The sequence below is a fragment of the Paenibacillus sp. FSL A5-0031 genome (assembly GCF_001956295.1).
In the GTDB taxonomy this organism is placed as follows: Bacteria; Bacillota; Bacilli; order Paenibacillales; family Paenibacillaceae; genus Pristimantibacillus.
The window spans coordinates 1-40,423 of record NZ_MRTD01000032.1; the positions used below are offsets into that span (position 1 = coordinate 1).

Below are 40,423 nucleotides of genomic sequence, written 5' to 3' on the forward strand. Positions count from 1 at the left end.
GATCTGCAGCCAACGGTTGCTAGACAAGGAGCACCATTTGCTGTCATTGGTTACGCTGCCGTCCACGGCTTTGGCCGCCGTCTGCAAGGCGTTGCACGTGCTGTCCGTCTTCGCGGGTTTATTTAATGCCAAGTTTTGACGCTCATATATCTCGAACTCATATATTCTTGCCGAAGAATCTGAAGTTTGTGTAGGCGTCGTGACATTCAATCTGATGTACCTTGCCTGCGCATCCAGTATATTGTCTACCGTAACGCCGCTTGTATTATTGGTTACGTTGACTATCGTTTTCCAGTTGGTACCATCGGTACTGACCTGGATATTATATGCCTTCGTGTTATAGGAGGTTGGCTCTCCGCCTTCCGATGCGCAGCCAACGGTTGCTAGACAAGGAGCACCATTTGCTGTCATTGGTTACGCTGCCGTCCACGGCTTTGGCCGCATTTTGCGAGGCGATACACGTGCTTCCGACCGTCACAGGGCTATTTAACGCTAAGTTCGGAGAACTCACCGTTATCGTGTACGTTACCTTATTCGCACCCGTTTGCGCGGTTACGATGATCTTCATGCCCGTCGCGAGTGTCGTCGCTTTCGTTATTCCGTCTGCATTGTAGATCTCGAACGATGCATTCGCTGACGGCGTGATTGCGGCCTTTAACGCGGCTAGCTTTACGTCACTTCCGACAATAATCGTCTCATTTACCGTCCCGCCGACGCTCACCTTACCGATCGACGAAGTCAATGTAGCTGTCCCGCACTGCGCGTCTGCACTTGTGGCCGCCCATTTCGCATACAGCGTTAGGTCATTATTGATTAAATCTGACGTATTGTAGGCTTTCGTCAGCGCACTATCGTAGAACCAGCCCTCGAAGCTATTGCACGCCTTCACCGGAGTTTGTTGAAAAAACACCTTACCTCCGGGTGACACAAATTCAGGGGGAATCGTTGATCCGCCGTTCGTATTATAAGTCACGACCAATTGGGTGTTGCCTTGTTGATCTAATCCGGCAAATGACGAAGATCCGAATGTCAGTAACGAAACGATAATTGCCGCCACCATCAAGTAACCTCTTATCCTCGTTATAATCCTTTTCTTTCCCTGACTAAGATCTGACCCTTCCATCAAACGTGCCCCTTTCTCCTGCCCTAATAGTTAACGCTTTGAAACTGCGAGCTCTCCCGCAAAAGTATCCCATAGCGCTTCGTTCGTACAACATCGTACAGTGCCTTTAACTGGCATGGCATGAGGAGGCTGGGGCTTATTCAACCATACGGCTGTTGCATCATTCATCATCTTATTCACAATACGCGAAAGAATGTTTGTTTATCGTTACTTCTGCTTTAATAAGGTCGGAATTACGCTACCTTCCTAATTTTGACCACGGCAAGAGCTATCAAGAAATCAATACACTAAAAAGACACTGAGATTCTATTCATCAGTGTCTTTTTTACTGCATTGATATTTTTCCATCAAGATTTTAAAGCAACTTAATCAGCTCTTCTAGCTCATCAACCAATACTTTTGCAAGTTCAAAATTAGTATCTTTCAAAGCCAATTCTATTTTCATTTCAACTGATTTTTTATTTTGTTCAGCTTCTAGATAGCCTTTATCAAAATGACTAGCATAAATCATCTGTCTAAATTCTGGCATACTCATTTTTTTAATCGACTTATCGTCAATGATTAAAACATAATCCATACCATTTACAACAGTATAGAAATCGTGAGAAATCATGAGAATCGCGCCTTTATAGTCTTCAATGGCTTTCTCCAGTGCGATTTGTGTATAGGTGTCTAAATGGCTTGTCGGTTCATCAAGAAGCAATACGTTTGCTTTACTGGCTGAAACTTTAGCTATTTGAAGCAAGTTTTTTTCTCCACCAGATAAAGCTTCTATCTTTTGATTAACGATTTCTCCTTCAAAACCATAGTTTGAAAGATACAATCTAACCTCATCATACGTTTTAAACCCAGCATCGATGAATTCTTCTAGTATGGTATTAGAATCCTTTAGCATTTCGCCTTGAATCTGACTTAAATAAGCCACTTTAACATCAGTATTTATTTCAATTGATTCATGATTATTTTTAAAGATATCTCTGAGTAAGGTCGTTTTCCCGGTACCGTTCGCACCAATAATGGCTACTTTATCAGTAGATTTTATCTCAAAGTTAACATTGTCTAAAAGCAACTCATCAAAGGCAACACTATAATTATTAACATTAACAACAATGGTGTCTTCAATTTCATTATTAATACCAAAACTAATATTCGGTTGCTTAATAGCAACAAATGGCATTTTAATTCTACGCGCTTCCAATCTTTCTTGAAACCTAACTCTAGCTTTTAACGCTTTCCCTCTAGATGCATGTGAATTATAAGTTGCGATAACTCTAAGATTAACGATTGTTTTATCGTTTCTCTTAATTTCTTCATCATCAGCGATTGCGAGTTCTTGCAACTCAACTTTAGTCTGAAGTAATGAGAAGTTATAATCAATATATCGCCCATCAAACTCTTGGATTTCCGTGTTTTCAAGGTGTATAATTTTGTTGAAACAATGATTCAATAGATATCGGTTGTGCGTAACAACTAGCAGTATTCCTTTGTGAGAATTAATAAGATTTTTAAGCGCATTTAGGTTTTCAAAGTCTAAAAATACATCTGGTTCGTCCATAATCATTAAGTCTGGACTATTAAGCATTTCCTTCATCACTTGAATAAGTTTGAATTCTCCACCACTCAGGTCAGATACCCTAATATCTTTTAGCTTCATGAGGTTTGCTTGATTTAGTTTCTTATTAATGTTGCTTTCAAAATCATCCCCACCGATTGCATCAAATGCGTCTAAAGCTAATTGATACTGTTCTAATAACGAATCAATATCCGATGATGTTTCCATTTCAGTACAAATAGATGTTATTTCATTTTGTATCTTAATAAATTTTTCCCCTATATATTCAAAAACTGTTGTTTCTTTCGTTTTGTCTAGTTGTGAGAATTGACTTACATACCCTATTTTGCAAGTCGGATCTATTTCTAATATGCCCTCGAACATATATCTTTCTGGATCCATCAGTATATCTATCAATGTACTTTTCCCACTGCCACTTGTTCCTATAAAAGCGCAATGTTGTGCCTCTTCTAACGTAAATGAAATGTTATTATATAGTTCTTTTTGCGGAAATGAGAAGGATAAGTTATCAACTTTTATCATAGTATTACCTTTCTTATAACTAAAATAGTGACTATTATTAGATTTATTGCAAAACATAGATTTTGAGTTTACCTTTGTTAGAGTAACACTGTTTACAATCAACTACAATTGATTTGTATTCCCATCCCTGGGCGGGGGTCAAAGTTCCATGCTACCTCCTCAACTGTCCTTATAAAAGCGCCGGAATGAACTCGACTTTGATCTCTGCCGGTTGTAAATGTACCTTATTCATCATATCTCGCTCCTTGATCAAATAATGATAAGGCGTGAATACCTCCTGACGAATAGCCAACGGAGTTACTTATGATACGGTTCAGCTTAACGGGTCTATCGGCGAACATTACTAAAGGAGCAGCCAAGGATGCTCCTCTTTAAATCACTTATTTATCACCTAGGCTAGCTTTATCCCCGCTATTCAACCTGTTATATACATGAAAAGTAACCTTTGTCCCTATACCTAATGTACTTTTGATATGAAGTCCTGTTCCGAAGTGCCGTTTTAATCGCTGATCCGTATTTATCAATCCGACACCTGAACTATTTGCTTTTCTTTCTAATATTCGTTGCAATTGAACTTCGTCCATTCCAACCCCATCGTCTTCAACGGTTATCTCTACATGCGTCTCATAGACAGAAATCCGAATAAAAATCTTTCCCCCACGAATGCGCTTCATAACACCATGTATTATCGCATTTTCAACGAGAGGCTGGATCGTAATAAATGGGACTTTTATTTCCTCGCAGCCATCTATCTCCCAAATAACCTGTAACCTTTCTTCAAACCGAACCTTTTCAATATATAGATAAGAACGCACCAGACTTAGCTCCTCTTCGATCGGAACAAGCCCATCCATATTTTGAAATTTAAATTTATTCCTCAGATAATTGCTGAACTCATTGAGCAAATTGCGCATCTTATCCAAATTAATATCGCTTAGAGCTGTTACAGCATTCAACGCATTAAATAAAAAATGAGGCTGGATTTGCGCTTGCAGCCATGCAGCTTCTAATCGCAGTTGTTCCCGAACAGAATGTTTAATCGTAGTTAGCGCCTCGATTCGCGATTTTATTTCTATTGCTTCCACTGGCTTCGTCACATAATCGTTAGCCCCCGCAATAAAACCGCTCTGAATGTCTTTCGGTTGGCTTCTTGCGGTAAGGAGCAATACAGGGAGCTCCGTGAGTGTAAACCGCTCGCGGATCAAACGCGTCAGCTCATAACCGGACATCTGTGGCATCATGATATCGGAGATGACCAGATCCCATTCCTTTGTATCCAGTAAAGCCAACGCTTCTTTACCGCTCGTTGCCATCGTTACCTCATATTCGTCTGGCGGTAGTATGGATTCAAGCACTTGAAGATTGATAGGATCATCATCAACAATTAATAGGTGCGGACGATCGTGATCCATTTTTAGTAAAGTTGGTTGTTTCGCAGCTTGCGGGATTCCCACTTTGTCCAAATCGACCGAGGAGGCAATTTCTTGAATCGCCATAGATTGTAACGTATATGGTTTGATTGAGTTGGATACATCATTTTCTTCTTCCGCTTTCAAGTCTGCTAGCTTTAATGAAAACGTAAATGTTGAGCCTTCTCCTAAAGCAGAGGACACATCTAACGCACCTCCATGAAGCTCAACCAGTTGCTTGCTTATACTTAAACCTAACCCAAAGCCACCTTCAATCATGGTCTCACTCGCGCTCGCTTGCTCGTATGGGCGGAATAGGCGCTTAAGCATGTCCTCGTCCATTCCGATTCCGGTATCGGTAATAACGATATAAGCTCGTCCATCCTTTGCAAAAGCTTGAATCGAAACAACCCCATCATTCGTATATTTCACTGCATTATGAAGTAAATTGAACACGATTTGGATCACCCTATTCTCATCCGCAATTACTGGAGGGAAATCTTCCGAAATCTGATTTGCAATTTGGACAGACTTTACTTCTGCATTAAATTGCAGCATATTCATTACTCCGGTTACGATTGACTGGATAAATACGGCTCTTTTCTGAAGACGCGGATTGCCTTCCCGTAAACTCATCACATCAATCAAATCGTTCAATATCAATGTCAACCGACGTCCTACGGATAATACCGTTTCGAGCTCCTTAATGCTCCGTTCCTGCAATAAATGCTGTTCCCTTTTTAAAACGGATTGTGACATGTTAAGCATGCTATGCAGCGGATTTTTAAATTCATGCGATGTGTTTGCCAGAAATTGATCCTTATGGTCATTCATTCTTTGCAAGGTTGCAGCAAGCTCTTTGGTGTTCGAATGCATGATAAAGTATCGCTTAAACCATTCAGAGGCTAAACAACCCATCGCAATAATCATATCGAACGGATAGTAGACAAGACTCAAACTACTATCTATCAAGATAAACGACCAAAGAGAATGGTTCATCAACGCAAGTAAAGAGAAAAGCAGTAAAAGATTGCTCTTTAAACCTTTGATTACTTTTTTAAACATTGTAATCAACGTGATAATTGCAGCAATACCAATTAATAGATAATAAACGGGAAAGAGCATAATCACTTGAGATGGATCTAAAAACAAAGTGATGCCGACAGTCCCTAGATTCATTACTTTATAGACAGGGTACATCCTACGCCAATATGGAAGCTCGCGATGATTCGTACACTCGAGCAAAGCATAGGCTGCCATAATGAGAGCAATATTCGTTATCCGAAAATCCCAAACACTTCCAATATAAAATATTTGGTGGAACAACTTCTCATCAACACTAAATACACTCGTGATCGTTACACATAATGCAAGCAAACTGAAATAAAGCAGCTTCATTTCCTTATTTCCTAGTAAATACAAAATAAGTGCATAGACTGCATGCATAATAAATATAATCGCTGCCAAAAACTGCATGGAAACGGAAGCTTTCATCTCTTTGGCAATGGCTTCTTCTGAACCAAATTTAATGGATCGGACAATGCCCCCGCTTCGACCATCCACATAATTTGCCGCTTGAATGACGAGTTCGATTACACCGTTTTCGTCTGCTGTAAAGGTTGTAGAATAAGGTAGGTCCTTCGAAATATATTCATCCTTTGTTGTCGCCACCTGTCCGGATTTAGTTAGCAATCGACCGTTTACATATAATTCTGATGCAGTGCGTACGCTGAGTACACGAATACTATAATTAAGGTTCTTTGCCGGGTCTACATAAAGACGCAAACGATAAGAACCATACCCGTATGGAGATGGCTTGTCAGCATGCAAAGCTTCACTCCATCCTCCCGGTACCTGAATATGCATTGGCGCATTATCACCTAACAATTGTTTCCGACTAGCATCTATTAACCATTGCGAGGGATAAAACTCCCATTCCCCATCAAGTAAGAGAATACTACCATCTTCTGCATTCCAATTGCGCAAATCGATTTGCCCATTATGAATTGACGCCTGTTTTGAATCATGAAACGTTCCCATCCATAAAATGCGCAAACCGGTTAAAACAACTAATATCATCACTAGCAATAATATAATATAGCTCTTTTTCATTTGATATTTGGATGAGTGAGTTTCCAAGAAGTATTTCTCCCCTAGTCATTTTCTTTTAAGACATTTAGTAAAGACTTTTCCATAACTTACCACAGTAAACATAGCAGAGAAACGGACGAGAGAGATGTCTTTATGTCTATTATATAGCAATACATACTTGGAGAATTTTAGTTATTCAATTCGGATAAAAAAAGAATGAACAAGGCATGTCATTCGACGATATTGATATTTCGCAGGCTGTTTTCGCCCTATTTGTGATACGGTTCACCGCAGTTAATCTTCAAATCTAGATGTTGAATTTTTGTTGAATTTCCCTTAACAACTTTCATTTGTTGATTCAATGTAACTCTTTGCTCGAGTATTTCAAAAAATTGTAATACTGCATAAATGAAGACAATCTACACGATGTAAATACTTTTTGAAGTTGGTAATTGATTTCGTGTTGACCTTCGAACCATTAAAAATACACCACCAAGGTATACAAACCGCATAGTGATGTATTCAAACTTTATATACTGCTATGTATCTTTACGCTTTTACTCGTCCCCCACCGCAACCGGATTCCCACTATTAGAACTCCAATCATTCCAGCTGTCAGATTACACTGGATATTTACCACAAGGGGCTCGCTTTCACTAACCTATGCACTCATTGGGTACCTGAACGGCGAATCGCTGTAAAGCCAAGCATATATAAGAGGTTGCCCAAGATAGGTAACCTCCTTTTAATAGAACAAAATTCCGATAAAAATAGACATACAATTCAAAATTCTAAATATAGTTACTTCTGCTAAATGATGATATATCCACTGCGAGAGCTCTCTGCAAAGGTACATACCCTTTTCGGCCGGATCGGGTAAGATGAACCTTACCAGAATGAATGTATTATGAAGAAGATATTTTCACTAGTTATGGTCATCGGTTTGCTGCTCGGGATCGCTTCCCAAGCGAGCGCGGCCAATGGGGTTTATGTGTCTAACCCGTATCCGAATAGCTTCGGCGCGGTTCCGAATTATATCGGTATTACGAAGCCGACCGGAGGTTACCAGTACGAGTTCCGAATACAGGAGATAAACAACGGATCAAGGACCTACTATTCGGGTTTGCTCAACGTGCCGACCAGCGGATACGACATTCATCATACGTTAACAAATAGTACAAAGCTCTTGCTGTCAGGCGGAACTTACAATATTGATGCATCGGTTTATTACCGTTGGGGGACTCTCATCGGCAGGGATGTAGTCAAGGTTACTTTCCTATAATTACGTAAGTACTTTCAAGGCAAATGTCAGAACGGCGTTATTGACTTGAGGTTGAATTCGGATATAAACAATAAGCCGCCATGACCCTCGGGCTACATGGCGGCTTATTTGTCGTTAAGCTACTGTTATACCTTCCTTGGGTTTGCTTCGTCCCCCACCGCAACCGGATTCCCCTCCACAGAACTCCAATCGCTCCAGCTGTCAGATTTGTTTTGAAACTGATTTGTAATAAATTATTAATTACATAAATATAAAAAGTTTTGAAAAGTCAAAGGAATAGTGATGTTTTCGTGTCCCAATTTCCCCTTCCTCGACTTTTACTGTTGGGACATAGTGGGCTTTATTCCTCCCATTACAATATTATTTTGATTTGACTATTTCATTTTCACTATCAATCTTGTCTATTAGGTATCTTAATCCTAGATATCCAATTCCAACATACGAAAGAAAAGGTGTGAGAGCTTCTCTGAATGACGTACCAAATAGCCCTGCAGTAATACACCCTGAACAAAATAAATAAAATGAAATTCTAGCCTTTGCTAACTTAAGCGAAATATTATTTCTAGAAATATGGAACATGAAATATAACATTGTGAACAAGGACATTGACAAAAATAGTATATTCAAAAACAGAATACTCCAATTAATAGTAATGCCGACAAATAAGCTTGAAAACATTAAAAGCAACCCACTTAGCATAATTGTAAGAAAAAATGTAAAGATAGTAAGACCATAAAGATAGGACGAATGGCTAAAGGTATTGAGAAAAGCGCTAACATCGTCACTATTTTTTCTTATGAATTTAGGTGGTCTTATCCAATATGACTTAAATGAAATTAAAAATAACATGAAAAATATTAACATTCCAAAGACACTCCCAAACAATTTCATCATATACTGATTTTTACCAATAATCACATATAAGATGATCATAATTACAATTAATATATATAAAATGTCTGCGATTCTTGTTGCTGTAAATCTGCCTTTCTGTAAAAACCAATTATAATAATTAATTATCCTATCAAAGAAATTACTAAATCTTTCTTTCATGATCTTCTCCTCTCTTTAAGCATAATAGACGGGTTCCATAGATTGCATAATTTTACAACATGCTTTATTATTTTATCAAGTCTAAAGGTTAATTCATAACTTAGGTAATCTTCCTCTACTGCCCTGACCTCCTCAAATTACTCCCTTAAATATCTCTAAAATTTAAATTCATTTTCGATATAACAGGAAATACACCTATATATATCCGCGTAGAGCACTTACGTGAATCATTTCTTGCGATACAAGAACAGAATCGAGCGTTATATGAATATAGTGTAATGGGTAGTTAAAGACTAACCTTATTCTGCTTATAACTTTCATTAATATCCTTAATAACATCTATCCAAGACCCTTATAAACATGTTGAATTCGAATCTTACAAAAAAACCTTTACTTTATCAGACAACACGAAGTAGAGGCCGGAACAGCCACTCGCATGAGGTGGGACTGCCGGCCTTTCTTTTTTTATATTGAGAGGTTTGTAAAATTTAATGAAGAGCATAAAAACGTACACTAATTGTAAATTTATAACACCACAACGGCTAGAAGAATAATTTTCTACTAGACATTGTGACCTCCTCATAGCTAAAATTCCACATACATTTTTTTCGTTTATAACAGTCATCGGATTGAATGTCAGCATTTTTTTCCCTTTTTTGTAGATAGCTTTAACTATTCAATAAAATTGCAAAATGGTATAGTTAATATATGGAAACTGAAGGCGTTAGCATTGAGGTGATAAATTGAAAGAGAGATTTGTTGATTTTTTTCAAGATTATGGAGTTGCAATTCAAACGATAACTTCTTTCATTCTACTCGTTGTCACCATCACTTATGTGGTTGCAACATTTAAAATGATTCATACTTCACAAAAGACTTTTTTAAGACCAACAAAGATTGATAGAAGCAAAGATACAAATATATCGGTAAAAAATTATGGTCCGGGAACAGCAATAAATATAAAATTTTTCATGGAAAGTCACTCTATTAAGAAAGAATTAACAGATAACTACAATTATACAGCTGCATATATTCTTGAGATCTTTAAAGAACATTATATTGAATTAGAAAGCGATAATTTTGAAATTGAACCAAACAAAACAATTATATTCAAACTAACTGATGAAAATATCAAGATTGGAAACAAGGTGCTGCTGTATTGGGAATCAATTTCAGGAGAAAAACTAATTTTTGAATATCATCTAGTTATTCCCAGCGTGGGTGCGATAAAGATTTTAGGCTATAAGAAAATCAAAATTAAAAGTATTAGAAACGCTATATTAAATCCTATTCAGTTTACTTCAAAATTTTTAGAGCGAGCATTACCTCTCGCCCCGTATGACGAACAATTAAAACATGAAAAGATGAAAGTCGAAAAAGAAAATACAAAATGGCTTATTTAGAACTTTTTAAATAACTCATGTTTATTGTAAGAATTGACCACATGTTAACTCTCTGTTGATCTGCTCTTAAAACAACAAATATTCATGACTCACATCCGTACTATATCCTCAAGCATAAATGTATTTATTAATAATTAGACTGGCAAGCCACTCAAAAGAGGAGGGCTGCCGACCTTTTTTTGTACATACAAAGGGATGTACGATGTATCACATGCTCGGTTCGACCATTAATGGAAGTATTTTCAACAGCTGTATGTTGATTCCGTATTGACTCTAAAAATAAAAAATACATCACACAGAGTATTCAGCCCACATGACGATGTACTCAAATCTTAGACACTGCTATAATTCTCGCAGCTCTTACTTTTCCCCCGTAGCAACCGGGTTGCTAGAGTCAGAACTCCAATCGCTCCAGCTGTCATCTGTCTTATGAAAATGGTTTCAAGCAAGGCAAATCGAGTCGAGTACAGACACATGATCGAGAGTAATGAACTTGCTTTTAACGTGTTGCTTAATTACATGTACGCAGCTGAGAGAGAAACACCCTTGCTCAAGGTCGCCGTCACCAAACTCAGATTGATTTGCACGCCAGCACCAATAGTTCAGAGAGCGAGAAATGTAGGCGGCGCAGAAGGTTACAGCGTTACAGCCTAAAGTGGCCGAGTTGCGCGGAGCGCCGGAGCGCCGGAGCCGCCGACCTGTCAGAGACAGCCGACAAGCAGAATTGGGGATTCAGACCCTTTCTGTGTAAAAGTCTTGACCTTCATATTTCTTTAATTAACTACATGTCCTGGAACTGAGCTCGGTACACGGGAATTTACCTGTACAGGGTTGCTCAGATATCTCCAATTAGGCCAAGGAGGGATTGAAAACGATACTATTGGAAAATAATACTATGTAAAATCTTTTGATTCATATGGCTTAACTCCTAAAGGAGTAATTAAATATTGTGGTTTGTTAAGCGTAATGATCTTATTCCCTTCTTTTTTAAAGCAACTATTAGAATAGTTTTTTAACCAAAGTAATTTCGAATCAATTCCCAGATCATTGGTCAGTTCCTTATTAACTATCTGGTCATGAATAGAAGATAGAATTTCAAAAGGAGATTCATTGAATGCTTTTCCTACGCAATCAAGATTATTAATAGGATCAATATAAACTAAACCGTCAAAATCTCGTTTATATAAGGAACCATTTAACTCTGAGTAATAGTTAGTATCATCTACAACAATTCTAGGGTAAATTGAAAACTTACTTTCGATTTTATATGCTTTGACTAAAGCGGGTCCAAACACAACATTTTCATCGTGGTAAAGCTCTCCTGTAGTTATACCTCCTCTTAATAAAATTCCTTTAGTCAGAAGCGAGAGATATAAAAAGATACAATCACGAATCAATAAAAATTCAGACTCCCTATTATCATTAATATACGATATAACAATGTTATCAGAAAAAACTGATACTTGAGGCGATAATTCATCAACACCATTTTCTGGGATAATGTTTTTCATATCACGCATAATCGTCAGTGATTCATAAATACTTTTTAATATCGTATTATGTTTTCCGGATTTATTTATCAAATCACTAAAACCTAAAATGTCTATAAATGCTACATTTCGTATAGAATAATTTATACTCTTCATATCTATATCTCCCTAAATGATTTCATATACGTTCTGTAGATTCCTGAACCTGCAAAAGCAGTTTATCAGCAGCGCCCACTTTGTTATCCTTCTCTTCTTCTGACAGATGGCGTATACCGAAGCATAAATCTGTTGTTATGTGAAGTAATCAACTTCCTGATAGAGTCTCATAAAGCTTGCTTTATATAAAAAGACTCTATTTACTATTAATTAGTAAGAAGAGTCAGAAATTCCTATATAGTTTGGAAGTACTTATTTAATTCAACTGTAGAACTTGCATTACTAACTTGACGTGATCTTAGGACTGAGTGTTTATAAATTTTAAATTCTGTGTCTACTTGAACTACTCGATATTTATTCTTTTTCCATTCTTTGCAGAAATAATCACCTGTTGTATTATCCTTTGTCCAATCAGGTATTTCTCCCTTAAGTCTAGTTAATTCTTTATAAAATTCATCGAGTGTTCTATATCTAAGCTTTATGGCATTATTAATTACTCTCTTTAACTTAGTACAATAAATAGGTTCCTGAGGGACGATAGTTAATAACTTACCCGAAGTTACCAATTTTTTAATTTGTTTTTCAGCGTCTTGTTGCTTACTTGAAGACACTTCACTTTTCTTTAGCATACTAGCATAAAAATCCTGTTCTAATGGAAATGCACCATTAATTAACTGATACATTATTACTCCAACTTGATAAATGTCAGATTTCACTGAGTAGATAGACTTATTATATATTTCGGATGATCGATACAGGTGGGGTATCGGGTCGTTATGATGTACTTTACTGTTTGTTGCCTTAACAGATCCTAAATCTATAATTATTGGTTTTATTCCATCATAAATAATATTCTCTAGTTTTAAATCTCTGTGTACAAGACCAAGATTATGAATTTCATTTAGTCCAATTAATATTTCCATTGCAATATCAAGTGTCTGTCTTAATGAAATATTATTAAGTCCACAAACTTTATCTAACGTGTTACCTTCAAGATACTCTGTTACTATTACTAACTGTGATTCTGTTTTTGCATCAAAAAATGCATCATAGACACTAACAATATTTCTTTTATCTTTTAAATTTATAAGAGCATCTACTTCAGACTGTATTGATTGGCCTTCATCCCATGGGTTAGGAATAAATTTTACAAATACTTTCTTTTTGAAGTTTTCATGATAACCCTGAAAAGAAACACCTGATCCTTCGTCAATACGCCTTTCCAATTTAATATTTCTTTCATTCAAAAAAATTTCTTGATACATTGAGATTTCACTATTCATATTAAACCCTCAATTAAAAGGTATGCTATAACTTGTTGTATCTTAGAAGCATATTTAGTTTCATTCAATGATACCCACAATGAATTATCTGGTAATTCTTTATATTTCTTTTTAGTTTTCTGTGTTTTTATTTTTGATAGTTTATCAAACAGATTAAGATCAAAAATAACTAGTTCAATTATTCCTTCTGATTTAACTCTTTCAGCAGATGGACTTCTTTGTCCATTAGAGGCAACTTCCATTATTATTTTAGAAATATCTTTTTGTCTACTAATAAATAATTGAAGATAATTATATAAAGCACGTAATGATTCCCCATTATCATTAGGTAGAACAAACTTTTCAGTTACTACTGATTTATCTTGAGTATTAAAAATAGAGAGATACGTTTCTTTTGAACTTACTGAAAAACTAAGAATATACATCTCATGCCTCCTAAATCAAGGTTGTTAATTTTTACCTAGGTTTAAGTTTAACATAAAAAGAACAACATTTATCAACATTCGAACAGTTATTACTTAAACGTTCCCTTCCAATTAGTTAAAGCATCTTTATTCATAGAATGATTAAGATCTCAAAGACCAATTTCGTACGTACCCAGGTAAAGGCTACCACAATGATTTTCACACCATTATGGTTGATTTTACGTTGATTTCATTTCCAACGAGCATGACATGTTGATTTGTTTATTTGTCATCAGAAAGCATACTAGCGCACGCTCGATGTCGGGTTTCCTGAAAATGTATTCAGGGTATGAGCATTGATTCCGTGTTAACTTTAGACGCTACTGAATACAGCGCAAAGAGTACATCGCCCATGCTGCGATGTACTCCAAGTCGCATACTATTATGCCTTTGAGCCTTCTCTTCGTCGCCAGTACCACAGAATTTTGAAGTCCAGAACTCTAATCACCCCTTTTGTAAAATTTTACCTTAAAATGATTTAATAAGTAAATTTTTTCATGCATAAAGCAAAGGGATATAAGCTAACCAGTGTGATGATGTTGAGGGAGTGACTATTTTACAGTCAAAATATTGTACCTGTAGGTAAGTTTTTTTATTTCATTGATAGCACGATTCTTAAAGTGATTTCTTTAAATCTTTCTAGTATTTCAAACAATTTATTAATTGCTAATTTAATTATTCTGTAATCATTATATATACTCTTATCAACATTGATATTATCCTTAATAATATTTTGCAGAACATATGACTCATTAATTTCTTGGATATTATGCGTGATTTCATTTCGAATTTCACGTACGGTTTGGTCTATTGTTTCGAGTGTTTTCATTTCATCCGGAGTAATATGACAAATATTTTGGTCAATAAATGAGTACATTATTTTAAAGGAGGATCCACTATATTTTCTTTTATAACTTTCAAATTCACTTTTATTTTGGTATTCGTTAATGATTATTAAAACTTGATTCCATATAAGTATAGGCATTTTTAAATTCATCCTGATATGTTCTATTCATCAAATTATAAAAATGATGAATTAATTGAACTGTTCTATCATATTCTTCCTTTGATTCAGCTTTGAAATAATTATTAAGGACTAAACTATTCATACGGTCAACATCTGCATAGCCAGGAATAGAACTAAGAACAGCTTCAAAGTCTTCGTCTAGCTTGTATAAATTTCTGTTTTTATATGCTACTAGATTAGTGTATTCTCTATTTAATGTTTTCATGGAATCTCCCTTATATCTATACGTTCTAAGTTTTATGTATCCACTGCCTCCGCACCCCCGAAAATCTTCTACCGCACCAAGGTTAAATGCCCGATGCGTAAATAAGGTGTATTGGAAAGTGCTAATTTCCATAAATATTTAAATTAATATCCCTTAACTTTACTTTTAATGAATCCTGCAATTTCGGAAGTGGTAAACGAAGTACCATCAATATAACCAGTAGTTGGTCTTATTCCTGGGATCTCTGTGTCATCTAATCGGATTGGTAGTATGTATTCTTCTCTCTCCATAAAAGCTCTTGCTTGTGCACTTTCCCTCTCATGATTTGTCCATACTTTTTCTTTATAATGCTTTGATAAAAACATGATACAATACTTTGATTTTTTTCTGTACACTTCATCTAAATGTGTGTACAGGTCTTTTCCCCATAATGAAATTGTTTCATACATATCATAAAAAACACGAACATTTGATCTTTTTAGTAGGTCTGCAATTTCATAAACTAAATCACGATCTTCTCCGGCAAAGGACAACGCCACTTCATATTCGTAATATTTCATGTCATGGTACCCCTCAATCCTAGTATAATTGGTAAAATAGTGACACTTATCAAAGGGCAATATTAAGTAATTAATTTGATTTGTCTCTTCAATTTTTATTTTGTATCTTTCACTTTGCTGGACACCAAGATACAAAGCATCCTCCTTCTCCTCACCCAAATGGAATATTAGCATGTATTCTCGGCATACCTGTCTTAGCCATTCATCTCCTCCTACGATAAATGAATTAATATTTAATGCTACAATATACCCCTTCTCAACAAAATCATTATATTTTGCTAATAGTGGAATCAGATTAACGAAGACATCAAGTTCCTCTAATGCGAAAAATTCTTTTACAATCTTGTCATTATTACTGAAGAAATCATTTATTGATAAATTCGGATTCTTTAAACTACCACTCCCAGAAAAAAAGCCAACACTTCTAACAATCTCATTTTCAAAATCCTCATCCAATAAACTCAACTCGTATTCCCAATATTGACCTAGTATTAGTGGGATCTCCTCATAAAATTTACAATCTGTAAGAAGATGTCTTCAGTAATATTCTTAAGTTCATTTCTTAAACCAAGTATATTTTTTTTGAATTCTTTTGTGTTCATAGGTCTGGTAACTCCTTAATTAATTTACTATTCCAGCACTTTCCGATAACGCTATATATACGATCTTTATGATTTTAATGGATAAAATTTCATCTATTTCAAATTTAATATAGCATTCTATGTGACCTATGTATAGTTGAAAACTACGTCTTTTTCCTAATATCCTAACCTCCTGAAGATATTGTCGGAAACCTCCTTTTGAAGTTCAAAAGTTGATTTGATTGTCTTATAGCGATGAGAAAGCTGTTGACTATAGTAAAAATGCTAGGAAGTAATGTCTTATTCTACGTAAAACAGGCTGTACAGCCACACGAACGATGAGTTCTACCGACCGCCTCTGAATATATTCATGCAAATGGCTGTATGGTGAATTCTCGATAATACTCATGAAAGTTCGATTCGATGTTCATGAAAGTATTCACAACAGCTGATTGTTGACTCCGTGTTGACAAAAATACACCGCCCAAGGAACGAAGCCCACATGGCTATGTATTCAAATCTCGTATACTACTATACGCCTCTCAGCTCTTACTCTTCCCCCACCGCAACCGGATTCTCCTTACTGGAACTCCAATCACTCCAACTCCCCGCATACAGCTTCACATTGCGGAATCCTGCGTCTTGCAATGCGAATACGTTCGGTGTAGCCGTCACGCCTGAGCCGCAGTACACGATAATCTCATCATCTTGTGACAATCCGTTGAAGCGAAGCTTCTGCTCCTCCGGTGATTTCCAGCTGCCGTCGGCGCGTTTGCCTTCGTTCCAGAAGCGATTGATCGCGCCTGGAATATGTCCAGCCTTAGGATCAAGTGGTTCTACTTCGCCGCGATAGCGAGGGGCTTCACGGGAATCGATGACCACCGTTCCAGCTTTACCGACTCGTGCCTTTACATCGGCTTGGCTAACCAGCATCTCATCACGAACGTTTACATTAAATTTAATTCCTTCTATTAAAGAAGGGACATCCTTGCTAACCGGATACCCCGCCGCTTGCCAGCCTGCGAATCCGCCTTCTATTAAATAGACTTGTCCATCATGCCCAAGCCATTGCAGCAGCCAGCGCAAACGGGATGCCATCGCGCCGCCTTGATCGTCATATGCGATAATTGTCGTATGATTGCCAATGCCAATCCGTTCAAAAATATCTGCTAGCACCCGCGGCTCCGGCAATGGATGACGACCGCCTGCTCCGCACTATCACTCCGACGGTCGCTGCAGCAGCAGCGCAAAAAACGCTCCCGTTATTTCAATCGCCTTCTCCAAATCATCCGTCGTCCCTGCAAAAGGATGCACCGCTCCAAAAGTATGGTTCGCTCCTTCCAGCGGTGAAAAACGATGCTGCGGAGCAGCAGCTTGGAGCAGATAGTATCCTGTAAGCAATCGCCCAGCATCACCCGTTCCTTGAATGAATAACACAGGCGTTCGAAGTGACGCCGCTTTAGCTGTGATAGCGAAGCGCATTCGATTTCGATCCAAATCCTCGAAAAACGCAGCGTTAATCGGCATTTCCTGCTTTGTCCTTGCATTCGTCACATAGCCTACCCCATCCCGCAATACCTGCTCGCGGAATTCTTCTCCAAACAGATTGGCCTTCGCTATTCCGTTCCATGTTACTACGCCGCGAATTTCAGGATGCTCGGCTGCGAATATTACGCTATTCCCTCCGCCGCGGCTATGCCCTACTATGAAAATTTGCTGCTTATCCATCTGTTCATCAAGCGGAAGTTTGCCCTCGAGCAAGGCTGCAAGCACAGCTGACAAATCCTTTTGCTCCTGCGAGTAGGTGTTCATCCCGAACTTATCAAGCTCGTCAAAATCATGTTCATTAACGCCGTTAAACGAAAAGTTGAACGTGATAACCGCAAAGTCCTGACCCGCGAATTGCCCGGCTGCATAAGGGAAGAACGCCCAATCCTTGAACCCTTTAAAACCATGCACAAAGAGGAGGACCGGCTTTCGTCCCCCAACTTCCTTAACTCTTATATCGCCTCTTACATACACTCCCGGGTCCAGTTCCAACATAAATGTCTGATGCAAAATACTCCCATTACTCAATAACAGCACCTTCCCCGTCACCATATTTCATTCTATAGCAGCTATTCACTCCGTTTATACCATTTCTTTCTACCCTGATCATATCACCAACGTGCATTATAGAGGTTGGATTACCTGTAAAATAGTACAAAAAAACTACACCCACGCATCGTTCGCATATCCACGTGCTTCCCAGTACCCCACATGCTCGCCTTTAATCAGCTCAATTCGGTTTAACCATTTTACGGACTTATAGGCATACATTTTCGGCACAATGAGACGAACCGGTCCGCCGAGATCACTCGGGATCGGCTTCCCATCATGCATGACCGCCACCATTACATCATCCATGTCGGCCTGCTCAAGTGTAAGGGTATCTGTATATACGCCATCACCCGAGTAAAGCTTCACCGTCTCCGCACCGGACTGCACACCCGCCATTTTCAGCAATTCTTTAAGTGGAATACCCTCCCATGTGTTTTTGTAAACGGACCAACCGGTCACACAGTGAAAATCACTGACCTGAACCGTTCGCTTCAGCGCCACAAACTGTTTCCAATCCCACTTAAACGTCTTATCGACTAACCCGTCTATCGTAAAATTCCAATCCGCATTTGTAAAAGAGGGAATCGGCGTTACCGTGTATACACGGAACTGTCCAACAGCTCCGCCACCCGCTGGCGGGGCTGAAGCAGGCAGCGGCTCCGGCGCTGGCAAAAGCATATTTGCATCATTTTCGATCAGCTTATCGATGCTCTGGCTTCCGCCTACACTTCCAAGCGAGTTCCCGAGCCATTTCAGAAAAGAAGGACCGATCGTAACAGCCAAACCTATGCCAATTGCACCGCGAATGAACGCTTTGCGCGTATACACCGGCTGAGGCGCTCCCGCTGGATGGATGACGCCCTCTTCCTTCTGCTCGTTTTTGACGGTACGGCGATTCGGCTCTTTCAGCCATTTGACCCGCGTGATGGAATGATAAATGATATAAGGAAGACCAACCCATGTAAGGAGATCATGAATGACTAATGCCACATTAGACACGCTTGGCCCGACGGCTCTAAACTGCCACAGCAGCACGCCCGATCCGAACCAGCCCAGCAATAAGCCTAACACGACGAGTACGTTAAATCTTTGCCAAGGCTTTTGCTTCAGCTGCTTCCAATGCTTGCCGGCCAGCGCCAGATAATAGACTACAGGCAGGATGGATGCTATACCGACAACGACATGCGCCCACTTAATCCAAACGCGAACCTCCCCAAGGACGCCGCGCCAGAAGCCGCCCACCAGTATAAGCCCGGTTAATGCCAAAATTACGACAATCCAGCCGTTCCAAGCATGCAGCGAAACGAGCTTTTTACCATAACCCTTGCGAAGACGCTCCAACAGTCCACTCATCGGCTAATCCTCCCATTCTGTTCTATATCATTTTTCGAAAAGACTTTACCCGCAGCTCCGCTCGCCAAGCACAAATCGACTAGCCTCATCGCCGATCTGACCAACAAACCATCAAATGGTGATGAATATGTATCGTATCGTTTTTGTATTCATCTTATATCCATATTATAGCGCTGTTGAGACGCCGATACGACTCTAGCTTACGCAATAGCTCCCTGTTGATTCAGAGCATAAAAAAATACACCGCTCAAGGCCTATTGCCTACTTAGCGATGTATTTAAATCCTACATATCGTATCTACACTGTTTCCATAATTCACACTTAAATCGATCCCAAAATAAAATAAAGCAAGAAGAAAAATGCGATGACGTACATCGTTATCGATACTTCTTTCCTTCTGCCCGTGACCAGCTTCAGAATTGGGTAGGCAATGAAGCCAAACGCAATCCCGTTCGCGATACTAAAGGATAGCGGCATAATTGCCATCATCAGATAAGCGGGAAAAGCTTCTGTAAAATCATTAAACGGAATCTCCTTAATGCTCTGGAACATAAGGCAGCCAACAATGATGAGTACAGGTGCAATTGCACTGTTTGGGATTATTTTGAAAAGAGGAATCAGAAACAAAGCAGGAATAAACAAAATTCCCGTTGTAAATGAGGTTAGCCCCGTTCTCCCGCCTGATGCAATGCCTGTTGCAGACTCAGCAGCTGTTGTCATCGGACTACAACCCAGAAGCCCTGCACTAATTACCGATACAGAGTTAGCCTGAAAAGACCTGCGGAACTTCGCCTTGTCTGGAAGCATCCCAAGCTGGGCGCCCATATTTTGAAAAATAATGACCATCGATAACGAAAAAACAGCTGTCCAAAAATTAAGCGTACCGATCCCGCTAAAGTCCAAGGCAAAAAACAGCTCTCCGTAACCGTTTAAGGAAATACTAAAATCACGTAAAGTTGAAAAATCGACGATACCGAGCAGCGCGCCAATGCCTGTACCTGCGATAATGGCAATTAAGAAGCTGCCTTTTACATTTCGCATGAAAAGAGGTATCGCAATCAATAAAGTCAATATCGTCGTAAGGGCATAAGGATCACTCAGCTTAGCCAAAGTAACGAAAGTTCCTTCGCTCGCAACGATGATCCCCCCATTTTTCAAGCCTAGAAAAGCAATAAAAAGACCAATACCGGCGGTCATGGCGTTAATCATCGACGTCGGGATCGAGCGCGATAAATAGTCGGCCCCTTTCGTTACCGCAGTTAACATAAATACAATACCCGCCAAAAAAACTGCTGCAAGTGCTTGCTGCCACGTAAGTCCTAACGAGAATACTAAAGTGAAAACAAAAAATGCATTGTCTCCCATCCCAGGGACGAGAATTAACGGTGATTTTGCCCAAAGTGCCATCAGCATGCAACCGATAAAAGAACAGATTACTGTAACAATCGTTGCTGCTTCATAAGGCATGCCGGCTAGCTGCAAGATGGCGCCATTGACCGCAATGATATAGGCAACCGTCATAAATGAAGTTGTTCCTGCAACTAATTCCGTACGTACCGTCGTGTTTTCTTTTTCAATATGGAACATTTTCTGCAATCGACTTCCCAAGTGTATAACCACCTTTATCGTTTCCCAACATCATAGGGTTCCCCTAATGCTTTGGGTGAACGAGCTTTCCCTACTGCTCCAATTAAAACGAGTAATGTTAAGACGTATGGAAACATATAGAAGAACTCATTTGGAATGCTAGCAGCAAAATCAAAGATTTGCAATTGGTCCTTTGCTGCTTGGGCTAAACCAAAAAATAGTGAAGCAAGCATCACGCCAATCGGATTCCATTTTCCAAAAATAACAGCCGCAAGCGCAATATAGCCTTGTCCAGAAATGGTATTAAAAGCAAAGTTGCCATTTGAGGTAAGTACAATCGTTGCTCCGCCAAGAGCTGCAAGTGATCCGCTTAAAATAACAGCGATGTAGCGTGTGCGATTTACTTTTATTCCAACCGTGTCTGCTGCGCTTGGATGTTCACCAACAGAACGAAGCCTTAGTCCACCTGAGGTCTTAAACAAATAAGAAAATAGGACGATGACTAATGCAATAGCAATATACGTAGTCGGATAGGCATTGAAAAACACATTGCCAATGAACGGAATGTCGCTTAAATAAGGAATCGTCACCTTATGAAATACAGTCGTTAGAAGCGGTGTTTCTGCTGAGCCGTCAAAAAGTAATTTTACGAAAAAGAACGTTGAGCTTGCTGCGAGAATATTGATAACAACCCCGCTCACAACCTGATTGGCCTTAAACGTAATCGAGGCGACTGCATGAATGCTAGAAAAGATAATGGTAAATAGGAAGGCTCCAAGCAAGCCTAACCAAGGGGAGAAACCGCCAAAGCCCGCTATTTCCGCATAATGAGTCGTTATTGCAGAGAAGAAGGCTCCCGATACCATAAACCCTTCCAGTCCAATATTAATGACTCCTGAGCGTTCGGAAATGAGTCCACCGAGTGCAGCAAAGATAAGGGCAGTTGAGAATACGAGCGTCCCATTTAGTAAATTGCCAATTACCTCCATCTGTCACACCTTCTTCTTTGATTTTAGTTTAATCGTCCGGAAAAGCAACTTAACGATACCTGGTGCAGCTACAAAAAAGATAATAAATGCAATAATCATCCGAATAATTTCGCCTGGCACCTCTGCTCCAAAGCTCATGCCTTGTGAACCATAGGTAAGGCCCCCAATCAGGGACGCGGAGAGGAATACGCCAAGTGCGCTATTGCCGCCAAGCAAAGCTACAGCTATACCATCAAAACCTAGACCAGATGAAACCGAGTTGATAGCCACATAGTTGAACACGCCTAATACTTCAAAGGTACCAATCAAACCGCCAAATACGCCTGAAATAAACATGGTACGAACCATAACATTCGAAACCTTCATTCCTGCATATTTTGCAGCATTAGAATTAAGCCCAACTGCCCGCAGCTCATAACCCCATGTGGTCTTGGTTAAATAGATGTGGTAGAAAATTACCGCAATAATCGCAATCACAAATCCCCAGTGGATACGTGCGCCATCCATCAGCTCAGAGAGCCAGCTAATCTGAATACTCGCGGATTCATGAATCAAGGCAGATCGTTGCGTACCTGCTTGCGGGATGAACGTCCGAATAATATAATTCGCCAAATAAAGCGCAATAAAATTAAGCATGATGCTGGTGATCACTTCATTAATACCACGTTTTGCCTTAATATAACCCACTAGCGCTCCCCACATCCCGCCAAGCAAGGCGCCAACTAGGACAGCCAGCAGCGCATGCAGCACAGGTGGCAGACTAAACTGTGTGCCTACAATTAAGGCGCCGAGCGATCCCATAATAATCTGACCGTCTACGCCAATATTAAACATGCCAGAACGAAAAGCGATCGCTACGGCCAAGCCGCTCATCATAAGCGGTACAATCGTACGCATAGCTTCTCCAAAATCGTAACGGCTGCCGAATATTTTATCGATTAGCGATTTATAGGCCAGCACTGGGTCGTAGCCGCCGATCCACATAATAATGGCGCCTAATAGCAAACCCATAACAATGGCAACAAGAGGGATAAGTGCAGATTCCCGTTTGAAAATACTCATTATTTTATTCATGGATGCCTTCTCCTTCATGCTTGCCTGCCATCATCATTCCTAATTGCTGATCATTTGTTGTTTCTGGCGTGGTTTCTCCAACCATTTGTCCGCCGAATAGGACCAGAATACGGTCTGCTACATTGAGTATTTCATCCAATTCAAACGAAATCAGCAAAACAGCCTTGCCTTGATCACGTTCTGCGATTAACTGCTGATGCACAAATTCAATCGCGCCTACGTCCAGCCCTCGCGTGGGCTGAGCCGCAATCAAGACCTGCGGATTTTTATCGATTTCGCGTGCGATAATGATTTTTTGTTGGTTTCCTCCTGACATCGAACGAACGAATGTATCAATGCCTGGTGTGCGTATATCGAACTCATTCACTAACCGCGTTGCCATGTCATCCATCGTTTTCTTATTAATAAAACCATGCTTGCTTATTTCTGGTTGATAATACGTTTGCAAAATTGTATTTTCACTGACAGAAAAGTCCAGAACGAGTCCATGTTTATGCCGATCCTGCGGAATATGTGACATTCCCGCTTCAGAAATCGTACGCGGAGCAAGATTGGCGATGCTTTTGCCTTGCAGCCAAATTTCACCTGAACGTATGCTTTGCATACCCGTTAAAGCTTCGATTAACTCAGACTGGCCATTGCCGTCTACACCAGCAATACCGACAATCTCGCCTGCCCGTACGGAGAAGCTGAGATTATTAACAGCGGCCTTGCCGTTACTGCCTGTAACCACCAAATTTTTCACTTCTAATAATGCTTTTTTCGGGTTAGCTGCTCTTTTTGCAGTTTTAAAATTAACTTCTTTGCCGACCATTTTTTCCGCTAATTGCTGCGCATCGCTCGATGCTACTTCCACACTTTCAATCCGCTTACCACGCCGAATAATGGTGCAAGTATCTGCTATTTCCATAATTTCCTTAAGCTTATGAGTAATGAGGATAATAGATTTTCCCTCAGCGACAAGACGCTTCATAATAGCCAGTAATTCTGTGATCTCTTGCGGAGTTAACACAGCAGTAGGCTCATCAAAGATTAGAATATCTGCTCCGCGGTATAGTGTTTTTAAAATTTCTACACGCTGCTGCATCCCTACACTGATCGATTCGATGGTTGCCATTGGATCAACATCAAGCTTATAACGTTCAGATAGTTCTTTAACCTTTTTACTTGCCCCTTTAATATCAATCTTCATCCCTTTTTTGGGTTCCATGCCGAGAATGATATTTTCCGTTACCGTAAAGGGCTCTACCAATTTAAAATGCTGATGCACCATCCCAATTCCAAGCTCAATTGCCTTGTTTGGACTATCCATCAGCTCATGCTTCCCATTTACATGAATCTCGCCTTCGTCTGGCTGATATAATCCGAATACGATACTCATTAGGGTGGATTTCCCTGATCCATTTTCCCCGAGCAAAGCATGAATTTCTCCACGCTTTAACTGCAAGCTAATCGAATCGTTAGCGACTACGCCGGGGAATCTTTTGGTTATCCCTTTCAGTTCTAACACGACATCTGTCTTAGTCATATAAGACCCTCCCCAAAATATTCGTCCCCTCACTCTATCAAGGACAATGATAGAAGAGGGGACGAAATCGCATTATTTTTCCGGTACGACGATCTCGCCATTAATGATTTTCGTGCGATATTCCTCGACCTTAGCAAGAACTTCCGGCGCTACATTCGTTTTCGAATTTGGAGCAATATCGACTCCGTTTTCTTTGAGGCCCATTAATGTCACTTTACCCGCCGGGAAATCGCCTTCAGCTAATTTTTTTGAAGCTTGGTAAACAGCCTCATCTACTTTTTTGATCATCGAAGTTAATGTAACATCATCTCCGAAGGTTAAAGATTGATCTTTATCCACGCCAATGACCCATACTTTTTCGCCCTTGCTGTTACGTTCCTTCGCTTCATTAAATACACCATTGCCTGTTAGTCCTGCTGCATGGAATATGATATCTGCACCATCGTTATAGATGGTAGAGGCTGCAGATTTCCCCATATCTACCCGGTTGAATAGCCCTGTATAGTTAACGATCAATTTTGCATCTGGATTTACAGCTTTTATCCCTTCGCGGAAGCCCGCTTCAAATCGTTTAATAACGGGAATATCCATGCCGCCGATAAAGCCGATTTTATTTGTTTTTGTTGTTAAACCTGCGATAACACCAACTAGGAACGAACCTTCTTGCTCTTTAAAAGAAATAGCGGCTACATTCGGGAGAACAAGGTCAGAATCGACAATTCCAAACATCTTATCTGGATTTTCTTTGGATAGCTGTGTTACTGCATCAGCTAAAGTGAAGGCAGTTGCCCATGTTAAATCATAGTTTGCTTTGACAAATTGATTTAAGTTAGGAACAACATCGCCATCTGTTTTTGGTTCCAGGTACTTCACTTCAAAACCAAAGTCCTTCTTTAATTTCTGCAACGCTTCCCAAGCACTTTGGTTAAAGGATTTATCATTCACACTGCCAAGGTCAGTAACCATTCCGACTTTCAGCTTTTTAAGCTCTTGTTTATTATCTGTACCTGCAGCCCCTGCGTTGCCCGTATCGCTTTTTTGACCGCATGCAGTTATGACTAACGTAAAAATCAGTATTAAAGGCAATAATGCTTTCATTGTTTTTTTCATTGTAAATTCCCCCTAATGTTTTATTCCTCGTTATTGGTTTGTTTTACTAACAAATCCAAGAAGCTTTCCCCGATAGCTGGTTTAGTGACCATGAAATTTTCTGCAATCGTTGCAGCTAAATCAGCAAATGTGTTTCTTATGCCAATAGAAACGCTATCCTTTGCTAACGATGGGCTGTAGATCAAGATGGGTACATATTCACGGGTATGATCCGTTCCTGGCGCAGTTGGGTCGTTGCCGTGATCAGCCGTAATGATAAGTAAATCGTTGTCGCTCATTTGCTGCATAAGCTCTGGTACATATTGATCGAACTCTTCAAGGCACGCAGCGTATCCTTTAGGATCGCGGCGATGGCCGTATAAAGAATCAAAATCAACTAAGTTTGTGAATAACAATCCGTGGAAAGGCCGATTCAGCAGCTTAATCGTTGCCTTGATGCCATCCAAATTGCTCTTTGTTGGATAGGATTCACTAATTCCTTGCCCTGTGAAAATATCGTTGATCTTCCCGACCGAAATAACATCGAGGCCTTCGTTCTTCAGATGATCAAGCACGGTTTCTCCAAAAGGCTTGAGTGCATAATCATGCCGATTAGGTGTGCGTTTATAAGCGCCCGGCTCACCGATGTAAGGCCTCGCTATGACTCGGCCAACTACATAAGGATCATTCAAGGTTAGCTCACGCGCAATTTCACATGCATGATATAGCTCATTTAATGGAATAACATCCTCATGAGCTGCGATTTGGAATACGCTGTCTCCGGAAGTATAAACAATCCATGCGCCCGTTCGGAGCTGCTCTTCTCCATACTCGTCCAAAATTTCAGTTCCAGAAGCCGGCTTGTTTCCAATCACCTTGCGACCGGTCATGGCTTCGAACTTCTCAATCAATTCCGCTGGAAATCCATCGGAATAAACTTGAAAGGGCACCTTTACTTCGAGTCCCATGAGTTCCCAATGACCCGTCATCGTATCCTTGCCTACCGATACCTCCGCCATCTTGCCATAACATGCTAGAGGCTTAACCGCTTTCAAGATGGTAGCGAGTGGTGCAATATTACCTAGACCCAAAGCTGTAAGATTTGGTAATTTCATGTCTGGTACTTGCTCGCAAATATGTCCTAAGGTATGGCTGCCTTCATCTCCGAAAGCTGCAGCGTCCGGTAATGCACCGATACCAACACTATCCAGCACAATCACGCTTATTCGCTCGAATTTCATAAATACACCTCATTTCACAAAAAAAAGCTAAGGCCATGCATTGCTATTTTCCACCCAATCCATGCTACAATACGTTTCTAGCCGTTTCGCAATCTCTTACCTAAGAGTTGCTTAAATATTGAAATGCGAAAGGAAAATTCTTATGATCGACAACATCTCAGACATCTCGATTTTCTCGGACATTCCTAAGGATGAATTGCAAAAAATAACCCCATTGCTCAAAGAACGACGGTTCAAGAAGAACCATGTTCTAATGTTTGAAAATGACCAAAGTGACGAGGTTTATCTTATTCGCTCAGGTATGATCAAGATTTATCGCATGTACGAAGGAAAAGAAGTCGTTCTGAGTATTACTAGTGCCGGCGATATCATTGGAGAAGTAGAAGCCCTCTCCAGCGACAATCATCGGATCTCATCCATAGAAGCCTTAGAAGACGTCAACGTTTGGCTGCTGTCAAAACGGGATTTCCTGCAGCTTGTGGATCAATATCCTTCCATCCTGCGAAACGCTTACAAAATTCTTGTAGAGCGAACTCGGATGCTCAATCGCATGATTCGTTATTTGACCTTCCATGACGTACGTGGAAAAGTAGTTAATCTCATTATGGATCTCTATTACAACTATGGAGTCGCCAGTGATAACGCATACAAAATCGATTTAAAAATTAATCAATCCTTGTTCGCCAACATGCTCGGAGTCACGCGAGAATCCATCTCCAAAACGCTGGGTGAGTTTCAAGCCGAAGGACTGATCGACATTCGTGATAAGTACTTATACCTCCTTGATAAGGAAATGATAGAATCGATCTGTAATGAAACCGAAGAGCTTCCTGCAATGCGTAAGTGGCATAACATTTAACGATGCCGTGCACCTAATAATACAAATGACAGCGCTTTATTTCCGTAACTGCGCTAACAGTTATTTTGTGAACCAGTTCACAAAAGTATAGTAATCCCTTTAACATAATGTGGATATCGAATCATGCTATGATTCTCGTGCATTCTTTATTGTGATGCACGATAAGAAACATTGGAGGGAATTCACATGAGTTTTCATATTGAAGCAAAGATTGGCGAAATTGCAGAATCCGTCTTATTACCAGGAGATCCGCTGCGCGCAAAGTATATTGCGGAGACCTTCCTCGAAAATGTCGTCTGTTACAACAATGTCCGTGGCATGTTAGGCTTTACAGGCACATATAAGGGCAACCGAGTATCGATTCAAGGTACAGGAATGGGTATGCCTTCTGCGTCCATATATATTCAAGAATTGATCAACGATTATGGTGCCAAAAATCTCGTTCGTATCGGAACATGCGGCGCTATTCAAAATGATGTGAATCTCCGCGATGTTCTTATTGCGCAAGCAGCGGCTACCGATTCGGCTATCATTCGCAACCAATTCCCTGGGTTTGACTTCCCTCAGATTGGAAACTTTGATCTAATTAAGACCGCTTATGAAATTGGAGAGGCAAAAGGCCTTAACCTGCGCGTAGGTAACGTGCTGTCTTCTGATGTTTTCTACACAGAAGACAAAGATGCCGTGACCAAGCTAGGCCGCCATGGCGTATTGGCAGTAGAAATGGAAACAGCCGCACTTTATTATTTAACAGTTAAATTCGGCGTAAAAGGTCTCAGCCTCCTAACGGTAAGTGATCATATTCTTACTGGAGAACAAACGACTGCACAAGAGAGACAAACGACCTTCAACGATATGATTGAAGTCGCACTAGAAACCGTAGCTAAATAGATCTTTTACTAACAATCAGAAACCTGTCACAGCTCATCAACCTATACATTTGATAAAAAAGGAGCTCGATTCCACTTCGGAATCGAGCTCTTTCTCTGCATAAAGCCCACATGGCGATGAATTCAATTCTTCCATACTACATTACGTCCCTTAGCTCTTACAGTCTGCTGACCCGACCAAAGACGGGGCTTCCCCCTTACCAAAGGCGGTATTAAATTCTGCTAGATCTCTGTATATTAGAAAAATATGGAATTTTATATTTGGAGGGAGAAGCCGAACATGTGGAGGCTGGTTCGCAAAATTATTTTATACCTGCTCGTCATTCTTGTGGTGCTGGCAGGTCTCGGAGCCGCTTATCAATGGTACGGTTCCAAGCAGGACCGAAAAACATATAGACCTACCGGGAAACTGTATAATGTAGCAGGCAGCAAAATGCATCTCTATTCGGAAGGTTCAGGTGATGCAACAATCGTCTTTGCTTCAGGGTGGGGAACGACGAATCCCTATGCCGATTTTTATCCTTTGTATGAAGGACTGAAGCAGCATGTGAAGATTGCGGTCTATGACCGTTTCGGTTACGGATACAGTGATACGACAGACAGAAAGCGGGACATCAACATGATTACCGACGAGATTCATGAGCTGCTTCAGGCCTCTGGGCAGAAGCCGCCTTATATTTTTGCCGCCCATTCAATGGGCTCTCTGGAAACCATCCGGTACGCGCAACGCTTTCCAGAAGAAGTGAAAGGCATTCTGCTTATAGAGGGCGGAAGCCCTGAATATTACAAGTCCAGCCCGGAGCTTTCTCTTATTCCTTGGATGCAAAAAGGACTCCGGACATTTGGCATCCTGCGGGCTTTGTATCATGTGGATGGCTTCGCCAAATGGCTATCCGATGAAAGCAACGGGGAGAAGCTATTGCCGGAGGAGCTAAAGGAATTAAACCGCAAAGCCTTGCTGCTAAGGACTGGAAACCGAAATATGACGGATGAAATGAGCCAAAGCCGAGAGAATGCCAAAATGGTGCTTGAGGGAGGAAAACCGCTGAAAATTCCCATTACCGTATTGACTGCGGACTATTTTGGCAAGCTGGACGATGATCAGTCATGGGCAGACAGTGAAGCTGCTCTTCCTTCCTGGTCTGTTTCAGGTAAGCAAACCATCGTGAAAGGCAGCTCCCATTCCCTTCATAGCTTTCAGCCAGGCATTGTTGTTGATGAGCTGCTTCAATTGGCGGGTCATGCTGAAGCATTAGAATAGATTTGCTATAACAAAAAAAACAGATCATCCTCCTAAGAGGAATGATCTGTTTTCTTAAACTGTCTTATTTAATGCCTTGCTCCGTAACATACGCTTGCCATTGCTTCGTGTATTCCGCTTGAATTTTCTCAAGGCCTGCTTGTTTTGCTTTTTCCATGAACGTTTTTACGCCATCTTCTACGTTTTTCACGAGACCTGCATTCAGCGGGAACAGGTATTGTTTCTCTACTTGCTCAAGTGCTGCTCTCTCTGCTTGGTAAGGTGTGTAATCCTCTGCGAAACCTGTGAATTTATCAGGCACTTGAATTTTATCAAGCTCATCGAAGATCGCTTTTACGCCATCATAGTTTTTGTCGAACAGCATGAACTCAGGGTTTCTCCAAGCCCAACCGTTCATTCCCTCACGAGGGAAGCCGTTCGAGTTCGAATCGCCGATCATCGAGTAATAACCGTCTTTTACTTCATAGTTTTTGCCTTCTACACCGTATTGCGTAAGCATGTTGTAGCGTTTGTCCGTAACCAGCTTCTCGTAGAACGCAAGCGCGCGCTCAGCGTTTTTACTGCTAGCTGGAATAGCGAAACCGTTGTGGATTGGGTGAACTGGCGTTGCAATTCCATTTGTTTTTGGGAATGGGTGGTAGCCCAGCTTCCAATCCGGGTGAGTTGCTTGAATTTTGATTACCATATCATTATAGCGAGTCGGGTTGTCCCCAATAATTGCTGCAGCTTTGCCGCTTGTGATTTGATCCTGCAGCGTATCTTTAACAGCCAGCACGTTTTTCACCATGTAGCCGTTATCCTGCCAACGCTTCATTACCGTCAAATCTTGAACTTGCTCATCTGAACCCCAGTAGGAATGTACTTCATTAGGTGTTGCATAGTCGATGCCGATACCGTATGGCAGCGCACCAACTGGAGAGTGGGAAATACCAATGAAACGATCCATTAGGTTTGTTTTCACATCCGAGTTCATCGAAAGCGGTGTAACCGTTGGTTCATTTTTCTTGATTCCATCTAGGTATTGCTCGAACGTTGCAATATCTACTGGTGTAGGCAGATTGTATTTCTCGCGAAGATCTTCACGCCATACAAAACCATCTGTTACATACTCCTTGTACGTAGCTGGAACCGTGTAGATTTGACCGTCGATTTTTACAGCTTCCCACATATCTGCTGGCACGTATGAGTTAAGCGTAGGCGCTGCCACGGGAAGAATCTTGTCGAGCGCTTGGAAAGCGCCTTTCTTCGCATACGATTGGTATTGCGTCCAATCCGCTGTGAAGATCAAGTCAACCTGTTGGCCTGATCCAAGCAGTAGCTTGTACTTTTGATCCCAATCTGTCCAAGACGTGTAGTTGAATTTAACAGTAGCATTCAAATCTTCCAATGCCATTTTGTTGACTTGCTCTTGAATAGAAGCGATATCTTTAGGAGCATCGCCCAACATATAAAATTGCAATTCCACTTTTTTCGACGTATCGATACCTGATTTTTCGCCGCCTTCATTCGTTGCGCCTTCGTTAGTTGTACCCTCTGTGTCTTTTGGAGCATCGGTGGCGCTACTGCCGCTGTTTCCATTGTTATTCGATCCGCAAGCTGCTAGCACTGTAATAAGCACGATGATGGATAGAAACATGGAGACCGCTTTTGCTGCTTTCTTAGTCATGTGAATCCTCCCTTTAATAAGTTCTTATCTATGTTAGCTAAACGCGGAATGATAGTTCCCTTGTCTAGTTCTAACCTTTAACCGCACCAATCGTCAATCCTTTTACAAAATAACGCTGCACGAACGGATACAAGAATAGGATCGGTCCGGTAACGATAATGGACATCGCCATCTTCGTTGATTCTGTCGGCATGTCGGAGCCTAGCGAGACGCCCGTTCCCGAGCCCATTTGCGCAACGAAGCTCATCGCATTAATAACGTTGTACAAGTAATATTGCAGCTGGTACTTCGTCGTGTCGTTAATAAACAACGAGGAAGTAAACCAGTCATTCCAATAATGAAGCGCTAGGAACAAACCTACGGTTGCGATACCCGGCATCGATAGCTGAAGCACAATCCGGCTATAAATGGTGAAGTCGTTTGCGCCGTCGATTTTAGCGGATTCAATAACCTCATCCGGTACTGCGGAGCGGATAAAGTTTTTCATCAGAATAATAAGGAAAGGCGTCATAAGACCCGGCAATATCAACACTTCAAGCTTGTCAGTAAGCTTCAAATACTTGGTCATTAGGATGTACCAAGGCACCAGCCCGCCGCCAAACAGCGTCGTGAAATAAATCATAAAAGCGAAGAAATTGCGATATTTGAAATCCTTGCGCTGCAGGACGTATCCAGCCATTGTCATCAGGAACAACCCAAGCGTCGTGCCGATAACCGTGGTTAGCGTGGTGACGCCATAGGCTTGCAATACCTGCTTCGGAAAACGGAACACCGTCGCATAACCCTCAAAAGAAAACACGGTTGGAATGAGATTGTAGCCATCTCTTATAATGGCTTCATTTTGCGTAAAGGAAGCAGATATAATGAGCAGGAACGGAAACAAGCAGGCTACAGTTGAAATGAGGATGACTATAAAAGCGATGAGTCTAAACCATTTCATATAATTGTCGTCTTTGATTTTCATGGGTACCTCCTACAGTTAGCTGATAGCGATTGCTTCAGATCGTTTAGAACAATGCGTACTCGTCGTTGATTTTCTTGATGATATAGTTGACGGTCATGATGAGAACGAAGCCGAATAGCGATTGGTATAGACCAGCGGCTGTCGACATGCCGATATCAAACGTCACTTTCAGTGAACGGTACACATACGTATCGAGAATATCTGTCGTATTGTAAAGCACGCCGTTGTTGCCGATCAGCTGGTAGAACAAGTCGAACTGACCTTTCATAATGCTGCCGAGTGCGAACAGCAGGAGCATAACGAATGTTGTCTTCAGCATCGGAACGGTAATGTACCAGATACGCTGGAAAATGTTCGCGCCGTCGATTTTGGCAGCCTCATAATACTCTTCGCTAATTCCAGTAATCGATGCCAGGTAGATAACCATGCTGTACCCGATATTTTTCCATAGGTAGAAGATGATAATGAGGAACACCCACACCCATGGCGTATTGTATACGTCCAATGATTCGTATCCGAATGACTTCAGCGTCGAATTCAGAAATCCGCTCTCATAGTTGAACACGTTGTAAACGATGACACTTAGAATAACGAAGGACACGAAATACGGTAGAAACATGATCGATTGCGTCAGCTTCTTAAACCATTGCAAGCGCAGCTCGCTTAATAGAATGGCAAGCGCGATGGCGAGCACGTTTCCGAGTAGAATAAATACGATGTTATAGCCGACTGTATTTAAGGTTAGTCTTGCGAGAACCCCCGATTTCCATAAAAACTTGAAGTTGTCGAGTCCAACGAATTGGCTATTGAACAAGCTTGTGTTGAAGTCGAACCTTGTGAAAGCGTAGTAGATACCCACCATTGGAACATACGAGTTAATTAGGAAGAAGATAAGCGCCGGCAATAACATAAGGAAGAGTATACGATTCGTTACAAGCTCCCTAAGCACTCCATTTTTTTTCAACATGCAGATGATGTCTCCTCTCAAAGCGTTCTTTTCTATTTCGTGTTGTCTGCTGTTCTCACTGTACGCCGCCCCTGTTTTGGGAGAAAGAGTAAGATTGCAAAGTCAGTGAACGAATTAGCGAAATGAACAGTGAACGATTTAAACTTTTATGTATTAACAAGCCATTTCACTCGGAATAGGCGTCAAAAAAACCACAAGATCGTCTGCTCGAAGTGTCATTCGAGACGAACGAAATCGTGGTTTTTAGAATCATTGCTTATGCTTTTTGCAAAATCATAACGCCATGCGGCTCTATGTCTACCGTTCCACTCACCTGACGATTAGTTAATAGGTCGAAATAGCTCACATTTTCGAGAGAAATCGTCGATTGATGGCTGTTATGGTTCAAAACAAACGTATATACTTGATCCCCTTTGGCTCTCTGTGCGAGTTCTACACCTGCTGCCGCTGTGAACGGAGCAACAATCTGATGTTTTGCACACAACGTTTGGATCAAATCCGCTAACAGCTTTTGTTCCGGCGCTGTAGCTACGTAATAGGCTTCACCTGAACCAAATGCGTTTACCGTCAGCGCTGGCATGCCCGCGTAAAAATCTTTGCCATACGTCCCGATTGCTCTCGCTCCCTCAAGATGAAGAAGATCACATAGCAAACCACACTCATACGTTCCTGCTACATGGCCAAATGCCTCGCCAATTTCAACACTATTGCGCATCTCAGGCAGTAGGCTGTCAATCTCCTCCACCCATAGTCCCAGCAAATTGCGGAGCTTGCCCGGGTATCCGCCTAGCGTAACCAAGTCGTTCTCGTTGACGATGCCGCTAAAGAAGGTGGTGATGAAGGTGCCTCCATTTTGTACAAGTGCTTCAATTCGCTCAGCAACACCTGGCTTTAACATATATAGCACGGGAGCTACAAGTATTTTGTATTTGGAGAAATCGCTCAGCGGACTAAGCACATCGAGCGCCACATTCTGATCGTAAAATGCTTTGTAATACTTTTGCGCTTGATCCAAATAATTCAGATCAACACTGGGCCCGCTCGTAATTTCTACCGCGTTCCATGTATCAATATCGAACAATAACGCGACCTCGGCATGAACCTCCGAATCCAGCAAACGATCGCCAAGCTCATCAAGCTCACGCCCGAGCGCAGCACATTCACGAAATACTCGCGTATCCTCGTGACCCACATGCTCGATAACTGCACCATGATATTTCTCGCATGCCCCGAATGAGCGGCGAAGCTGGAAGAACATAACCGTGTCGGCGCCATGCGCAACGGCTTGATAGCTCCAAAGCCGCATCACGCCGGGACGCTTCAAGCTGTTATAAGGCTGCCAGTTTTGCTGGCTCGGTGTTTGCTCCATCAGCATGAAGGGCTTGCCGTCCTTTAAGCCGCGCATATAGTCATGGCGCATCGCCACATTGCCCATAGGCTCATTCATTTGCGGATAGCTGTCCCAAGAGACAACATCCATCGCTTCGCCCCATTTTTTCAGATCAAGACCGTTAAATAAGCCCCAAATATTCGTCGTAATCGGAATATCCGGCGTAACCGCCTTCAGCTCCGCATATTCAATTTGGTAGCAACCGAGAATAGAATCGGACATAAATCGCTTGTAATCAATCGCCATGGGCTGGAAATTACGGTTATCTCCGTTTAAATTGGATGGCGGTACGATTTCCTCCCATTCGTAGACGGTGTGTCCCCAAAAGCTCATATTCCACTCCGCGTTCAGCCGCTCAATCGTCTCGTATTTCACTTTCAACCATTCGCGGAATTCCGCCGCACAGCTGCTGCAATAACAATGCGTGCCGTATTCGTTGTTAATATGCCAAATGAGCAGTGCCGGATGATCTTTGTATCGCTCGGCTAATTTACTTGCCAGCTGACCCGATAATCTGCGGTAGGTCTTGCTGTTTGGACAAAAGTTCGTACGTGCGCCATGCGTGCGCTTCCTTCCATCCACATCAACAGGCAGCACATCCTCATATTTGCGCGACATCCATGCCGGCTGTGCAGCGGTTGATGTGGCGAGACAAGCATAAATCCCATTTTCCGCGATGAGGTTCAGCAGCTTGTCCAGCCAGCCAAAATCATACGTATCCTCCGATGGCTGCAGCTTCGCCCAGCTGAATACAGGAAGCGTCACTACATTAATTCCCGCTTCCTTAAACAGACGCATATCCTCATGCCATATCTCCTCCGGCCACTGATCCGGATTATAATCTCCTCCATACCAAATCTGCTTCAACTTCGTATTAATCATATCTTCACGGTCCCTTCTGCCATTAGCGTCGAATTCCGTGACATTCTAACGGATAAAGCACCCCGTTGTCATCCAACTTCCAGCGTTTCGCCGATAAGTTCACTGTGGTTTATATTGTTCACTCCATAAAATCAAGTTCATTCACCTTCATTTATTTGGTTCATTGCACCAAGCTGCAAGGGAAGATTATAATGTTCCTTGTATCAGCGAGCTGACTAGTGAAATATTTAAACTAATTCCTAAAAGGCACACGATCAACGTTTGGCTATCTAGGGAAGCGCTTACGCTAATACAGTTAACCATGTTAATTCCAAAATGTTCTACATATATAAAGGGGGAGCCAACATGCCAGCTGTTCAATTGAAAAACAACGGAAAACTATACAGTAAGCTGCTGTTCACGATCACTTTGTGCATCGTTCTTACTCTAATGGTATCCTCCTTGTTTAATTTCTTCACTTACATGCAGATTGATTTGAAGAAAGCCTACCAGTCAGACGTCAGCAATCTAACCCAAACCAGTAAAGAAGTTATCAGTATGACCGAGAGCGCACAGTCCCTCTCCTTTCAAATCTATCGAACCTTCAGTGTCTCTAAGCTAATGTTCTACAATGACCCTAACATCTATGATGTCACGGCAGCGATGAACGAATTGAACAACTATTTGAACTCTATGCCGTTCATTGAATCCATTTATGTGTACAATTCGGCCAATGGCTTGTTCTACACTGCCAGCCGTCAAGCCGAAGGGGGCACGTTCAATAAAGAGGAGCTTGCGGATAAAGGGATACTTGATATTCTCGATAACTACCAGGAGTATCGTCCGTTCACGCCTATTCCGAGAACGTATAAAACGGTTAATCTCACCGGTGAGCAGTTAACGAAGGCTTATACCTATTTAGGTTATGATGCTATCGGTCGTACGCAGACGATTAATTCTGCTGTTATTATTAATATTTCTTCCGCTTGGATCAACAAAGACATTGGCGTCAATAAGAGCGACAGCGAGGGTAAATCCTATATTCTCGACAATCAGAACCTTCTGTTATCCGGCGATACCCTTTTACCTAAAAAACTAAGCAACGAGGATAACCGCATCATTAATGAAAAGATTAAAAACAAAGAATCTGGTTATGTTGTTGCCGACTTTGACGGAAAGAAGTCTCTTATCTCGTATACTTCTCCCGACTCCTTGGACTGGCAATACGTACGTGTGACACCATACAAGCATGTAACTAAAGCTATTTATTCCATCCGAAATACAACGATCATGATTGCTGTCATTATTTTGGCCATCGGCTTATTCATTTCATGGCTGCTCTCTCGTATGCTGTATCGTCCTATTCATCAAATTATGAATAAGATGAACATTCTCGAAACAGAAAAACGCAACAGCTCCTATACCATTAGGCAAAATATGCTGCGCAGCCTTATCCAAGGCTCGCAATCGCTGCAAACGAACGCACAGCTGCAGAAGCTGATGGTCAGCGGAATTACATTCGATTTTCATGCGCGTTACCGCGTCGTCCTCTTAAAAATTGACGAGCTCGCGGCTCTGAAGCAAAATCGCGGCGACGATCTGCATGTTTATAAGTTTGCTATTATGAATATCGCTTCCGAGATTGCTCATAACGATTATCGCGTAGAAACCGTCGACATGGATGCCGATTATGTCATCATGCTTCTAGGCCGACCCGACGAATCCGATGAGCTTGATGACGAGATGCTTCGAGATATGCTTGCCAAAATTCAGCGTTCCTCGTTGGACTTTTTGAAGATTGGTCTCTCGATTACGTATAGCCCTGAGGCCTTTCAGGCACAGCAGCTCTCTACCCATTACAAGCTGGTGAAGGAAGCATCGCAGCATCGCTTGTTCTATGGTCTTGGCTCTCTAATTAACGGACAGGATATCATAGCTCTGAAATCGAAGGAATATATCTTCCCCGCTGACAAAGAGCGGAAATTAACCGATGCCTTAATGACTTCAAAGACCGAGGAAGCCAAAAAACTGTTTGCAGAAATCGTACAGGAGACGGCGCAATATCCGATCCATGTCGTTCAGCTAGCCATCTCGCATCTAACGATGACCGTCAACAATATTTTGTTCACGATCCAAAAAAACAACAGCTTGGACGTTGAAGCAAGCCTAAGCATCCATATTCCAACGCCGGATCATTTTGAAACGATTAATGAGCTTAATGAAGTTTTCTTCTCCTTGTTCGATGACATTCAAATGAAGCTTTCCATGAAGCGCTCCACCAAACAAGGTGATTTAATTCGCAAGATTAATGATCTTATCCAAAAGGAATACGCGAATCCGAATTTGAGCCTGAACTGGATTGCTGATGAATTAGACATGTCCTCCATCTATTTGAGCCGGGTATATAAACAGCAGACGCTGGCTACTATTGTTGATGTCATTAATAATGTACGTATGGAACGTGCGAAGGAGCATTTGGAGAATACCGATTTGTCCATTGTAGATATCGCGGTGAAGAGCGGCTATACGAGCAGCTCCTACTTCCACAGAATGTTTAAGAAGAGCTTTGGCGTAACGCCTTCCGATTATCGTAAAACGAAGCTTGGCTAAAACTTTCTGCTCTCTGCGAATAATCGCAACACAGTTAGATTATTTATAAAGCGCCCCTTTCCTTTGCTTTATATAGAGCAGAAAGGGGTATTTTATTATATTAGGCTAGTAATGCGTGATTTCAACAAAGAGCAGTAGTGTAAAGCCAGGTTTATTGATAAATGAGTAAAGTTCAGTTAGCATGTTGGTGAAGGCTATTTTAGTATATGGGGGTACAATGGAATGAAACAAAATAAATATGATGATTCAACTTTTTTCTCGCAATATAAGGAAATGGCTCGTTCCACCCATGGACTTGAAGCTGCGGGAGAGTGGCATGTATTCAAATCCTTACTGCCAGACTTAAATGGTAAAAGCGTGCTTGATTTAGGCTGCGGCTTCGGCTGGCATTGCCTCTACGCTCGTGAACAGCAAGCAAGCTTAGTCGTAGGTGTTGATATTTCTGAGAACATGCTGCAAAAAGCTCGGGAGCAAACGAATGACGCCGCCATTACCTACATACAAATGCCGATTGAAGATATCGCATTCTCAGATTCTCAATTTGATATCGTTATCAGCTCATTAGCTTTTCACTATATCGAATCCTTTGATACCCTGTGCAAAAAGATACATGCTTGTCTAAAGCCGGGAGGCTCCTTCATTTTTTCAGTGGAGCATCCTATATTCACTTCCCGTGATGAACAAGATTGGCATTATGATGACCATGGAAACCGTCTGCACTGGCCAGTTGATCAATATCAGTCAGAAGGCTTACGCAAAACCTCCTTCCTAACCGATAATGTGATTAAATATCATCGCACCGTTTCAACATATATGAACGACGTAATTAGTGCTGGCTTTGAGTTAAAGGCCATTAAGGAACCTATGCCTTCGGAGGAAATGATGAATAACCCGCTGATGTTTGATGAGAATCGCAGACCAATGTTCCTGATTATCTCAGCGCAAAAAGCTTCCAACTAGCATAGAAACATTGCACTTATGATGCGACTCAATCGCCGATTGCTTCGATTCTTCGGTGTAATGGGCGCTTGAGTCGCGTTGGCTTCACCCTATCGAGTTCAGATGGTGTTATTTACACAATGTTACGTTCGAACGTGTGGGAAATCGCCGCGATATAAGCGGCACATTATTGCTAACGAACTCAGATAACGTTATTTGTTACTTTTGAGACCAATTTGTTTTCTAACGAACTCAGTTCACGTTATTCACACAGAATAGCGTTCAAACATGTGGAATGGTGTTCGTTAGCCGATTGTAGAATTCAGAGTTCATCTTTGAATGATGATGGATGGTTCTGAAGCATTCGGTTTGCAGATTGTTTCCTAACATTCAAACGTGTGGGAAATCGCGAAACAAGCGGCACGGTGTTGCTAACGAACTCAGATGACGTTATTTGTTACTTTTGAGACCAATTTGTTTTCTAACGAACTCAAGTCACGTTATTTACACAAAATTGCGTTCAAACATGTGGAAAATCGTGAAATAAGCGGCGCTGAGTTCGTTAGATTGAAAAACAGGCAGATTTATCGCAAATAAGGTGTCTGGTGTTCGTTACGCGATTGTATAATTCAGAATTCATCTTTGATTGATGATGGTTGATTCTGAGGCATTCGTTTTTACAGAGTGTGTCATAACATTCAAACGTATGGGAAATTGCGAAATAAGCGACACGTCGTTGCTAACGAACTCAGATGACGTTATTTGTTACTTTTGAGACCAATTTGTTTTCTAACGAACTCAGTTCACGTTATTCACACAGAATAGCGTTCAAA

At 41.1% G+C, this 40,423-nt stretch carries 32 protein-coding genes; 8 read left to right on the forward strand and 24 right to left on the reverse strand.

What is annotated here, in order from left to right:
• The 4 genes from BK120_RS35060 to BK120_RS32460 all read right to left on the reverse strand — a co-directional run.
• On the reverse strand, nt 1-411 hold a 411-nt coding region (locus tag BK120_RS35060; RefSeq protein ID WP_144376911.1), incomplete at its 3' end, for a discoidin domain-containing protein.
• Entirely contained in the window at nt 338-1,060 is a 723-nt protein-coding gene (locus BK120_RS32450) for an InlB B-repeat-containing protein (RefSeq protein ID WP_076271607.1), read from the reverse strand. The genes BK120_RS32450 and BK120_RS35060, both read right to left, overlap by 74 nt.
• Before the next feature lie 418 nt (nt 1,061-1,478).
• Nucleotides 1,479-3,218 (reverse strand): ABC-F family ATP-binding cassette domain-containing protein, encoded by a 1,740-nt coding sequence (locus BK120_RS32455; protein ID WP_076271608.1) that lies wholly within the window; start codon nt 3,216-3,218, stop codon nt 1,479-1,481.
• A 380-nt stretch (nt 3,219-3,598) separates the two neighbouring features.
• Nucleotides 3,599-6,739: a hybrid sensor histidine kinase/response regulator gene (locus BK120_RS32460; protein ID WP_076271636.1), complete on the reverse strand. Its 3,141-nt coding sequence runs from the start codon at nt 6,737-6,739 to the stop codon at nt 3,599-3,601.
• Nucleotides 6,740-7,625: 886 nt separating this feature from the next.
• Between BK120_RS32460 and BK120_RS32465 the strand changes: the two genes are divergently transcribed.
• Nucleotides 7,626-8,000 carry a hypothetical protein gene (locus BK120_RS32465; protein WP_144376913.1) on the forward strand — a complete coding sequence of 125 codons (375 nt, stop codon included), beginning with the start codon at nt 7,626-7,628 and terminating at the stop codon, nt 7,998-8,000.
• A gap of 360 nt (nt 8,001-8,360) precedes the next feature.
• Here the strand turns inward: BK120_RS32465 and BK120_RS32470 are convergent, their stop codons facing one another.
• Nucleotides 8,361-9,053: a hypothetical protein gene (locus BK120_RS32470; protein ID WP_076271610.1), complete on the reverse strand. Its 693-nt coding sequence runs from the start codon at nt 9,051-9,053 to the stop codon at nt 8,361-8,363.
• Between the two features lie 743 nt (nt 9,054-9,796).
• Between BK120_RS32470 and BK120_RS32475 the strand changes: the two genes are divergently transcribed.
• A complete protein-coding gene (locus BK120_RS32475) occupies nt 9,797-10,456 on the forward strand; it encodes a hypothetical protein (protein ID WP_076271611.1) in 660 nt (219 codons plus the stop codon).
• 474 nt (nt 10,457-10,930) lie between these two features.
• Nucleotides 10,931-11,110, forward strand: coding sequence for a hypothetical protein (locus BK120_RS35635; RefSeq protein ID WP_179089945.1), 180 nt, complete (start codon nt 10,931-10,933; stop codon nt 11,108-11,110).
• Nucleotides 11,111-11,349: 239 nt separating this feature from the next.
• Here the strand turns inward: BK120_RS35635 and BK120_RS32485 are convergent, their stop codons facing one another.
• From BK120_RS32485 to deoB, 15 genes are all read right to left on the reverse strand, one after another.
• Nucleotides 11,350-12,102 (reverse strand): hypothetical protein, encoded by a 753-nt coding sequence (locus BK120_RS32485; RefSeq protein WP_076271613.1) that lies wholly within the window; start codon nt 12,100-12,102, stop codon nt 11,350-11,352.
• A 233-nt stretch (nt 12,103-12,335) separates the two neighbouring features.
• Nucleotides 12,336-13,385 (reverse strand): protein kinase domain-containing protein, encoded by a 1,050-nt coding sequence (locus tag BK120_RS32490; protein WP_076271614.1) that lies wholly within the window; start codon nt 13,383-13,385, stop codon nt 12,336-12,338.
• Nucleotides 13,382-13,810 (reverse strand): hypothetical protein, encoded by a 429-nt coding sequence (locus BK120_RS32495; protein WP_076271615.1) that lies wholly within the window; start codon nt 13,808-13,810, stop codon nt 13,382-13,384. The genes BK120_RS32490 and BK120_RS32495 overlap by 4 nt, the downstream gene beginning before the upstream one ends.
• Nucleotides 13,811-14,441: 631 nt before the next feature.
• Complete coding sequence (locus BK120_RS32500) at nt 14,442-14,834, reverse strand: hypothetical protein (RefSeq protein WP_076271616.1); 393 nt, start codon at nt 14,832-14,834, stop codon at nt 14,442-14,444.
• Nucleotides 14,794-15,081 (reverse strand): hypothetical protein, encoded by a 288-nt coding sequence (locus tag BK120_RS32505; protein ID WP_076271617.1) that lies wholly within the window; start codon nt 15,079-15,081, stop codon nt 14,794-14,796. The genes BK120_RS32500 and BK120_RS32505 overlap by 41 nt, the downstream gene beginning before the upstream one ends.
• A 143-nt stretch (nt 15,082-15,224) precedes the next feature.
• A complete protein-coding gene (locus BK120_RS35775; protein WP_076271618.1) occupies nt 15,225-16,097 on the reverse strand; it encodes a toll/interleukin-1 receptor domain-containing protein in 873 nt (290 codons plus the stop codon).
• Between the two features lie 674 nt (nt 16,098-16,771).
• Nucleotides 16,772-17,413, reverse strand: a complete 642-nt coding sequence (locus tag BK120_RS32515; RefSeq protein ID WP_076271619.1) for a sulfurtransferase — start codon at nt 17,411-17,413, stop codon at nt 16,772-16,774.
• Nucleotides 17,414-17,440: 27 nt separating this feature from the next.
• Nucleotides 17,441-18,298 carry an alpha/beta hydrolase family protein gene (locus tag BK120_RS32520; RefSeq protein WP_256711092.1) on the reverse strand — a complete coding sequence of 286 codons (858 nt, stop codon included), beginning with the start codon at nt 18,296-18,298 and terminating at the stop codon, nt 17,441-17,443.
• Nucleotides 18,299-18,433: 135 nt separating this feature from the next.
• Complete coding sequence (locus BK120_RS32525; protein WP_076271621.1) at nt 18,434-19,675, reverse strand: molybdopterin-dependent oxidoreductase; 1,242 nt, start codon at nt 19,673-19,675, stop codon at nt 18,434-18,436.
• A gap of 321 nt (nt 19,676-19,996) precedes the next feature.
• Complete coding sequence (locus BK120_RS32530) at nt 19,997-21,283, reverse strand: NCS2 family permease (protein ID WP_144376914.1); 1,287 nt, start codon at nt 21,281-21,283, stop codon at nt 19,997-19,999.
• Between the two features lie 14 nt (nt 21,284-21,297).
• Entirely contained in the window at nt 21,298-22,251 is a 954-nt protein-coding gene (locus BK120_RS32535) for an ABC transporter permease (RefSeq protein WP_076271622.1), read from the reverse strand.
• Nucleotides 22,252-22,254: 3 nt separating this feature from the next.
• Nucleotides 22,255-23,325 (reverse strand): ABC transporter permease, encoded by a 1,071-nt coding sequence (locus BK120_RS32540; protein WP_076271623.1) that lies wholly within the window; start codon nt 23,323-23,325, stop codon nt 22,255-22,257.
• A complete protein-coding gene (locus tag BK120_RS32545; RefSeq protein ID WP_076271624.1) occupies nt 23,318-24,853 on the reverse strand; it encodes an ABC transporter ATP-binding protein in 1,536 nt (511 codons plus the stop codon). Before BK120_RS32545 ends, BK120_RS32540 begins: the two co-directional genes overlap by 8 nt.
• Nucleotides 24,854-24,925: 72 nt before the next feature.
• Complete coding sequence (locus BK120_RS32550; RefSeq protein ID WP_076271625.1) at nt 24,926-25,963, reverse strand: BMP family lipoprotein; 1,038 nt, start codon at nt 25,961-25,963, stop codon at nt 24,926-24,928.
• A 20-nt stretch (nt 25,964-25,983) separates the two neighbouring features.
• On the reverse strand, nt 25,984-27,183 hold the full coding sequence (deoB, locus tag BK120_RS32555; RefSeq protein WP_076271626.1) for a phosphopentomutase: 1,200 nt from the start codon (nt 27,181-27,183) through the stop codon (nt 25,984-25,986).
• Between the two features lie 142 nt (nt 27,184-27,325).
• Between deoB and BK120_RS32560 the strand changes: the two genes are divergently transcribed.
• The 3 genes from BK120_RS32560 to BK120_RS32570 all read left to right on the forward strand — a co-directional run bounded on the left by BK120_RS32560 (nt 27,326) and on the right by BK120_RS32570 (nt 30,193).
• A complete protein-coding gene (locus BK120_RS32560; protein ID WP_076271627.1) occupies nt 27,326-28,042 on the forward strand; it encodes a Crp/Fnr family transcriptional regulator in 717 nt (238 codons plus the stop codon).
• Between the two features lie 186 nt (nt 28,043-28,228).
• A complete protein-coding gene (deoD, locus tag BK120_RS32565; RefSeq protein WP_076271628.1) occupies nt 28,229-28,933 on the forward strand; it encodes a purine-nucleoside phosphorylase in 705 nt (234 codons plus the stop codon).
• A 279-nt stretch (nt 28,934-29,212) separates the two neighbouring features.
• Nucleotides 29,213-30,193: an alpha/beta hydrolase gene (locus BK120_RS32570; protein WP_076271629.1), complete on the forward strand. Its 981-nt coding sequence runs from the start codon at nt 29,213-29,215 to the stop codon at nt 30,191-30,193.
• A 64-nt stretch (nt 30,194-30,257) separates the two neighbouring features.
• Here BK120_RS32570 and BK120_RS32575 read toward each other — a convergent pair whose 3' ends face one another.
• From BK120_RS32575 to BK120_RS32590, 4 genes are all read right to left on the reverse strand, one after another.
• Entirely contained in the window at nt 30,258-31,865 is a 1,608-nt protein-coding gene (locus tag BK120_RS32575) for an extracellular solute-binding protein (RefSeq protein ID WP_179089946.1), read from the reverse strand.
• 64 nt (nt 31,866-31,929) lie between these two features.
• Nucleotides 31,930-32,823 carry a carbohydrate ABC transporter permease gene (locus BK120_RS32580; protein WP_076271631.1) on the reverse strand — a complete coding sequence of 298 codons (894 nt, stop codon included), beginning with the start codon at nt 32,821-32,823 and terminating at the stop codon, nt 31,930-31,932.
• A 43-nt stretch (nt 32,824-32,866) separates the two neighbouring features.
• Complete coding sequence (locus BK120_RS32585) at nt 32,867-33,790, reverse strand: ABC transporter permease (RefSeq protein ID WP_083682713.1); 924 nt, start codon at nt 33,788-33,790, stop codon at nt 32,867-32,869.
• Nucleotides 33,791-34,046: 256 nt separating this feature from the next.
• Nucleotides 34,047-36,062, reverse strand: a complete 2,016-nt coding sequence (locus tag BK120_RS32590; protein WP_076271633.1) for a beta-galactosidase — start codon at nt 36,060-36,062, stop codon at nt 34,047-34,049.
• A 345-nt stretch (nt 36,063-36,407) separates the two neighbouring features.
• On the opposite strand from BK120_RS32590, the gene BK120_RS32595 reads away from it, so the two are divergent.
• Together BK120_RS32595 and BK120_RS32600 are read left to right on the forward strand one after the other, a co-directional pair.
• A complete protein-coding gene (locus BK120_RS32595) occupies nt 36,408-38,651 on the forward strand; it encodes an AraC family transcriptional regulator (RefSeq protein WP_076271634.1) in 2,244 nt (747 codons plus the stop codon).
• A 222-nt stretch (nt 38,652-38,873) separates the two neighbouring features.
• Nucleotides 38,874-39,611 carry a class I SAM-dependent methyltransferase gene (locus tag BK120_RS32600; RefSeq protein ID WP_076271635.1) on the forward strand — a complete coding sequence of 246 codons (738 nt, stop codon included), beginning with the start codon at nt 38,874-38,876 and terminating at the stop codon, nt 39,609-39,611.
• Nucleotides 39,612-40,423: the final 812 nt, after the last annotated feature.

Excerpts from the sequence above, each read along its gene's own strand:
- BK120_RS32450 (WP_076271607.1), bottom strand. The coding sequence starts at position 1,060 with ATGGTGGCGGCAATTATCGTTTCGTTACTGACATTCGGATCTTCGTCA.
- BK120_RS32455 (WP_076271608.1), bottom strand. The coding sequence starts at position 3,218 with ATGATAAAAGTTGATAACTTATCCTTCTCATTTCCGCAAAAAGAACTA.
- BK120_RS32460 (WP_076271636.1), bottom strand. The coding sequence starts at position 6,739 with ATGAAAAAGAGCTATATTATATTATTGCTAGTGATGATATTAGTTGTT.
- BK120_RS32465 (WP_144376913.1), top strand. The coding sequence starts at position 7,626 with ATGAAGAAGATATTTTCACTAGTTATGGTCATCGGTTTGCTGCTCGGG.
- BK120_RS32470 (WP_076271610.1), bottom strand. The coding sequence starts at position 9,053 with ATGAAAGAAAGATTTAGTAATTTCTTTGATAGGATAATTAATTATTAT.
- BK120_RS35635 (WP_179089945.1), top strand. The coding sequence starts at position 10,931 with ATGATCGAGAGTAATGAACTTGCTTTTAACGTGTTGCTTAATTACATG.
- BK120_RS32485 (WP_076271613.1), bottom strand. The coding sequence starts at position 12,102 with ATGAAGAGTATAAATTATTCTATACGAAATGTAGCATTTATAGACATT.
- BK120_RS32490 (WP_076271614.1), bottom strand. The coding sequence starts at position 13,385 with ATGAATAGTGAAATCTCAATGTATCAAGAAATTTTTTTGAATGAAAGA.
- BK120_RS32495 (WP_076271615.1), bottom strand. The coding sequence starts at position 13,810 with ATGTATATTCTTAGTTTTTCAGTAAGTTCAAAAGAAACGTATCTCTCT.
- BK120_RS32500 (WP_076271616.1), bottom strand. The coding sequence starts at position 14,834 with ATGCCTATACTTATATGGAATCAAGTTTTAATAATCATTAACGAATAC.
- BK120_RS32505 (WP_076271617.1), bottom strand. The coding sequence starts at position 15,081 with ATGAAAACATTAAATAGAGAATACACTAATCTAGTAGCATATAAAAAC.
- BK120_RS32525 (WP_076271621.1), bottom strand. The coding sequence starts at position 19,675 with ATGAGTGGACTGTTGGAGCGTCTTCGCAAGGGTTATGGTAAAAAGCTC.
- BK120_RS32535 (WP_076271622.1), bottom strand. The coding sequence starts at position 22,251 with ATGGAGGTAATTGGCAATTTACTAAATGGGACGCTCGTATTCTCAACT.
- BK120_RS32540 (WP_076271623.1), bottom strand. The coding sequence starts at position 23,325 with ATGAATAAAATAATGAGTATTTTCAAACGGGAATCTGCACTTATCCCT.
- BK120_RS32545 (WP_076271624.1), bottom strand. The coding sequence starts at position 24,853 with ATGACTAAGACAGATGTCGTGTTAGAACTGAAAGGGATAACCAAAAGA.
- BK120_RS32550 (WP_076271625.1), bottom strand. The coding sequence starts at position 25,963 with ATGAAAAAAACAATGAAAGCATTATTGCCTTTAATACTGATTTTTACG.
- deoB (WP_076271626.1), bottom strand. The coding sequence starts at position 27,183 with ATGAAATTCGAGCGAATAAGCGTGATTGTGCTGGATAGTGTTGGTATC.
- BK120_RS32560 (WP_076271627.1), top strand. The coding sequence starts at position 27,326 with ATGATCGACAACATCTCAGACATCTCGATTTTCTCGGACATTCCTAAG.
- deoD (WP_076271628.1), top strand. The coding sequence starts at position 28,229 with ATGAGTTTTCATATTGAAGCAAAGATTGGCGAAATTGCAGAATCCGTC.
- BK120_RS32570 (WP_076271629.1), top strand. The coding sequence starts at position 29,213 with ATGTGGAGGCTGGTTCGCAAAATTATTTTATACCTGCTCGTCATTCTT.
- BK120_RS32580 (WP_076271631.1), bottom strand. The coding sequence starts at position 32,823 with ATGAAAATCAAAGACGACAATTATATGAAATGGTTTAGACTCATCGCT.
- BK120_RS32585 (WP_083682713.1), bottom strand. The coding sequence starts at position 33,790 with ATGTTGAAAAAAAATGGAGTGCTTAGGGAGCTTGTAACGAATCGTATA.
- BK120_RS32590 (WP_076271633.1), bottom strand. The coding sequence starts at position 36,062 with ATGATTAATACGAAGTTGAAGCAGATTTGGTATGGAGGAGATTATAAT.
- BK120_RS32595 (WP_076271634.1), top strand. The coding sequence starts at position 36,408 with ATGCCAGCTGTTCAATTGAAAAACAACGGAAAACTATACAGTAAGCTG.
- BK120_RS32600 (WP_076271635.1), top strand. The coding sequence starts at position 38,874 with ATGAAACAAAATAAATATGATGATTCAACTTTTTTCTCGCAATATAAG.